This is a genomic window from Leptospira idonii, assembly GCF_004770995.1.
Lineage (GTDB): Bacteria > Spirochaetota > Leptospiria > Leptospirales > Leptospiraceae > Leptospira_A > Leptospira_A idonii.
The window spans coordinates 1-57,671 of sequence record NZ_RQHW01000042.1; the positions used below are offsets into that span (position 1 = coordinate 1).

General features: G+C 41.6%; 46 protein-coding genes (1 of these 46 running past the window's edge). 26 read left to right on the forward strand and 20 right to left on the reverse strand.

What is annotated here, in order from left to right:
* Positions 1-216: 216 nt before the first annotated feature.
* A complete protein-coding gene (locus tag EHS15_RS10580) occupies positions 217-603 on the reverse strand; it encodes a hypothetical protein (protein WP_135760544.1) in 387 nt (128 codons plus the stop codon).
* A gap of 93 nt (positions 604-696) precedes the next feature.
* On the opposite strand from EHS15_RS10580, the gene eat reads away from it, so the two are divergent.
* Complete coding sequence (gene eat, locus EHS15_RS10585) at positions 697-2,022, forward strand: ethanolamine permease (RefSeq protein WP_135760545.1); 1,326 nt, start codon at positions 697-699, stop codon at positions 2,020-2,022.
* Positions 2,023-2,088: 66 nt separating this feature from the next.
* Here the strand turns inward: eat and EHS15_RS10590 are convergent, their stop codons facing one another.
* From EHS15_RS10590 to EHS15_RS10620, 7 genes are all read right to left on the reverse strand, one after another.
* Entirely contained in the window at positions 2,089-2,943 is an 855-nt protein-coding gene (locus tag EHS15_RS10590; RefSeq protein ID WP_167884211.1) for an Ig-like domain-containing domain, read from the reverse strand.
* 113 nt (positions 2,944-3,056) lie between these two features.
* The gene (locus tag EHS15_RS10595) at positions 3,057-3,908 is read right to left on the reverse strand and encodes an Ig-like domain-containing domain (protein ID WP_135760547.1); all 852 of its coding nucleotides are present in this window, start codon (positions 3,906-3,908) and stop codon (positions 3,057-3,059) included.
* A gap of 2 nt (positions 3,909-3,910) precedes the next feature.
* Entirely contained in the window at positions 3,911-4,744 is an 834-nt protein-coding gene (locus EHS15_RS10600) for an LA_0442/LA_0875 N-terminal domain-containing protein (protein WP_246052078.1), read from the reverse strand.
* 199 nt (positions 4,745-4,943) lie between these two features.
* Positions 4,944-7,058: an adenylate/guanylate cyclase domain-containing protein gene (locus EHS15_RS10605; protein ID WP_135760548.1), complete on the reverse strand. Its 2,115-nt coding sequence runs from the start codon at positions 7,056-7,058 to the stop codon at positions 4,944-4,946.
* 166 nt (positions 7,059-7,224) lie between these two features.
* Positions 7,225-8,775 (reverse strand): FMN-binding glutamate synthase family protein, encoded by a 1,551-nt coding sequence (locus EHS15_RS10610; protein WP_135760549.1) that lies wholly within the window; start codon positions 8,773-8,775, stop codon positions 7,225-7,227.
* Positions 8,776-8,822: 47 nt separating this feature from the next.
* Positions 8,823-9,224, reverse strand: coding sequence for a response regulator (locus EHS15_RS10615; RefSeq protein WP_135760550.1), 402 nt, complete (start codon positions 9,222-9,224; stop codon positions 8,823-8,825).
* Positions 9,221-11,095 carry a PAS domain-containing sensor histidine kinase gene (locus EHS15_RS10620; RefSeq protein WP_246052080.1) on the reverse strand — a complete coding sequence of 625 codons (1,875 nt, stop codon included), beginning with the start codon at positions 11,093-11,095 and terminating at the stop codon, positions 9,221-9,223. Before EHS15_RS10620 ends, EHS15_RS10615 begins: the two co-directional genes overlap by 4 nt.
* 173 nt (positions 11,096-11,268) lie before the next feature.
* On the opposite strand from EHS15_RS10620, the gene EHS15_RS10625 reads away from it, so the two are divergent.
* A complete protein-coding gene (locus EHS15_RS10625; protein WP_135760552.1) occupies positions 11,269-11,625 on the forward strand; it encodes a single-stranded DNA-binding protein in 357 nt (118 codons plus the stop codon).
* A 53-nt stretch (positions 11,626-11,678) separates the two neighbouring features.
* Here the strand turns inward: EHS15_RS10625 and EHS15_RS10630 are convergent, their stop codons facing one another.
* Entirely contained in the window at positions 11,679-12,929 is a 1,251-nt protein-coding gene (locus EHS15_RS10630; RefSeq protein WP_135760553.1) for a hypothetical protein, read from the reverse strand.
* A 50-nt stretch (positions 12,930-12,979) separates the two neighbouring features.
* Positions 12,980-13,480: a DUF3332 family protein gene (locus EHS15_RS10635; protein ID WP_135760554.1), complete on the reverse strand. Its 501-nt coding sequence runs from the start codon at positions 13,478-13,480 to the stop codon at positions 12,980-12,982.
* A 123-nt stretch (positions 13,481-13,603) separates the two neighbouring features.
* Between EHS15_RS10635 and EHS15_RS10640 the strand changes: the two genes are divergently transcribed.
* Genes EHS15_RS10640 through EHS15_RS10670 form a run of 7 tightly spaced genes read left to right on the forward strand, consistent with a single transcriptional unit; the run spans position 13,604 to position 19,465 of the window.
* Positions 13,604-15,079 (forward strand): MBOAT family O-acyltransferase, encoded by a 1,476-nt coding sequence (locus EHS15_RS10640; RefSeq protein ID WP_135760760.1) that lies wholly within the window; start codon positions 13,604-13,606, stop codon positions 15,077-15,079.
* Positions 15,080-15,131: 52 nt separating this feature from the next.
* A complete protein-coding gene (locus tag EHS15_RS10645; RefSeq protein ID WP_135760555.1) occupies positions 15,132-15,476 on the forward strand; it encodes a PilZ domain-containing protein in 345 nt (114 codons plus the stop codon).
* A gap of 43 nt (positions 15,477-15,519) precedes the next feature.
* A complete protein-coding gene (locus tag EHS15_RS10650) occupies positions 15,520-16,215 on the forward strand; it encodes an NAD-dependent epimerase/dehydratase family protein (protein WP_135760556.1) in 696 nt (231 codons plus the stop codon).
* A gap of 4 nt (positions 16,216-16,219) precedes the next feature.
* Positions 16,220-16,972 carry a lysophospholipid acyltransferase family protein gene (locus EHS15_RS10655; RefSeq protein WP_135760557.1) on the forward strand — a complete coding sequence of 251 codons (753 nt, stop codon included), beginning with the start codon at positions 16,220-16,222 and terminating at the stop codon, positions 16,970-16,972.
* Positions 16,973-16,984: 12 nt separating this feature from the next.
* The gene (gene metK / locus EHS15_RS10660; protein ID WP_135760558.1) at positions 16,985-18,151 is read left to right on the forward strand and encodes a methionine adenosyltransferase; all 1,167 of its coding nucleotides are present in this window, start codon (positions 16,985-16,987) and stop codon (positions 18,149-18,151) included.
* Positions 18,152-18,154: 3 nt separating this feature from the next.
* Positions 18,155-19,120 carry a transketolase family protein gene (locus EHS15_RS10665; protein ID WP_135760559.1) on the forward strand — a complete coding sequence of 322 codons (966 nt, stop codon included), beginning with the start codon at positions 18,155-18,157 and terminating at the stop codon, positions 19,118-19,120.
* A gap of 15 nt (positions 19,121-19,135) precedes the next feature.
* On the forward strand, positions 19,136-19,465 hold the full coding sequence (locus tag EHS15_RS10670) for an ATP-dependent Clp protease adaptor ClpS (protein ID WP_135760560.1): 330 nt from the start codon (positions 19,136-19,138) through the stop codon (positions 19,463-19,465).
* 48 nt (positions 19,466-19,513) lie between these two features.
* Here EHS15_RS10670 and EHS15_RS10675 read toward each other — a convergent pair whose 3' ends face one another.
* Positions 19,514-20,392: a glycogen-binding domain-containing protein gene (locus EHS15_RS10675; RefSeq protein WP_135760561.1), complete on the reverse strand. Its 879-nt coding sequence runs from the start codon at positions 20,390-20,392 to the stop codon at positions 19,514-19,516.
* 144 nt (positions 20,393-20,536) lie between these two features.
* On the opposite strand from EHS15_RS10675, the gene EHS15_RS10680 reads away from it, so the two are divergent.
* Positions 20,537-24,208 carry a tetratricopeptide repeat protein gene (locus EHS15_RS10680; protein ID WP_135760562.1) on the forward strand — a complete coding sequence of 1,224 codons (3,672 nt, stop codon included), beginning with the start codon at positions 20,537-20,539 and terminating at the stop codon, positions 24,206-24,208.
* A 2-nt stretch (positions 24,209-24,210) separates the two neighbouring features.
* Here the strand turns inward: EHS15_RS10680 and EHS15_RS10685 are convergent, their stop codons facing one another.
* Positions 24,211-25,026: a WecB/TagA/CpsF family glycosyltransferase gene (locus tag EHS15_RS10685; protein WP_135760563.1), complete on the reverse strand. Its 816-nt coding sequence runs from the start codon at positions 25,024-25,026 to the stop codon at positions 24,211-24,213.
* Between the two features lie 132 nt (positions 25,027-25,158).
* On the opposite strand from EHS15_RS10685, the gene EHS15_RS10690 reads away from it, so the two are divergent.
* From EHS15_RS10690 to mtnC, 3 genes are read left to right on the forward strand one after another with little or no spacing between them, the layout of a single operon-like run.
* The gene (locus EHS15_RS10690; RefSeq protein WP_135760564.1) at positions 25,159-26,169 is read left to right on the forward strand and encodes a hypothetical protein; all 1,011 of its coding nucleotides are present in this window, start codon (positions 25,159-25,161) and stop codon (positions 26,167-26,169) included.
* 5 nt (positions 26,170-26,174) lie between these two features.
* Positions 26,175-27,548 carry an MFS transporter gene (locus EHS15_RS10695; RefSeq protein WP_135760565.1) on the forward strand — a complete coding sequence of 458 codons (1,374 nt, stop codon included), beginning with the start codon at positions 26,175-26,177 and terminating at the stop codon, positions 27,546-27,548.
* On the forward strand, positions 27,527-28,267 hold the full coding sequence (mtnC, locus tag EHS15_RS10700) for an acireductone synthase (RefSeq protein ID WP_135760566.1): 741 nt from the start codon (positions 27,527-27,529) through the stop codon (positions 28,265-28,267). The genes EHS15_RS10695 and mtnC overlap by 22 nt, the downstream gene beginning before the upstream one ends.
* On the opposite strand, the gene EHS15_RS10705 is transcribed toward mtnC, so the two are convergent.
* From EHS15_RS10705 to EHS15_RS10720, 4 genes are read right to left on the reverse strand one after another with little or no spacing between them, the layout of a single operon-like run.
* The gene (locus tag EHS15_RS10705) at positions 28,268-30,283 is read right to left on the reverse strand and encodes a 7TM-DISM domain-containing protein (protein WP_135760567.1); all 2,016 of its coding nucleotides are present in this window, start codon (positions 30,281-30,283) and stop codon (positions 28,268-28,270) included. It abuts the gene before it with no gap.
* Positions 30,280-32,232 (reverse strand): sensor histidine kinase, encoded by a 1,953-nt coding sequence (locus EHS15_RS10710; protein WP_135760568.1) that lies wholly within the window; start codon positions 32,230-32,232, stop codon positions 30,280-30,282. Before EHS15_RS10710 ends, EHS15_RS10705 begins: the two co-directional genes overlap by 4 nt.
* The gene (gene fliH / locus EHS15_RS10715) at positions 32,229-33,152 is read right to left on the reverse strand and encodes a flagellar assembly protein FliH (protein WP_135760569.1); all 924 of its coding nucleotides are present in this window, start codon (positions 33,150-33,152) and stop codon (positions 32,229-32,231) included. The genes EHS15_RS10710 and fliH overlap by 4 nt, the downstream gene beginning before the upstream one ends.
* Positions 33,153-33,156: 4 nt before the next feature.
* Positions 33,157-34,212 (reverse strand): FliG C-terminal domain-containing protein, encoded by a 1,056-nt coding sequence (locus EHS15_RS10720; protein WP_135760570.1) that lies wholly within the window; start codon positions 34,210-34,212, stop codon positions 33,157-33,159.
* 179 nt (positions 34,213-34,391) lie between these two features.
* Between EHS15_RS10720 and EHS15_RS10725 the strand changes: the two genes are divergently transcribed.
* The 8 genes from EHS15_RS10725 (at position 34,392) to EHS15_RS10760 (ending at position 45,767) form a co-directional block, all read left to right on the forward strand.
* Positions 34,392-36,524 carry an adenylate/guanylate cyclase domain-containing protein gene (locus tag EHS15_RS10725; RefSeq protein ID WP_135760571.1) on the forward strand — a complete coding sequence of 711 codons (2,133 nt, stop codon included), beginning with the start codon at positions 34,392-34,394 and terminating at the stop codon, positions 36,522-36,524.
* Entirely contained in the window at positions 36,512-38,638 is a 2,127-nt protein-coding gene (locus EHS15_RS10730) for an adenylate/guanylate cyclase domain-containing protein (RefSeq protein ID WP_135760572.1), read from the forward strand. Before EHS15_RS10725 ends, EHS15_RS10730 begins: the two co-directional genes overlap by 13 nt.
* Positions 38,639-38,719: 81 nt before the next feature.
* Positions 38,720-40,255 (forward strand): methyl-accepting chemotaxis protein, encoded by a 1,536-nt coding sequence (locus EHS15_RS10735; protein ID WP_135760573.1) that lies wholly within the window; start codon positions 38,720-38,722, stop codon positions 40,253-40,255.
* The gene (locus EHS15_RS10740) at positions 40,242-40,802 is read left to right on the forward strand and encodes a thioredoxin domain-containing protein (protein WP_135760574.1); all 561 of its coding nucleotides are present in this window, start codon (positions 40,242-40,244) and stop codon (positions 40,800-40,802) included. The genes EHS15_RS10735 and EHS15_RS10740 overlap by 14 nt, the downstream gene beginning before the upstream one ends.
* Positions 40,803-40,871: 69 nt before the next feature.
* Positions 40,872-42,353, forward strand: a complete 1,482-nt coding sequence (locus EHS15_RS10745; protein ID WP_135760575.1) for an aldehyde dehydrogenase family protein — start codon at positions 40,872-40,874, stop codon at positions 42,351-42,353.
* Between the two features lie 128 nt (positions 42,354-42,481).
* Positions 42,482-43,576, forward strand: a complete 1,095-nt coding sequence (locus tag EHS15_RS10750) for a bacteriohemerythrin (RefSeq protein ID WP_135760576.1) — start codon at positions 42,482-42,484, stop codon at positions 43,574-43,576.
* A gap of 90 nt (positions 43,577-43,666) precedes the next feature.
* Positions 43,667-45,130 (forward strand): Asp-tRNA(Asn)/Glu-tRNA(Gln) amidotransferase subunit GatB, encoded by a 1,464-nt coding sequence (gene gatB / locus EHS15_RS10755; protein ID WP_135760577.1) that lies wholly within the window; start codon positions 43,667-43,669, stop codon positions 45,128-45,130.
* Positions 45,131-45,212: 82 nt separating this feature from the next.
* On the forward strand, positions 45,213-45,767 hold the full coding sequence (locus EHS15_RS10760) for a DUF1564 family protein (protein ID WP_135760578.1): 555 nt from the start codon (positions 45,213-45,215) through the stop codon (positions 45,765-45,767).
* On the opposite strand, the gene EHS15_RS10765 is transcribed toward EHS15_RS10760, so the two are convergent.
* From EHS15_RS10765 to cobT, 3 genes are read right to left on the reverse strand one after another with little or no spacing between them, the layout of a single operon-like run.
* Positions 45,764-46,339 carry a histidine phosphatase family protein gene (locus tag EHS15_RS10765; protein WP_135760579.1) on the reverse strand — a complete coding sequence of 192 codons (576 nt, stop codon included), beginning with the start codon at positions 46,337-46,339 and terminating at the stop codon, positions 45,764-45,766. The two genes, EHS15_RS10760 and EHS15_RS10765, sit on opposite strands and share 4 nt — an antisense overlap.
* Positions 46,324-47,181 carry an adenosylcobinamide-GDP ribazoletransferase gene (locus EHS15_RS10770; protein ID WP_135760761.1) on the reverse strand — a complete coding sequence of 286 codons (858 nt, stop codon included), beginning with the start codon at positions 47,179-47,181 and terminating at the stop codon, positions 46,324-46,326. The genes EHS15_RS10765 and EHS15_RS10770 overlap by 16 nt, the downstream gene beginning before the upstream one ends.
* Positions 47,182-47,206: 25 nt before the next feature.
* Positions 47,207-48,256 carry a nicotinate-nucleotide--dimethylbenzimidazole phosphoribosyltransferase gene (gene cobT / locus EHS15_RS10775; RefSeq protein WP_135760580.1) on the reverse strand — a complete coding sequence of 350 codons (1,050 nt, stop codon included), beginning with the start codon at positions 48,254-48,256 and terminating at the stop codon, positions 47,207-47,209.
* Between the two features lie 164 nt (positions 48,257-48,420).
* Here cobT and dnaE point away from each other — a divergent pair, with 164 nt between their 5' ends.
* The 3 genes from dnaE (at position 48,421) to EHS15_RS10790 (ending at position 54,993) form a co-directional block, all read left to right on the forward strand.
* Positions 48,421-51,915, forward strand: a complete 3,495-nt coding sequence (dnaE, locus tag EHS15_RS10780) for a DNA polymerase III subunit alpha (RefSeq protein ID WP_135760581.1) — start codon at positions 48,421-48,423, stop codon at positions 51,913-51,915.
* Between the two features lie 5 nt (positions 51,916-51,920).
* Entirely contained in the window at positions 51,921-53,009 is a 1,089-nt protein-coding gene (locus EHS15_RS10785; RefSeq protein WP_135760582.1) for a helix-turn-helix domain-containing protein, read from the forward strand.
* A gap of 106 nt (positions 53,010-53,115) precedes the next feature.
* Positions 53,116-54,993, forward strand: coding sequence for an AMP-dependent synthetase/ligase (locus tag EHS15_RS10790; protein ID WP_135760583.1), 1,878 nt, complete (start codon positions 53,116-53,118; stop codon positions 54,991-54,993).
* A gap of 3 nt (positions 54,994-54,996) precedes the next feature.
* Here EHS15_RS10790 and EHS15_RS10795 read toward each other — a convergent pair whose 3' ends face one another.
* Positions 54,997-55,869 (reverse strand): M23 family metallopeptidase, encoded by an 873-nt coding sequence (locus EHS15_RS10795; RefSeq protein ID WP_342775519.1) that lies wholly within the window; start codon positions 55,867-55,869, stop codon positions 54,997-54,999.
* A gap of 120 nt (positions 55,870-55,989) precedes the next feature.
* On the opposite strand from EHS15_RS10795, the gene EHS15_RS10800 reads away from it, so the two are divergent.
* Positions 55,990-56,907 (forward strand): RNA polymerase sigma factor, encoded by a 918-nt coding sequence (locus EHS15_RS10800; RefSeq protein WP_135760584.1) that lies wholly within the window; start codon positions 55,990-55,992, stop codon positions 56,905-56,907.
* 40 nt (positions 56,908-56,947) lie between these two features.
* Positions 56,948-57,671: the 5' portion of a hypothetical protein gene (locus EHS15_RS10805; protein ID WP_135760585.1), read on the forward strand. It continues 8 nt past the right edge of the window; 724 of the gene's 732 nt are visible here — the first part of the coding sequence; it begins with the start codon at positions 56,948-56,950; its stop codon lies off the right edge, out of view.

A 57,671-nucleotide genomic window follows, 5' to 3' on the forward strand; every position in this document is an offset into this window, starting at 1 on the left:
ATAATATTTGATTTTCTTCGACATTTTTGTCTCCTAAAAAGGAGCTTTTTAATGTCCGTTTTTTGGTAGGAACTCCAAAATCCCCCGCCCGAGTTAGGGTGGAGGGGAGTGGCTCGTGGGCATCTCCTCTCTCCCGCTTAACAGAAATATCGTGATTCGTATATCGAAAGGCTAAATTCCTCTAAAAAAATTCATTTCTTTTCACCCTTTTGCCTTTCATTCCCGTTGGGCTTGGATGCTGTATCCTACAGTCGCCCCGATGATGATCATTACCAAATATCTGAGTCCGATTTGTACGAAATAAGCAGGGACGCTCATCCCGGACATAGGAATTAAAATCAAAAGATCCAGCCCTATGTTTTGTAGAAACCAGATGAGTCCCGTATATGTGAAAAACGTTTTAGGAGATTCCGGTTTGAGTTTTGCCAAACGGAATAACAAAAAACATCCTGTTGTGTTCCCCACCAAAATCATCACCGTCTTAAAAAGAAAAAGGTCTCCCGTCAGTTTGCCTTCCGGGGAATAAAATCCCATAGATACGATCATCGGAATGATCCAAACGATCAGTCCGAAGCCCAAGATGCGCAATATATGTTTTTTCATGAGAGGAATTTTTAACTTAACATTCGTTTCCGTAAAGTAAAAAAGTTTTTGCTTCTTGTTTCGTCTGATTCGACTTTTGTTTCAGGTGCCCCAGTGTCAGATTCTAATCCTTCTTCCCCAGAAACTTCTTCTTCCGGTCTTCATAAAACATTAGGCCCTCTCCATCTTTGGGGAATCGCAGTCGGACTCGTGATTTCAGGAGATTATTTCGGATGGAATTTCGGTCTGTCCGTTGCGGGGTTTTGGGAGTTCGCAGTAGCTGTCTTTCTCATCGCAATCTTCTATATCTGCTTTGCGCTTTGTTTCACCGAACTTGCGGCAAGCATTCCTCATTCCGGCGGGCCTTCCGCTTATGCGAACCAAGCGTTTGGAGGCTGGGGAGGTTTTATTTGCGGATTTTTAGTTTTAGTGGAATTCGTATTGGCACCTCCTGCCATAGCTTCTGCGTTAGGTGGATATTTCCATTTTCTATTTCCTTACATACCCGATGTTTATGCTTCTTACGGATTTTTCGGATTACTAGTGGCGTTCAATTTGTTCGGTGTGAAACAAACCGCCAGATTCGAATTGTTCGTCACAATTACTGCGATCTGCGGGTTGTTACTTTATTTGGGTTCCATTTTGCCTCATTTTTCCTTTGCATCGATTCCAGATGTCTCTCGTCTTTCCAAGTTCTCTTTTCCTTCCTTCTTTCAATCCATTCCTTTTGCGATCTGGTTCTTTCTTGCAGTAGAAGGAGTCGCAATGGCTGCGGAGGAAGTGAAAGATCCTAAAAAAGACATTCCCAGAGGATACGCAGCAGGTATAGGCACTTTGATTTTTCTGGCTTCTTCCGTTTTTATAGGAACAGTAGGAGTTGCCTCACCTGAAGAAATCTCTCAATTGGATTACCCTTTGTCTTTCGTTTTAACAAAGTTATATGGCAGTGACTCTTATATCGCGAAAATTTTCACATTTATCGGGCTTTTCGGTCTGATTGCTTCTTTGTTCGGAATCATTTTGGGATATTCTCGTTTGATCTATGCCTTGTCTAAGGAAAATTTTCTTCCAAAGTTTTTGAGTAAGCTCAATTCAAAAACCCATGTTCCGAATCGATCCGTTATTTTCGGAGCGTTGATCGGTCTAGTCGCTTTGTCCATAGGAAACACTTCCGAATTGATCACAGCCAGTGCTTTGGGCGCCTGCGGTATGTATGTTGTGAGTATGTTGTCTTTTTTTGTGCTAAGAAAAAAAGAGCCGAATCGCATCAGACCTTATACTGCTCCATTTTATCCAAGTTTGGCGATCGTAGCTTTGGTTTTGAGCGCAGTTGCCTTGATTTCGGTGATCTACAGTAATTTACTTGTCGCTTTTATTGTGTTTTGCGGGCTTATTCTGTTCTCTGCGGGGTATATGTTGCAAAGCAAGAGGAAGAAGTGATTCGCACAAAGATGCAATCATACTTTCTTATACATGAAAATGCCGTGAAAGTATGAATCCGATTTTCTAAAGCGGCATACCTGTAGTGATTGTGATTTGCTTCTCTGTTAAAGAGTTCCCTTCCATATCTTTCACACCAGTAGTAGGAGTGATTAAATAACTATAATTGCCATAGATGTTTCCTCCTCCGAAGATCAAAGTGATGTTCGTACCGGAGCCGGATACAGTTACTGTCTTTGCTGCTTGCGAAGCTCCTAACATGAAGCTTACATTTGAAGCAGTGAGTGTGGATACATTTACCGGTTTACTGAATACATAGTCGATGGAGAAAGTCAGGTTCCCTGCGATGGGTACCCCGGTCGCTCCGTCCGCAGGGTTTGTACTGAGAATCGTAAAGCCGACGGGTGCAGTTTCTAAACTAATCGAATCGTTAATGTTATAAACGGCTAATGAACTTACTGAAAACTGAGAAGAAGAAGGTGTTTCTTGCGTAGCGGAAGTAGGAGTTACAGTTAAAGTGAATCCTCCCAGAAAATTTCCGCTTGCATCGGTCACTGAGATGGGAACGATTCCAGGGATTAATTTAATTAAGAATATTCCTGCACTATTGGTAGTAGCTGTTGTGGAAACGGGAGTGTCTTTAACGGAAGAGGAAAAAATAGGTCCTAAATAGATATTCGCATTTTCAATGGGAACACCGGAGGAGTTTTTTAAGATCCCTGTGACTTGCAGAGTAGCAACGTTGTTTCCTCCGGAAAGACCAGCAAAAAGAACTAATCCGGAATTGTTTTCTTTTGTTTCCTCCGGGCTTACGATGGAATTAACGACCGGATTGAGATAACAATTAGAAGTGAAGAAGATGTATGTGAGTAGTATTAGAAATTTATAAAATGATTTTTGTTTGGTCACTATAGTTTTCATGTGAATCATCCTCATTGACACTGTTGATAAAGCTAGCAAGTAAAGAGCAACAATACTAGAAATAATTTTATAAGAACAGCATTCTCTATCTAATAAATTCAATGAAATATGTCTTATGGCGGCATAGTTGTAATGAAATTCACAGTTGTCGGAGACAATGGATTTCCCGCTAGATCTGTAATCCCGCTATTAATATCAATTGTATAAGCTTGTTTACTGCTCATGGTTGCATTGATCGTCACTACGGAACCGGATATACTTGCGGAAAACGAGATAACCGGAGTAAAGCTAATGGCAGAATTGATATTTGCGGATGTGATATCTTCGCTGAAAGTTAAAGTGATCGGATCATAATGAAGATGAGTGTTGGAGCCGTTTGCAGGATTCGAAGACACGAGTGTGGGAGGTGTAGTATCTCCCCCGCCGCCACCTGTTGTGGTAATTCCTTCACTTGGAATCACGGAAATCAGAGTGACTGTAAATGTAGCAGATGCATCTGACTGGAATGTGGCGGATTGATTGTTGTCAGCAACACTCAAAGTAAAGCCTCCCAATGGATTTCCGTTAGAATCTGTTACCTGGAAGGAAGTATTCCCGCTGCGTAAGAAAAGAACGAATTTTCCTAAGGAATCGGTTTTTACGGAAGTAGAAACAATAAACATTTCTCTGGTGGAACTATTCGTTCCGCTCACATCTAAACTGGCTCCTGCAATTCCATTATCACTTGCGTCTTTTAGCTGCCCTGCAATGAGAGCAGTCGCAAGGGATGGCCCCGATCCTCCTCCTGCAGCCAATGCCAAAAAGGAAGCAGGAGAATTTTTCTCAGCCTCTTTGGGATCCAACAAAGAATTTACGGCAGGATTGAAATAACAATTACCAAGAAGAAACGACAATGCACACCAAACCGTTGCTACTTTGATTCGTTTGGATACCGAAAAGCTAGTTGAGGTTACATTCGTTTTCATGGTTATCTTCCTTTTTTGTCCAGCTCTTCCAAATCTTTTTCTAAAAGCTCGAGATCCACCTTTTCTTCCAAGGCATCTAACTCGTGTTTATTTTTTATTTCGGAAATCGCCTCTTCTTTGAGAGTGGACAGCTCTTTCTCTGATAACAAACGAAGCCCCGATCCTTCGCACACTTCCACAACTAAAGTTTTACGTGTGACCGTAACCAAAAATCCACCGAGGAGTGTGATGGCGATGTCGGACCAAGTGGAGACTTGAGAAATGCGAACAGGATGGTTTTCTTTCGGTAAAACCGAAGAAAGAGGAGGTTCTTTGAATCGAAACGCTCCGAACAACCAAAAGTATTCTGGATATTCGGAATGAGGCTGGCATTTGTCCCCAAAACTAGCGAGTACGACTGGCCTGCCTGCTTCCGGGGAGGCAAGTAAAAAGGAAGATCTAAGTGAGGAAGAACCTTGTCCGACTGAGGAAGTTTTTTCTTTGTTTTTAAGTTCGTCTTCTTTTGCTCGTTCCGTTTCTTTTAAAACAGCAAGCTCTTGTTTGCGGGCTTCCAAAAGTTTGGCTCGTTCTGTTTCTCTTTTGTTTTCTTCTTCTTTGCGAATTTTCACTTCGTCCGCTTCCGCAAGATCCTTATAAAGAATTTTTAATACCGATTTTTTGGGGATCACCAGATGTTTCCCGTCAGTGCTGGTGATTTCTACGGTTTCCAAGTTTTGGTTGGTGACTTGGCCTTTGATTGTTTTTCCTTTCTTTAATAGAATTGTATGTACTGCTAATAAAGGAAAACTAAGGAAGAGGCATAATAAGAGAGAAAGAATTTTGATCTGATTTTTCATATAGTTTTTGATTCATTCGGAAAAGGATATTCCAAACTATAAGTAGAAATCCTAAATTGAAAAGAAGAAAAGATCGTTTTTTTTAAAAACTGAGAAAAGGGGATAGGTCATCTCCCCTCTTTTAGGGATTCATGGAAATGAGGGATTTGAGATCGAATTTATATTCTATTATATAATTAAAATCGAAGGATACATCCGCTTACGTTGAATTAGCCGAAGTTTGGGAATCTTCCTGTTTATCCGCATACTTGGCGGATTCCGCTAGAGATGTACAAATATTCACAAAGATTTTCGAAACATTATCCTCCGGACAAGCATCTACCAATTGAATGAAACCATCCAAGGCAGCTTCGTAGTCTTGTCTTCTGTAAGCATCTAACGCCAGTACATAATCTTCTTTGAGTTTGACGATCTTTTCCTTTTTTTCTGGATCATAACCATCTAACACTTCGACTACGAAAACGGAATCCGCTTTTCCTTTTACGGAAACCTTGTCGAGAAGTCTGTAATCGTAACCCAATTCGTCCGTAGCTTCAATAAATGTATCCGCACTGATCACGATTTCAGCTCCGAACATTTTTGTGATTCCTTCGATGCGGGAAGCAAGATTGACCGCATCCGAAATCACTGTTCCTTCCATCCTTTCATGTTCTCCTAAAATCCCTAAAATCAGATTTCCCGTATGAATTCCGATTCCTACTTGGATGGGTCTATAATCACAGTTCGCACGATGAGTGTTATAAAGTCTGATTTCGCTCTGCATCTGCACAGCCGCTCGAATGGCATCGTTCGGACTGTCCGGGAAAAGTGCCATGATGGCATCGCCTATGAATTTATCGATAAATCCGCCGTTGTGGCGTATGATCGGACCCACTCTCTGCAGATAGGAATTTAAAAAATCGAAGTTTTCTTTCGGAGTCAATGTTTCCGAAAATTCAGTAAAGGAACGAATATCTGCGAACAGAACCGTCATTTTTTTCTGAATTTGCTGTCCTAAATCGATTTCTAAAATATCTTTTTTTCCAAGATAATTCAAAAACTCTTTAGGAACAAAGCGACTGTAAGAACTGTTCAGTGCGATGAGACTGTCCGCCAGTTCTTTCGTATGAGATAGGTTTTTGCGGAAGGATTTTCCGAAAGTGAATACTTGTAAAAATACGAAACAAACAACAGTAAGCGGACCTATATAAGTTGTGTGAATGATCGCTTCTGCGTGCAGACTGTCATTGAAGGCTCCTAATAACAAAAGCCCCATTCCCAAAAGTAAGGTTTTGGATTCGGATCTTTTGTTTCTATAACTTTTGATCAAGTAATAAAGAATGAAACATCCGTTGCCGATGAAAACGAAAGGATATACTGAGGCAAGTTCCGTGAAATATACGGAAGGTGCTAACAATGCTAATGTGAGAACGGCAGAAACCGAATAGAATATGTTTCCGATCCTTTGGGAAAAATCCTGAGGAAAGACGGAATGAAAATAATGATAGAGAACAGGCGCCGACCAGAACCAGGAAAGGTATTCGATCCTAAGAATGATTTGATAGTCCAAAGGAATCCAATCCAATAAAATTCTTTCTCCTGTGGAAACGTTTCGTAGCAACACAATAAAGGAGAAGGCGAAGATCCCCAGAGTATGAGTCACATCTTTGTCGAAGAAATAGAAAATGAGAAAAAAAATCGCCACAAAACCAAGAATAGATGCCAAAATGGTTTCGTTCATTTTTCTGTTTGTTAGGTGGTTTTGCGCTTCCGTGTACGGAGCCAGTATGATATCGTTCCAAGGCCCTCCTTTTCTATGTGAGAAGTTGGCGATCATTACATCCAGTTCGATTTCCGATTTTCCTTCCGTAGGAAGAATCACAAGAGAAGACCTGACCTGTGAGATCGTATTTTCCCGATTCGTGTTCGGAATTCCCGAACCGCCTAAATACTTTCCGGAAACAAAAACGGCATGAGATGTATCTTGTTCTCCTACAAGAACCGCAAGTGGAAAAGAAAACCCTTCTTTAGGAAGGATGAGTTTCAATCGGAAGGTGGCATATCCTTGTCCGGAAAGAACCATTCCGTTTTCTTCTCTTTTATTCCAATGAGTAGGTAGAGAGATGAGTCCAGGTGTATCCGTCTTTTGAATGGTGAGAGGAGTTTTTTCCCAGAAGAAAAACCAGTCTCCTTCCAAAGAAAGAAAGGGGGCTGTTTGAAATGAATGATTGGTTAAATCTAAAATGCCATTTTGAATTTCTGCCTTAACCTTCCTGGTTTCAGGGAGGCAGGAGAATGTAAAAATCAATAGTAGGCAAAGGAAAATCGGACGCATCTGCACCTTCACCTATTAGTAGACGAATGGGTAAAATCCAAAAGTGAAAAATATAAGGTAAAAATGAAAAATACTTTCGATTCTATTTTAGAATGAGACATAAGCTGTGGTACCTACCTCATCTCACTCTAAAGAATCCGCCTTGCCTCATACAATCGAAGTGTTTCTAATCCCTGGTCGGAAAGTCCGTATAGTCCTGGAATTTGGTGAAATGAACCGGATCTCTTTTGTATCCCAGTAAATCTTCCAAAGGCTGGTAACGATTCATTCCCATACTGATCTCTATATCGAAACCGTTGAATTGAAGAGGGTGCTCGTATCCGCAGGAATGAGCCAAGGAAAGAAGTTCCTTTCGAAATCCTTGGATGTATTTTGCCGCACGTTTTCCTTTCAGATCAGGATCCACACCTCTTTGCAGCCACCAATTCTGAGTGGCAACTCCTGCGGGACAATGATCCGTATGGCATTTTTGCGCTTGGATGCATCCGATGGCGAGCATTGCTTCTCTGGCGATATGAATCAAATCGCATCCCATCGCGATGGCAACGACGGCTCTATCGGGAAAACCTAATTTGCCGGAGCCGATCCATACTATATTCTGAGAAAGATTGTGTTTTTGGAACAAAGTGTACACTCTTTGGAATCCGATCTTAAAGGGAAGAGAAACGTGATCCGCATAAGTCAAAGGAGCCGCACCTGTTCCTCCTTCTCCTCCGTCGATGGTGATAAAATCGGGACCTTTGCCGGTAGTTTCTATAACTTTGACCAGTTCTTCCCAAAAACCGATTTCACCTACCGCACTTTTGATTCCTACGGGAAGCCCTGTAGCATCCGCGACTCTTTCTATGAAATCGACTAATTCTTGTACTGTGCTGAATTCGGAATGTGCGTTCGGAGAGATACAATCCTTACCTATTTCCACATGCCGGATCTTCGCAATCTCCGCATTGACTTTCGCACCGGGAAGAATCCCACCTTTTCCCGGTTTGGCGCCTTGGGAAAGTTTGATTTCGATCAGTCGGATTTGTTTGTTATTTTTTACTTTTTCTTTCGCCTTTTCTAAGTTAAATCTCCCTGCTTCGTCTCTTGCTCCGAAATAACCGGTTCCTATCTGCCACATGATGTCCGCACCTTGCAGATGGTAATGAGAAAGTCCACCTTCACCTGTATTGTGATAGGCGCCTGAATCTCTAGCACCTTTATTGAGAGCCATCACAGCATTTTTTCCCAAAGAACCGAATGACATTGCGGAAATATTCACGATGGAATAGGGACGATAGGGATATTTTCTTTTTCTCCAAGCTCCTATTACTTTCAAACTAGGGATGCAGGACGGATCTTTCCCTACTATGTATGCTTTGGATTCGGGAAAAGGAAATGCTTTGTGTTTGATGATGGGATAACCGGGCTCGTATTGAATCTCGGTGGTTCCGAATCCGAAGTTATTGTTTTGGCCTTTTGCTGTAGCATAGATCCAGCTTCTTTCTGTTCGATCGAAAGGTTTTTCTTCTTTGTCGTTTGCTACCCAGTATTGTCTGAGTTCCGGTCCGATCATCTCCAGAAAATAACGAAGATGGCCTACGATGGGAAAGTTTCTCTGAATGGTGTGCTTTTTTTGAGTTACGTCTCTAACAAAAACTACAAAAAAGAATGTGAATACGGAGATTCCTGCACTTGTCCAAGGGTGAATTGAAATCCAGTTTACGAGTTGATCCATAATACCTTCCAGGGCAAAGTATCGTAGGATAGAAACAAAATGACAAGCTAAGATTGTAAAAAGGATGTCGCTTGCATAAGTTTTTCTTTCGTAAAAGGTTTGAAGATATAACCGGATAACAGTGGATTCTCGGAAGCCCTTTTCGTATCTGCCTCATCCACGGAAGAACTCACCAGATAAATGCGAATCGGTTTCATAATCTCCTTTTCGATCTTCGCATACTCTTCCAAAAACTGCCATCCGTCCATATAAGGCATATTGATATCGAGAAAGACAACATCCGGCAGGGATTCAGGTTTTGTTTTTGCGTTTTCGAAGAATTTATATGCCTCTTCTCCGTCAGAGAATATCAGTATGTCTTTGGCTAAATTCGCATTGGCGATGATTTTTTGCGTTGTGAATTGATAGATTTTATCATCATCAATCAGGCAGATTTTAATTGGATTCATTCTTGGGTTACCTTTTTAGGAAAATGAAGTAAAAAGGTAGATCCTAATCCCGGCTCGGATCGTACCTCGATTTGTCCCCCTACGGATTCAAGTTGGTATTTCGTTAAAAACAAACCGAGTCCTCTACCGGAGATATGCCTATGGAACGTTTTTCTCAATTGGAACAAATGTTTCCCGTATCTTTCCAAATCGATTCCCAAACCGTTGTCGGAAAAACTGATAGTGATTTGATTCCCTACGGGAAAAGAATGGATCTGCACTTGCGGTTTGATATCTGGCTTGGAATATTTCAGGGAATTGCTGAGTAAATTCAGAAGAATACTTTCCAAATACATTTTCGGGAAATAAATTTCAGGAGCGGGAGCGAAGTCGGAACGAATGTCCGCTTTTAGATTCGTAATCTCTCCCATCATCAGTTTTTTCACTCTTTCCAAACTGTCCTGCAGATCCAAAGACTGAGGTTGATTCTCTTGGCTTTGTTGGATTTTGAGAGCGGTGATTAAATCTTCCAAGGTTGATTCTAAATTTTCTGTTACCTTATGAAGATGGATATTGTATTCTTTTTTTTCTTCTTCGTCTTCCGTTTCATCCATCAGATTCAAAAGAGTGCGCAGATTGCTAACGGGAGAACGTAGATTATGGGATACGATTTGATTGTAAGATTGAAGTTGTTTGTTTTGATTCGTAAGCGAATTTGTAACTGTAGTTAGTTTCTCATTTGTTTGAAGAAGTTTCAATTCCGTTTTTTTACGAGAGTCGATGTCGAATATTTGAGAAACGAAGTGGATGGGATGCCCTTTTTCATCTCGCACCAATGTGCCGGATAAATGTCCCCAAAGAATTCTTCCGTCTTTATGAATGTATCTTTTTTCCATTTCGAAGAAATCGGATTTTCCTTCCAGAACCTGATCTCTCAGTCTATGGTTCAAAGTAAGGTCTCCTTCAAAACTTATAGACGAAATTTCTTTGCCTAAAAGTTCCTCTTGGGAATAGCCTATGAACCTGCAAAATGCGGAATTAACTTCTAAAAACTTGCCGTCCGTAGAGGTGAGAACGACTCCTACTGCGGAAAAATGGAAAGCGTCTCTGAATTTTTTCTCCGATATCTCCAAACGATGTTCTGCATTCGTCTGCTCTGTGACATCGTAGATCGCCCCATACACTCGTATCGCTTTGCCGTTTACGATTTCAGGATTTGCAATCAAACGAACCCACTTCGATTTCTTTTTGGCGGAGATAAAAGGCAAAGTAAGATCGAAAGGAATTCCTTTTTCGAAAACATCCCACATCTTTTGGCGTAAGATCGAATCACCTGGAGCAGGATAATAAGAAAGACTGGTATCTAAGTCTTTCGGAATATTAGGAGGATCTAAATCATGAATTTGAAATACCAGATCGGTCCAAGTGGATTTCATCAAAGTAGTATCGAATTCCCATCCACCTACATTGGCCAAGTTGCTCATCTCTCTGAGAAGTCTCTCATTTTGTAAAAATGTTTCTCTGAATTCGATTTGGGAACTGATATCGATGGAGGAAGTGTGTATCTTAGTTACGGATTGATCTTGGATGAGAGCACTCACCGTTTGCAACCAGATATAATTTCCGTTTTTATGAAGAAATCGATATTCGGAGATAAGATTCGTTTCTCCTTCCAAGAGAGGATGATGAGAAGAAAGGCGAACCTTCACTCTATCTTCAGGATGAAAAAAATCGTAAGGATTTTTTCCCAACAATTCTTCCGGTTTATAACCTATGATTTTTTCCGAAGACGGACTTACATAAAGATAAAGACCTTCACTGGAATGCAAACACACCAATTCTCTACTAATCGATGTAAGAAGGCGATTGATTTCTGGTTCGGGTAAGAGCACGAGCTTACCCATATCTTAACGGACAAATCAAGTTTGTCTATTCTTTCCAAAAGGAAAAGGGCGAACGAATCGAAATAAATTTCATCATTTTATCAAAAAAAGGGACCAAACTGCTAAAGTTTTTCATCAGTCTATGATAGGCGATTCGCCTAAAAACGTTTAAAGGACAAATTATGAAGAATCTTTCTTACATCATTTTGGATGGGAACTTAACCCAAGATCCTGATCAGAAAAAAACGGGAACAGGAAAATCCGTAACAGGTTTCACTGTCGCTGTGAATCATAATACCAATCCTCAAGGAGAAGAAAAAGGAGCGGACGATGTGTCCTTTTTCGAAGTGGAAGCTTGGGAAAAATTGGGAGAAAACTGTTTCGAATATCTGAAAAAGGGAAGTAAGGTCACTGTGATGGGAAATCTCAAACAGAACCGTTGGAAAACGAATGAGGGAGAGAGCAGATCCAAGGTGAAAGTGATTGCAACCACGGTGAGATTCGACAGTCAGAGAAGAAGAGAGGCAAAAGCCGCCTAGCGATTGTAAGAGATTGCACCGGCGTCACAAGTTTTGTGCGCCGGGTTTGTGTTTTAAGGAGTGTATATCGTCTTTTTTTTACGTTTGGTCGTATTGGGAGAATCGAATATGTGGTTCGGTTCGTCCGAGGAAGATTCCTTTTTTAATTCAGAATCTTCTTTAGGAAGAGTCTGCAGTTGTTTTTTCTCTTCTTTTGCGGATTCTTCCGCTACTGATTTTCCGTTTTTGACTACGGATTGTATTTTGAAAAAACGAGGTGTAGAAACTAGATTCCATTCTCTATAGAAGTATTTGTTTCCATCGTAATTATGGGTTTGATCCACATACGCGGAGGAGATTGTTCCTGTGACTTCTCTTTCGGGGGATCCGTTGAAGGTGACAGTTGTTTCTTTTAAGGTAACCGGAGCGAAACTCATATAAGGAAACGAACGATTGTATTTCGCATGAGAAGATTCTTTCGGTAAACTTGTGTTTAATGAATTGTTCAGTGCGTAGATTTTATCTTTGATGATCTTTTTTTCGAGAGCGATTTCCTCGGGGGTCATCGTTTTGAACTTTTGGAAATTTCCTTCTTCGTAACTTCCTCGAAGAGATTCCAATTCGATTCTGTTTCGTTCCGCAATGTTTCGAAAGATGATCGTTTTATCCTGTTCGCAGTCTTTGTTATCCACATCGCAAATTCCTTCCAAAAAGGGATTCACGTATGTAATTTCCAAATAGATGTTTACGTATTCTCCTGCGATCGGAACTTTTTTAGGATCCAATTCCAATGCTTGAGGAACAGGGGAGTCGTCCGAATACCTTCTAGGTTCGCTTTCTTTAAACGATTTACTTTCTTTTCCTAAATCGCTGAGTTTAAACTTTTCTTGAGTTTCCCCGATCACTACTTTGTTTCTGATTTTTTCGATTTTTGTTTCCGTCACTTCGTAAGCTTGAAAGTTGACCGGCTGTGCGGAAATGGTTTCTCCCTTATGATTTTTTACGACAATTCTATGTTCTACGATAGTACCTTTTTTGATCTCTTCGATGATGTTGAGACCGGAGTCTTTGAAAAACAGCTCCAAACGGATGAAAGGTTTATTGTTTTCGGAATATTCCACATTCACCCAAGGTTCTCCGGACAAGTTGGTTTTTGTAGTACCTTCTTCTTGAGATTCCGATTGAAGTTCTTTGGCAGCTTCCGCAGCGGTGATCATTTTCACCAAATTTAAGTTAATTTGTTCGGAAGGAACCTTATAGACAATAGTTTTGCAGCCCGAAAATAAAAATAGGGCGAAGGATAGATAGGTGAGGAATTGTCTCATATATTTAGTATCGGCAATAGGAAACCCCTCCGATGAGGGGTCTTTTGGATTTAATAAGTGGAAAGAACGGGAAGAACAGGGCCTTCTGCCTCTACAAGTTCCGTTAAATTTCCATTTTGTTTGCGGAAGAGTTTTCCCGGTTTGTCGGAGAATGCATAGAAAGTGTCTTTTCCGTTTTTTCCGTCCGCTTCGATCATCAATTCTTTTCCCCACTGAGAGTAAGTGAGTTTGAGAGATTCTCCGTTTTCTTGGAATTCTTTTACCAATTTACCGTCGAAATCAAATTCAGCAGCTGCGATCGGGTTCGAATTTGTCCAGAATTCAACAAGGTTGAATAGAACTAGATCCAAAAAAGTCGCAATTCCATACGCCCAGCTGAATGGAAAATACATCAGAATGGTGCGGATGAATTTGGGAAGAAAGGCAGAACCGGAAGGAAGGTTGGCATGTATGCCGTAAACCGTCTTTACGAGTCCGAATTTACCGAAGCAGTTTGCAAAAGATCCGAAAGAAAGCATAAGGATGCCGATGAGGGTGATCCATTTTTTCATTTTTACCTCTAAAATAGTTTGGTTTCTCGTTGAATCTTACGTGAGACAAAGCTTCGGATCAAGCCGAAATGATTGACGTAGATCTTTTTTCTGGAGGTATTGAGTGTTGAGGAAAAATCTCAGGTGATCTTCTCCGATTTCGAATACTTTGTCTTCTTTTTGATCGTTTTTTTGAGCGTGTGGTACCTCTTTCCTGCGGTTTTCGCAGATAAGAGCAAAGAAACTCGCATTTTGCATATCTTTCTGCTCATCGCCAGTTATTATTTCTACATGTCCTGGGACTATCGGTTCGGGGCTCTCATCCTCACTTCCACCTTTATCGATTATTATGTGGGAATGAAATTGGTGGAAACGGAAAATCGAACGCACCGTCTGTTTCTTTTGAATTTCAGTTTGATCACGAATCTTGTCTGTATTTTAGGATTCTTTAAATATTATAACTTCTTAGCGGAGTCAACGAATGCGGTTTCGATTCCTCTCTTCGGAGAAGAAGCGCTTCCGATTTTGGACATCATCCTGCCTGCGGGTATTTCCTTTTTTACGTTTCAGTCTCTCAGCTATACGATTGATGTGTATCGAAAGGAAATTCCTGCGGAAAGGGACTTCATTAAATTCTCGTTATTCGTGAGTTTTTTCCCTCAGTTGGTTGCCGGTCCTATCGTCACCGCAAAAACATTCGTTCCTCAATTGTACGAGGAAAAAAAGTTTTCGGACATTCCTTTCCGAGTAGCAATTCGTTTCTTTCTGTTAGGTTATTTTAAGAAAGCGATTTTGTCGGATCAAATCGCACCGACGATCGATACGATTTATGCCGATCCTGCTATGTATCATACTGCTGCTCTTTGGATCGGTGCCACTTTAGCTGCGGCGCAAGTATATCTCGACTTCAGCGGTTATTCGGATATGGCGATCGGAAGTGCTCTTCTTTTGGGTTATAAACTTCCGGACAACTTCAATCTTCCTTTTTTGGCCACTTCCGTTTCCGGGTTTTGGAGACGTTGGCATATGACTTTGAACTCCTGGCTCAGAGATTACATTTACATTCCTATGGGAGGAAGTCGTGTAACTTCTGCTCGTCGAAAATTCAATCTTTGGTTCACTATGTTCGTGAGTGGGGTTTGGCACGGAGCCAAATGGACGTTTGTGTTTTGGGGATTTATCAACGGTATTCTTTATGTGATCGAAGAGATTTGGAACGACTATTTTCCTAAGAAAAAAGCGGATGGTTCCGAACAGAAAAGTTTTGGGTCAAGACTGGGATCCGGTCTTCTTTGGACATTTAAAAACTTTTCCAACACAGCCGCATTCATTGTGGGAGGAATTTTTTTCAGATCCGTAACTTGGGACAGTGCTTGGACGCACATCCACGGTTTGTTTTTCACTCAGGATGGAATCATCCGGCCGTATATGTGGAAAGATTTCGCTTGGATTGTCGTGTTATTAAGCACAGGACATATATTAGGATATTGGATTTTTGAAAGAGGCAAATGGAAGGATGTTCCGGCTAAATTAGAATTTTCTATTTATCCGATCCTTACCCTGCTTTTTTGTCTATTGACCCCTGAAAATTCCATTCCGTTTATCTACTTCCAATTCTAAAGAGGGTCTTTTTTCGTTTTCACAAAATCAGTCTCTTTTACAATGTTTCCACATGGATAGTGAACGAAGACTGCCTCGTATCTCCCCAAGGGAATTTAGGGATTTTGAAGTTCACTTGGATTTGGACGGGGTCACTTTGTCCGGAAAATTAGGAAATATCTCCGAAGAAGGGCTTTGTTATCTGGGGGAAGACGATCTTCTGTCCGACGAACTTCAGAATGTGGTCTTAGGAACTATCCTTTGGGCGAGGGGAACCAAACGTATCTTCTTCGAAGGGAAAATCGTTTGGACACAAACGGCCGTTATTCGTGGTGTCAAATATTTCCTGGCAGGGATCCAATTTACCGAAAAACTTAATTTGAGCGATTCCTTGCTCGCCAGAAGTCTTGAAATTTGATTTTATCCACCTTACCTAAATTAAATATAATCAGAGGAATATTGTGAAAGAATTCAGAGTCTTGTTATTGGGCGGAACCGGTCTTGTCGGATCTCACGTATTGAAATCACTTCCTTTTTATTCCGAAATCTCCAAACTGATCGTTTGGGCAAGGGTCAGCAAAGTCCCTTTGAATCGAGACCCCATCGAAGTACAAAACGTATCTTGGGAAGCTTTGAAGGACGGTGCAATTCCTTTTCCCGATTCCATCGATGCAGTCGTATGTTGTTTGGGAACTACTATCTCTAAAGCAGGCTCTCAGGAAAAGTTTCGTGAAATCGATTACGAATATCCTTTGTTTGTTGCTAAGGCTGCGAAGGCGGCCGGGGTAAAAGCATTTTTGATCGTAACTGCCATCGGTTCCGATCCCGATTCCAAAATTTTTTATAATCGTGTGAAAGGAGAAACGGAAAGGGATTTGATTTCTCTCGGTTTTCCTTATTTGGGAATTTTTAGACCTTCTCTTCTTCTGGGCGAAAGGGAAGAACTTAGATTGGGGGAGAAAGTGGGAGAATTTCTCAGCTTTTTATTTCCATTTCCTCTTTTCGGACTCAAAAGATATCAACCGATTCGTGCGGACCTGGTCGCTATGTCTTTGTTAAAAGCTTTGGTTCGATGGGGAAATCTCACGGAAAAACCCGAATCCACTTTGGAAATTTTCGAATCCGACATGCTTCAGGATTTCGGACAAGGGAAATAATCGAATGGCAAGTTCGGCCCCTCAAAAACCATACAGCAAAACCAAATACATTTTTCTCAGTTATATTGTTCACCTAATTGTAGTAGTGTGGTATTTGTTCGTTAGGAACAGGGATGTAAAAATCCCGGAAGCCGCTCAAAAGTTCATAGATCAGGGTGGGAATTTTATCATCGCCGTTTTTCACGAAACCACTCTTTCTTTATACAGACATGCTACAGGGTATCTGCAAAAGAAAAAGAAAGCTCCTATGTTTGCATTGGTGTCACAGTCCAAAGACGGGGAGATCATCCACCAAACATTTGCTCGCTCTAATTTGAAAACGGTGCGTGGTTCTTCCACAAGAGGAGGAACTGGAGCTTTCCGTGCCATTCTAAAGGAAATGAAAGCGGGAGGAGTTCCTATTTTCACGGTGGATGGTCCCAAAGGCCCTCGACATGAAGTGAAACCGGGAGTGATTGCCACTGCTTCCCTCACTGGCTTTCCTATTCTATATCTTCATTCTCAGTACGACCGTTTTTGGCAGTTCAAAAGTTGGGACCGTCATTTTTTCCCTAAATTCGGAGCCAATCTTTATATCTCATACGGGGAACCGTTCTTTGTGCCTAAGGGTTTGGATGAATCCGGGATCGATGAATGGTCCAAAAAATTGGAAGATTTGATGAAGCAAAATGCCAAAGAATTGGAAGATTTGGTTCGGAAGAAACACCCGAACAATTCTATTGACAGTCAGCTTGAAATGAAAAGTTTAGCGAAGTAAGGTAAAAAAAACATGTCCTCTCAACAGAATTTTATATTTACGTCCGAATCGGTTTCCGAGGGACACCCAGACAAAGTCTGCGATCAAATTTCCGATGCCATCCTAGATGCTTTTCTTGCCCAAGATCCTAAATCCAGAGTAGCTTGTGAAACTCTAGTTACCACAAACCTTGTTGTAATTGCAGGTGAGATCACAAGTAAAGGAAAAGTAGACACTTCCGAAGTTGCCAGAGAAGTGATTCGTAAAATCGGATACAACGACATCAATCTATACTTTGATGCGGATTATGCGGTTGTTTCTTCCCATGTTCACAGTCAATCTCCTGACATCGCACAAGGTGTAAATGAAGGAGAAGGTCTTCATACGGAACAAGGAGCAGGGGACCAAGGTCTTATGTTCGGTTTTGCGATTGCGGAAACTCCTGAGCACATGCCTGCTCCTATTTTCTATTCTCATAAACTTTTGGAACATCTTGCAGAACTTCGCCATTCCAAAAAGATCGGCTGGCTTCGTCCTGATGCGAAATCTCAGGTGACCATCCAATACGAAAACGGAAAACCTAAGAAGGTAGATACCGTAGTCATTTCTACACAACACGCTCCCGGACTGACTCATAAACAAATCGAAGAAGCAGTCATCGAAGAATGTATTAAAAAAGTAATTCCTGCCGATTTATTGGGAAATCCTCGTTATTTCATCAATCCTACTGGTAAATTCGAGATCGGTGGTCCTCACGGAGATACCGGCTTAACAGGAAGAAAAATCATCGTAGATACTTACGGTGGAATGGGTCGTCATGGTGGAGGAGCTTTCTCCGGAAAAGATCCTTCTAAAGTAGATCGTTCTGCGGCGTATATCGGTCGTTATATTGCGAAAAACGTGGTTGCTGCAGGTCTTGCTCATAAATGTGAAGTGCAGCTTGCTTATGCGATCGGTGTTGCGGAACCTGTTTCCGTACTTGTGGATACTTTCGGAACGGGAACCATCCCTGAAGAAGAAATCGCAAAAAGAGTAAAAGCTACTTTTAAACTCACTCCTAAAGGCATCGTAGATACTTTGGATCTTCTCGGAAAAGGAAGAAAATACCAAGAGACCGCAGCTTACGGTCACTTCGGTAGAACAGGTTCTACATTTACTTGGGAAAAAACTGACAAAGCAGAAGCTTTAAAAAAAGGATAAGGAATGGGAGCACCTAGCCAATCTACTTCAGACAAAAAAGCAACTCGTGATGCCTACGGCGAAGCATTAGCCGAGTTAGGTGCTCTTAGGCAGGATATAGTGGTTTTGGATGCGGATCTTTCCGGTTCCACCAAAACCGCCGATTTCAAAAAGAAATTCCCGGAACGTTTCTTTAATGTGGGTGTCGCCGAACAAAACTTAGTTGGTCATGCGGCCGGTCTTTCTCTTTCCGGGTTTGTTCCTTTCGCTTCTTCTTTTGCTATGTTTCTTTCCGGCCGTGCCTGGGAAGTGGTTCGTAACAGCGTAGTGTATCCTAAACTCAATGTGAAATTAGTAGCATCTCACGGAGGAATCACCGTAGGAGAAGACGGTGCATCTCACCAATGTATTGAAGATTTTGCAATTATGAGAGTCATCCCTGAGATGACTGTGATTTGTCCTGCCGATTTTAACGAAACCAAACAAGTCATTCATGAAATCGCAGCCTACAAAGGCCCTGTTTATGTAAGAGTGGGGCGTCCTGCGATCCCTCTGATCCAAAGAGAAAATTATAAATTTCAAATCGGAAAAGCGGAAGTTCTTTCCGAAGGAAAAGACGTCTGTATCATCGCTTGCGGTGTGATGGTTTCCGAGGCAATGATTGCTGTAGAAGAGTTGAAAGCGAAAGGAATTTCCGCTACTCTTTTGAATATGGCAACCATCAAGCCGATCGATAAGGAAACAATCCTCGCCAAAGCAAAAGAATGCGGTGCCGTTGTGACTGCCGAAGAACATAACGTAGTCGGCGGTTTGGGTTCTGCAGTTTCCGAGTTTTTATCCGAGGAATATCCTGTTCCTGTTTTAAAAGTGGGAATGAAAGATACTTTCGGAAAGTCGGGAACTTGGGGCGGTCTAATGGATTATTTCGGACTTCGTGCCAAAGATGTAGTTTCTCACGCTGAACAAGCCATCGCAAAAAAGAAAAAATAATCTGGAGGTTTCCGGATGACTGTATTCGCAAATACCGCTCAACCGGGAACTTTGGAAGAGGTCGAACTGTCCGTAAAGGACTCGGGCGGCCCCTGGAAAGTCGTACTTTGGGACGACGACCATCATACGTACGATTATGTGATCGAAATGTTGATGGAAGTCTGCCAGATCACTTGGGAAAAAGCGTTCCAACATGCGATTGAAGTGGATACGAAAAAGAAAACAATCGTGTTTATTGGAGAATTGGAACATGCCGAATTTGTGCAGGAAAGAATTTCCGACTTCGGCCCGGATCCCAGAATGACAAGTTCCAAAGGATCCATGACTGCTACTTTAGAACATTAGATTTCTTTAAATTTTCGATTTCTCTCCGACCTAGTTGTGAATTCGACTTTAATCTTTCTTTTCCAATGCCAATTCTCTAGTAGGCACAACAATACTTGAAACGGATTCGTTCGTATCGACTTTTACGTTCGTGGTAGGATTATAAGTGTCGATTTGAAAATCTCCATCCACAATGAACTGATAATGATATTCACCAGGTAGAAGTTTTTTCTCTAAGTAAAAAATCCCGTTTCTTTCTTTTTTTAGAAAGTCGTGTTCCGGGTTCCAATCGTTGAAATTTCCAACTAGACTGACCACTTCCGCATTCGGCAGATACATTTGGAACCGAACCGTACGCAGATCTATTTCTTCGGAATTAGAATCTTCTAAAACAGTAGTGGTGATTTGGCGGTTCGTATCTTTTCTTTCTAAAATGAATCTGGATAAAAATGATCCTGATCCGTCTTCCACCTTATCGATGTTCTCTGAATCAAAAGTAAGCAGTCCGTTCACTCTGAACTTATATTCATAAACCGGATCGTCTTGATAATCGGGAGCGATTAAATTCGGCTCTACCACAAGATAATAGATTCCGTATTTATTTCTTTTCATAGGTAGGCATTCCCAATGGGAAAAGTTGCCGCAAATTTCCACAGATTCGTCTCTGAGGCCATTGTATGAGAAAAGGATTCCTCTTTTTAGAAGGCGGTTCGTCTCCAAGTAAGATTCCACATCCAAATAACGAATGTATCTGGGAGAGATATTCTTCTTCAAACTTTCCAATTGCCAAAGATAATAGACTGTGTCTTGGTTTTCTGTTTCATCGGTCAGGGAAAGTTCGCTGGAGGAAAACCCTCCTACCCATTCCAGGGCGTCCTGCCCGAAAAGACCCAAGGTGGAAAAGATTAAAATGAGTGGCAGAGCAAAATACAGTCTTTTTGGCTTCATTTTCAAGATCACTTCTATCATTTTCGGCAGATTTAGGAAAAGGGGATGATAGGATTTTTTATTCGGAAGGATCTGACATAATAAAAAAAAATTCTGCCATTTTTGGAAGAGTCCGATATTTAAGTAGGAAACGCATCCTCATATATGCCCGAGCCGAAAGATAATCTAAATCCGGAAGAAATACAGCAGATTGAAAGTTTGCTTTCGGCCTTAAATAAAAACCCTCAGACATCGGAGGATTTGAATCCGATGGCGCGCATTCTGCGTGAGAAGCTTGGTTATACGGAACCGTTCCAACAACCACAGCAAGAAGAGGAAAGCCCCGATTCTTTCGGAGACGATAGCGGCAGTGCGGATGGGGATGACGATGTATTTGGCGGAGGTACCACAGATGACGATTCCGGTCCGCCTCCTTTCCGCAACTTGGAAGCGGATGATGACATTGACTTAGATGAATTATTGAATGAGGGAGAAACAAAACGAGAAACTCCTTCCGGTGGTGATTTTGACGACTTCGACACCACACCTTCCACAGAACCTGTATTAGATGATTTTGATACTACTGCCTCCGATGATCCATTTGCGGATTTGGGAGGAGATACCACAACGGAACCTTCCGATTCGGTTCCCGGTTTTGACGATGATTTCGGTACGACCCCTGCTGCCACGGATGAGGATCCATTTGCGGATCTTGGCGGAGGTACCACAACCGATACTCCTTCTTTCGGAGAGGACGATCCGTTCGGCGGCTTAGATAGCCCTGCGTCCGAGGAAACTCTAGGAGATGATCCTTTCGGTGGTTTGGATTTGACTCCTTCTCAACCGGATAGTTCTGATAATTTTGATTTCGGTTCCACTCCTACAGAGGAGCCTTCCTTCGGAGAAGATCCATTTGCGGATCTTGGCGGAGGTACCACAACCGATACTCCTTCTTTCGGAGAAGACGATCCGTTCGGCGGCTTGGGTGGTCCATCTTCCGGGGAACCTTCCGGAGACGATCCTTTTGCCAATTTGGGAGGAGGCGACGATATCGGTGGCGCTGATCCATTTGCGGATCTTGGCGGAGGTACCACAACAGAACCCTCTTTCGGAAACGATGATCCGTTTGGCGGCCTAGAAGCTCCTGCTACCACGGGAGGAGATGCCGACTTCGGAGACTTAGGCGGAGGATTCGACGACCCTACACCGACTTCCAATACATCCACCTCGGACGGATTTGATGATCCTTTCGGCGACCTTGGCGTAGGAATGGATCCTCCCGGTTTGGATGACGCACCTTCCTTTGACGACTTTGCACCTTCTATCGACGATATGCCTATTTCCACGATGGAGTCTTCGACGGACTTCGGAGACGGAGGAGGCGGTTTCGACGACGACCTCATGTCTCTTGGAAAAGAGGAGGAAGGCCCCGAAGAAGGATTGGAAGACGGTTTGCAGGATGAAGACCTCGCCGTCATTCAAAGCGAATTAGTAAAATATCCGCCTAAACTAAGACGTACGATCATTGATACGATCGTAAACAACAGAGTTCCTGTTCGAAATCAAAAAGAACTGATCGAACTCATCAAGGCACAACAGAAACCGGAAGATATAGCTACTTTCTTAGGTGCATTGTTAGGTGAGAGAGTCGAACTCAGCGATTCCAGTGGAAAGTTCTCTCCCGACGGAGTTCCTATCATTGCGAGCAGAGACGCCTATACGAAAGAAGGTGCGATTCGCAGAAGAGAACTTATTCGCAGAACTTTTATTTCCTCCGCAGCTGCCATTCTGCTGGTTGTAGGATTGGTATCTCTTTATAAATACGTGATCGTTCCTTTCCGTGCGGAAGCGCAGTATGCTCTCGGATTGGAAAAAATCGAAGAATATAGTTATACTACGGATGCATTGGAAAAGAAAAAACTTTTAGCCGATGCTGAAAACTATTTCATAAAAGGGGAAGAAATCTTCCCGCATAACTTAAAATATCTGAACGAATATTGCCTTGCGTATGCCAGAGCAGGACAATATGACCGTGCATTCGAAAAATGTTTCGGAAAGGTGGAACCCGATTTCGGTTACGAACCGGAAGATAAGGAACACAAACGTGCTTGGGAAAACAGAAAAGAAGTTCCTAATATTAGTTTTGCGAAAAAAACGGAATGGAACGATGCGGGAGTCGAGACTGCAGGCCGCAAACCTTTGTCCGAACTCGCATTTTATCTGACCTCTCAGGACAAAGTTCCTAGAAAGGTGATTAAAGCGGGGGCCTATATAGCTTCTCGTTTGAAATACAATGTCCATGACGTACAAACTTACATCAGCTTGGGGAAATTTCATTCCTTCAATAGAAAAGATTTCATAGACGTTCCTCCCGGAAGTAACCGCAAAAAATATAAAAACGATCATTTGGCGATCGAATATTTCAAAAGAGTATTCACGGATGCGAACGATCCGAACAACGTGGATGCGATCGCAGGAATTGCGAAGATATTCTACAACAAACAAGAGTTCGGAACAGCAGTTAAATATTATAACGATATCATAGAAAAATATCCTAAAAACCCCATCGGTCACGGCGGAATTCTTTCCACTTACATCGAAATGTGGAAAAGGGACAACAACCCTCAATTCGTTCTAAATCACCACAGACAGGTGAGAAACGCATTGAATATAGAAGACGAATTATCTCTTCCTATTTTGGCGAAACTTGCATCGTTTTACATCGATTTGGATTCGGAAGAAGTTCGAATCAAATACAATATCAATCCGGAAGACCAAGTAACTGGAATGGAAATCGACGACAACGTAGAATACCTTTTGAATATCGCCTATGGAAAAGAAGGCGGAAGTAAATTCGCCGAAGGATATTACCAAAGAGCAAGATACTACTTTAAAAAAGAGGAAGCGGCTCGTGCTCTCAAACAATTGGAACTTTCCTCTACTTACGACGTAAGGCATTATCTTGCCGTTCTTTTGATGGCCGAATACTACATCCAAGTCGAAAATTACGACGAAGCGGTGAAGTTGCTGAGAGAATCCGACAATCGTTACGAATTGTATAAGGATCGTCTCGGTGAACGAGATGAAGACGAAACTCTTTTGGAAGGAAGACCTGGAAGGATTTCCTTCGACCTGGGAAAAATCCAATTATTGGAATCCGCAGGCGTCAACAAAACAGACAATATACGGGAATTTCCCGGCCGCAAAGTATATCCTGAAAGAAGTTTAGGGACTTTATCTTTCGAAGAGAAGGAAAGAAGAAACGGACTTTATTCCGCAAGGGAATCGTTCGAAAAAGCTTTGGAGAGAGGAATTGCAAACGATCCTAAAATCCTAAGGGAATGTTATTATTTCCTAGGATGGATCGACTATACTCACGGTGAGTTTGCACAAGCTCTTGATTTTTGGGCGGAACTTCCGGAGGAAGATATTTATAACAACCCCACTCTTCTTTTAGGCAAAGGAAATTCCTTTTACTATACGAGACAATACAATGCAGCTCTTGGAAATTACCTCAAACTCAAAGACGATTACGAATTGAAAGAGCAGACGTTGGGAAGAACCGATTCCGAAAACTCGGATCACAGAGAAGTATTTGAAACCTTAACAGCGCTTTACAACAACATCGGTGCCGTATATGAGAAGAAGCAGGATACCATCAACGCTTTGAAATATTACTGGAAGGCGATGGAAACCGCTCGTAAGATAGGAACTGTGAGTGAGATTGCGACATCGAACAAAGATTTGGTGTTTGCTCGCACCAGACTAGACAGGGAACCTTTGTTGGAAGATTGGCTCCCGCCTACTCTGGATAAGATGAAAAACATTAAAAAGTAATTTTATGTTTTTTTGCGGAGTCTTTCTCTGAGACCTAGCAGTAGAAAATAAAAAGTTTCCCACATTCTTCTGATTCGGAAAGGACGAGCGATGATTCTCCACAGCCATGTGAGTCCTTTTGATTTGAAATAATCGGGGGCTTTTTTGTCCGCACCGGACAACATGTCCAAAGCTCCTCCTACTCCGATCACAACCGCTTTTCCGAAGAACCCTGTGTTATTTTCGATCCATACTTCTTGTTCCGGAAAGTCCATAGCAAGGAAAATGATATCAGGGCCTGTTTTTCGAATGGCTTCCTTCACTCTCATTTCTCTCTGGCGGTCCAAATGACCCGCTTGTCTTCCTACGATACGAACTCTAGGAAAATGTCTTGTTAGGTTAAAGAAAACTCTTTCTATGATTTCGTCTTTGGATCCGAAAATAAAGATCGTGAACTCTTTGAGTTCCGCTAAACGGATCAGATCCATCATCACTGCGATGGGAGTCACTCTCTCTTTGAGGCGTCCGGAACTCATCCAATTGATACCCGCTCCCTCTACAAGAATGGTGCCTGCTTTTTCCGTAATTCTATGAAGTGGTTTGCCCGGTCTCATCCTCATCAATTTGATGGGATCGAGAAATAGGACATGGTGCATTGCTTCTTTTTTTTCCAAAACACGGAAGAGTTTGGCTATCGCCTCGTCCGTTGTAACATTGTCAATGGGAACTCCAAGGACTTTCAAGGTTTCTAATTTAGAAACGTCTATGTTCTGGTATTCGAGAAGGATGTCTCTTTCTTCTTTGGAAGAGTTGTGAACAATTTCACTTGGTTGCTTCATGAATCCTTCTATTTCCTTTTGTACTTAGGAAAAACCTTAGCCTTCCGTCCTTCTGGTGTCGCCTCTAAAATTTTCAGGAAGCTCTTTTTTTCACTTGGATTTTTTCTTGTGAGACGAAGACTCAAGGGAAAGATGCATCGTTTTATTGTTTTCAGTTTTTTCCTTCTTTTATGCCTGGCTAGCGATAGTTATGCGGAAGAAGTCTCTATCTTCGGCACCATTAAGAACGGAACCCACGGAGGATCCGGCAAGGCAGATTCCATCCGACTCATCGCACTGCAAGGAGCAATGCTCCCTTTGACTGAGATCGGGGCTCAAAACGGAAGTTTTCGTTTTCCTCCTGTCGAGGCTCCCGAAGGAGCACCTTTGCTTGTGCAGGTGGTTTATAAGGGAGTCAATTACAACAAGATCATTCCTCCTGTTCCCAAGTTTCGGACATCTCCGCAAGAAGTCATCGTATTTGAAACGGGCGATTCATGGAAAGATATGGGAGTGAAAAGTTTTATGCAGGTCATGCGTGAAAAAGAAGGGCTTCGCATATATAAACTTTTCCTTTTGGAAAATACGAGCAAACCTCCTAGATCCTTTTTCTCTTCCGAAAAACAAATGGAATATTTCGTGCCTAAGGAAGCGAAAGAAGTTTTTGCCCAATTGCAGCAACCGGAAAGTAAAATGGCCATTCCATTAAGCACTCCCGAAGGCAAAAACGGAGGGAAGTATTTGGACAGAGCCGTTCTTCCTGGAGTCTCTCAACTTCAAATCAGTTACTTCATTCCGAACAGTGTGGAAGTTTTGGAAGAAAAACTTTTGTTGGAAGGAGAAGCGGGAGCATTTCCTGTTTTTCTAAAACCGAAAGATATGAAGATGGAACTTTTGTCAGGTGGAACTATCTCTGAATTGCATAACAACATTCCTCCTGAGATCAGCGCTTATTCCATCGTTTCCGATACGGAACCTAAAATCATTAAACTCAAGTTTATCGGTGGAAAACCTTTGCCTACGGTTAGAAATACGAATCCTGAAATTTCGAACGGTACGATCCTGGAAACTTGGGAAAAATCGCTCGCGGCCGTCTTTGTTTTTCTTGCAGTTTTTATGTGTCTCTATTTCTATTTGGATTACAAATTTCAAGCAAAGGATTAAGATCTATGACATCTTCCCAACCGGAATCAAAATCGCTTCTTCGATTTTTCGGCTTAGCCGAATTATCCGCTCACGGTCCCAAGGGCATTTTGGCTTTTTGGGTGATTCTGGGAATGGCGTTCTTTTTGTTCGGAGACCAGAATTTGATCGCTCCGAATATGAAAAATATTGCGGCTTCTTTCGGGATTACGGATCAGAAAGAAATCGATTGGAAGTTCGGCGGGTTGATACCTATCCTTTTTTTCATTCTGGGGGGAATCGTTTCCCTTTCTATGGGTTACTTTTCACAGATTTTCTCCAGAAAGCGTTTGTTAGTTGCAACAGTATTTCTGGGAGAAATTCCCTGTCTTTTGACTGCCTTTGCGGATAATTACGATCAGTTCCTCATCTTGCGTACATTATGCGGATTCGGATTGGGAGGAATTTTTCCTCTTCTATTCAGTCTCATCGGAGATTATTTTTCCACACAATCCAGAGGAATCGCAGTCGGTTATGTTTCTCTTGCCATGGGGTTAGGAGTGGGGGTGGGACAGCTCGTAGGAGGAATTTTGGGAGGCGCAGATCCCATCAATGGTTGGAGAGATTCGTTCCTTTATATGTCCGTTCCTTCTTTCGCTTTCGTTTTCATTTATATGTTCTTTTGCCAGGAACCGAAGAGGGGAGGAGCGGAAGAGATTCAAGGCGCGGACGAACTTTCCCATAAAATCAGTCTGAAAGACTTCAAGGTTTTGTTTCATAACAAAACGAATTTGGGAGCCTTCTTACAGGCATTACCCGGTTGCATTCCTTGGGGAGTGTTTTTCGTATTTTTGGCGGATTACTACGAGCATACATATCATTTACAGAAAGAGTCCGCTGCCGGACTCATTACATTTGCTGCCATCGGGATCTTTATCGGAACTTTTTTCGGAGGAGTTCTAGGGCAATATCTCTACGGCCTGAATCGAAAATATCAGCCTTTACTTTGTTTGGTGACTACAACGATCGGTGTAGTTCCTGCGATAGCACTTCTTTATTCTCATTCAATCGCACATGATCCGATTCCTTTTATCGCTCTAAATATCTTTACCGGAGTTTTGATCTCCATCACAGGCCCGAATGTACGTTCTGTCCTGATCAATGTGAACACTCCCAAAGCGAGAAGCGCTATCTTTTCGGTATATAACCTTACGGACGATTTAGGAAAAGGATTGGGTCCTGCCATCTCTGCCATCATTTTGGGAATTGCACCGGATGATCGAGGTTTGGCACTTTCCATTTCCATATTATTTTGGATTCCTTGCGCTCTTGCCTGGTTCTTGATTTATTTTAATTATGAAAAAGACGAAAATTCGATGAAAGAACAACTGAAATCGGAATTGAAACAGCAAAGGGTTTAAATTTGAAACATTTTCTTTTGGATATAGAAGGGACGACTGCTCCTATTTCTTTCGTGCACGAAGTTTTATTTCCTTACGCAAAGAAGAGGCTGGACTCTTTTTTAAAAACATACTCCTGGCCGGAAGACTTATTCTCTTTGATCGAACAGGAGTTTACAAAGGATAAAAAGGGAAAAGATGTTAAGTTTTCCGATCTTTTTCCCGCATCGGTATCTTTGACAAAAGAGAATGTATCGTCTTATTTTAGTTATTTGATCAGTGTGGACAGAAAGTTTGGTCCTTTAAAAGAGATCCAAGGAAAAATCTGGAAAGAAGGTTATGAGTCTTCCGAGATTCAAAGTACAATCTATCCGGATGTGGTCGATTTTCTCAAACAAGCCAAAGAAAAAGGAATTCTCTGTCACGTATATTCCTCAGGAAGTGTGGAAGCTCAAATTCTCATTTATCGTTATTCCAATTTCGGTGATCTCACCGGCTATTTTTCCTCTTATTTCGATACCTCCGTGGGTGGAAAAAGAGAAGTTGGAAGTTATCAGAATATATTACAAACATTAGGTGCCTCAGCAGAAGAAGTTTCCTTTTTTACTGACATTGTAGAAGAAGCGGAAGCGGCAAACTCGGCTGGGATTCGATCTTTTATTTTGGATCGACCTGGGAATCTACCTCAGCGCCAACATTCATTTTCGGTGATGCAAAAGCTCGAGATAACTTCTTTATAATTATTTTTTTTTGTTCTTCAGGTCAGGAAGTTTGATTTCGATTTGTTTCAAACGATTCCAAATTCTCTTTAAGGTGACTCTAAAATCTTCCTTCTCTGTCGATTTTTCCTGAGACTGAGCAGTCGGTTGTTGGAGGCTTACCATTTTAGAAATAGGGACGGACGAATTCTGAGGAGCAATCGCATTCAGACCCAAATCTATTTTTAAATACTTTCTTTTGATGATTTTAAAATCGATCTTAGCGTTGAGTAATCTTACTATTTCGAGTATGATCGCCCACTTCACTTTGTTCGGTGAGAGTGTTTCATAGTTTTCGATCAGTTCGTTAAAGAGCCTCATCGTAACCTTTGGATTGCTATGGAAAAGAAGGAAACGAAAGTGGATGTTTCCTTTTAGATCTTGAGTGATGATCAAGTCGTTGTGAGAGAACTCCTTAAAAGGAGGAAAGTCCACCAAACGAACCACAATCGAATTCACCAAATCCAAACTATTATTGATTTCCGTTTCCGGATGTACTTTGATCGAATAAGTGATTTCATCGTCAGGAATTACGTCTTTAATGAAACTGATGAAGTTGACCTGGTCTTTGAATGGAACCTCTTTCATTACTTCCAAACGGGAAAGTTCGATGATATCATCCATCACAGTATCAATGGACGATTGAATGGACAGTACTTCCTTGATGATCGTCTTCTCTTTCGCTTTTTCAGTACCTTCTCTGAACGATTTCAATTTCTCTTTCATCTGTTGAAGAGGGCCGGAAATCATCGCATCCATGTAAAAGAAAATCTTTTCCCGCAATGAATCCGCTTCTTTCAATCGGTCGTATCTGCTTTGTAGCTTTCGTTTCATCATAAGAAATTGGAAACGAAGAGCCAGAGTCATCAAAAGAAGATAAACTAAAAAGCTGGTTTCTAAAGAGGACGTCGCATTCAAATACCCTCTTTCGATCAGAACTTCTTTAAAGATCGCATAAAGAAGATACACTAAGGCAGTCAAATGGATCAAGGCGCCTTTTGCATTCTCTCTTAACTTATGAAAGGTGAGATAGGTCGCATAACCGACTACGAAGAAAAGGTGGATGTCCCAATATCCGATGAAGTTGTACCAAAATACAGGTTTTGGAATTACGATAAATACGAGCAAAAATAGAATTTGGAAAACTAAGTAAACCAGTTGGTAACGGAAAGGTTTAAGCTCGAAAAAGTCCTGAATGAATTTGATGAACCCATAAGGAAGGATAAGTAAAAATCCGTACTCTATGAGTTTGAATGCCAAAAAATGATCCCAAAGAAGAAATCTGGATTCGTTTCTGGACAGTTCGAACGCAGAGAAGATAAGTGCAAGGATACTGAAACTCAAGTATTCTTTTTTATCAGGCATTTTGAAATAATTGATAAAGAAGAATAATGCGATGAAGAGATAAAAGCCGACAAATATAAGTTCTACGAGGGAGTCGTAGAAATTTCCTTCCAAAGCTTCCTCATAAGTAACCACTCGTATCGGACCGGTAATGATCCCTGCGGAAGTGCTTAGATCGGAATCGATTTTAATGACTAAAATGTTTTCCCCTTCCAAAAGGAGATGATGAGGGATCGGATAAATTCTAGGTCTTCCGAAGGAATAGTCGTCCGGGTTTTCTCCGAAAGCGGAATTGTTTTTTCCGATTAACACTCCATTGATGAAAACTTCGTCCGATTGATAGATCCTTCCTAATTGCAGAGACAAAGATTTTTCGTTTTGATCTTTTGTGATTTCGAAGGATTTACGAATCCAGATAGGGCCTCTATAGGAACGATTTATGTTTCTGAAGTTTCCTGGGACTTTAGTTAGTTCCAAAGAGTTCGCATTGAAGTCAGGATTGAGAATGTCCGTAGAATGTTCGAATTGGATTCCCCAGTCTTCTCCTTCCAAGGAAACGGCCACGGTGGATTTGTCCGTAACTCTGGAGCAGTCTGCAAAACCAACTAACAAAAGTAATAGAGCGATCTGAAGGAAAAAACGATTTTTGATCATATCTTTTTCCCTTTTTCCGGGAATTTCACTGTGAACTTAGCTCCCATTCCTTCCGCCGATTTTAAGGTTACTGACCCGCCTAAAAAGTTGGCTGTAGCTTGCACTAAAGTAAGTCCGATTCCGGCGCCCGGAATTTCGCTTTTGGTTTCTTTGTAACCTCGAACGAATTTTTGGAATATGGTTTCCATTTCGATTTGGCTAAGTCCCAAACCCTCATCCGTCACAACCAAATAGTCGAATCCGTCTTTTTGATAAAACTCTATACTTACTTCCGTTTGTATATTCGTATAGATGTATGCGTTTTCCACCAAGTTACGGATGATCGCAAACAATAGTTCAGGGGGTTGATGAATTTCGAGTGATGCCGGTTTTACTTCTATGGAAGTGTTTTTTCTTTTTTGTCCAAGATGGTTTTCAATCGATTCAACACAAGTAAGGATGAGTTCGCTGACATTAAAAGTTTCGAATTTAGGCTGATAGGTTTTGTCTTCCAGTTTTTTTAATAGAAGAGCTTCTTCCACCATATAACTCATGTAAGAAATATGATCTTCCGCTTTTTTGATGATTTCCGTAGGGGATAAAGCCTTTACTGCTGCTTTAGATTTTGACTTGGTAGCGGGAGCTTTGTTCGGTCTTGAGATTTTATCGATTGCGATATAGATCTTTTCCATCCCTGATTTGAATTCGCTGGAAAGGTTGAGCAAAAAGCCGGTTTTGACTCTTTCCATTTGGATCAGGTCTTTTTCCTGAGACATGAAGTTTTGAAGTCCTAACACCATATCATTGGAAAGCTGGATGGAGATCATAACTAAAAATAATAAGAATCCTAGGAAGATCGTGCCTGGAAAGGATATGATTTCCAGCGCAGAAAGACTGTCGATCAAGATGGTAGGCAAAAGGCATCCTAAGCCGATTAGAATATAGCGAAGTTTGATTATGTTTTGTCTTCCGTGTTTGAGGAAGAGATAGGAAGCAAGTCCTAAGGCTACCGGTAGAGCGTAGTTGAAAAGAGCGATGACTAAGATCCAAGATTTGGGAGTTCTAAAGAAAAAGGTGATGATGAATAAAATTCCCAAAAAGACTTCATAACAAAGCAGAACCAGATTTCTTTTCACTTTCAAATATTGATGAAGAAAGTTGAGAAAAAAAGGAGGAAGGCAGATCAGTACCAGAAGTTCCACCACGTAAGACCAAGTGAAACTTTCGAACAAAATGTTCCTATGTTGGGTTCTTAAAAGGACGTAAAATCCTATGAAAATGGAAAACAGAGCGAAGAAAAAATTCTCTCCCGTTCTTCCTCGAACGATCGATCCTACTAGGAAATAAATTCCCATAAAGATGAATACGTATCCGCACACCATCGGAAAGATTTCGCTTGTGAACAGATTTTGTCTGAGTTTTCTTTCTTTATCAAGAACCGGGGCTACTTTCAGTCCGTTTAAGTTTGTGGCTGCATAAATTCGAATCGCGATGGTATTGTTTCCCGCTTTGAGAAGGTGAGTGGGAAGAGAGTAGATTCTCACTTTCTGAAAATCGACATCTAATTTAGGTAATACGTTCCCCGTTTTGTCGATCAGAGTTCCGTTCAGATAGAACTCATCTATATCCCTGATTCTTCCCAATTGAATGGCGATCGGTTCTGCGGGAGTTGTGAAATTTTCAGGAAGAAGGAAGGAACATCGATACCAATGGTATCCTGTTAGGTTTTCCGTTTTGGAAATACCGTAATCGGGAACCGATCGTTTCACCCAGAAACTTTCCTCTACGGATTCGTCTCTCCAGTCGAGATTGTCTCCTTTTCTGAATTGCCAATTGTCGACTAACGTAATAGGGCGATCCCACGAGGATATGAAAGTCCCGCAGGATTCGCTTTTGATTTCCGAGGTGAATAATACCGAGAAAAGGATCACTCCTAATCCCAGTTTGCTGAGACTGGAAGAAGAAATCATATCGGCTCGACGTTTCGAATTGCCTCTTCGATTTCTTTGAGCTGAGTGGAGATACGCGCATCGATCGCTCCCACGTCGGTTTCGATGATAACTCCGCCTCGATCCACACGAGAGTCTTCGTAGATATTGACTTTACGAAGAGATTCCATAAGTTTGATGAGTTCGTCTTTGTGAGCCGTGGTAAGTTCAAGGTCGGCAAAGTTAACTCTGATATCGATACGGTCACGGTCTTTGATTCGTTTCATCGCTTCGCGGATATTATTTAGAACGATTTCTTTACGTTCGATGATTTCGTCTTTGATTACTTTTCTGGCGATGACTAGAATCATCTCCACCATTTGTTTTTCGGAAGCGGCGATCATTTCTTCCCGAATGTCGATCGCCTTACCGATGATTGTTCCTAATCGGTCGATGAGTCGTCTAACTTCCCCTTGACCTTTTTTGAAACCGACTTCTCTACCTGCATCGTAACCTTTTTGGTAAGCTTCGTGTTCGATCTCGGCCTGTTTCATTTCGGCCTCTTTGATCATCCTTTCCACTTCCATTTTGGCGCGGTCTAAGATTTGTTCCGCTTTGGCCCGACCCGAATCCTCTTCCAGTTTGATTTTTTCTTTGGAGTCTTGGATCATTTGGAAGGCTTTCGTTCTGCCTTCCTCTTCGATTTCTTTTGCGCGTTTTTTTGCGTCTTCTAAGAGCTGTCTGACTTGCTCTTCCGTTTCTTGTCTGTATCTTTGCAGTTCGGCTTCGATCTCTTCGATCGAGGGACCTTGGTACTGCTCTATGATATTTCCTTCTTGGTCGATTTCGAAATCGTCTTGTTCGTCTGATTTATGAAATTTTTTATACTTATCCGGAAGTTGGATCTCAACTTCTTCTTGTAAGTCGGCAATCTGGATGGGTTTAAATACTAACTTTGCCATATACTTACTTCATTCTCCAAAGTTTCACTTTGCCTTCTTCGATGTCTTCTCTCAGTCGGTCTAAAATCCCTTTTTGGGATTCTTCGATTTCGGCAAGAGAAACAGGGCCTAACGAATCCCATTCGACTCGAATCTCTTTGATCAGCCAAGCTTCGAGATTTTCGAAGATCTGTTGCTTGAACGAAGTTTCCACTCCCTTTAGAGCGCAGGCTATCACTAAAGGATGGATTTCTGAGAAAAATCGAGTCAGACTCGTTCTTCCTAAAAAGAGCAAGTCCTCCATACGAAGGTAGTGTTCTATTATAGTTTCGGCAAATTCAGGGCTTTTTTTCTGAATTCGGTCGATTAAATTTTGAGAATGTAAAAAAGGGAGACGGGTGAGCAGTTCTCCTGCGGTTTTGGCCTTTCTGCTTTTGACCTTGCCTACTGGCATTTTTTTTTCGATCAGGTCGGATTTGAATCTAAGGAATCTTTCCAATTCGTCTCTTTCCCTTTCGGAATGGAAATCGATTTGGGAGATGGCTAGTATGATTTCTTCTCTCAGGGAATCCGGATAAAGGGAAATGACTTCTGCGGCTTTTTCAGGGTCGGAGAATGCCAAAAGGCGAGCGATGACCCGAGGAGATTCCTCACTGGCAAGTCGTGCCAGCTCTTCTTTGCTTTTTTGGGAGAGAGTTTCCAGGTAGGATTGGGAATTTTCCTCTTCTTGCAGGATTTCTTCCAGAAGTGCTGCCAGTTCGTTTTCGGGAGGGGTGGGTTTTTGTGGTACCTCCTCCATTCCCCGATACAAAGAATCCACAAAAACTTCTTTTTGCTGCTTTGCCGGCTTAAAATGCAACTGAGTGGCAGGAATCGGAACCGGTTTTTTCTTCAAAAAGTCCGTAAAGGACAGAAGAATATTTCGTTCCTCTTTCAAGGTAGGTTTCACATTGTCCCCGACCTTTTCCAAAAGTTTTTCGATTTCTTCTGTTTTTAGATGATCGAAGACTTCGTCCGGCAGATAACGACCCAAAATTTGGTAGGCGAGAGCTGCTTTGTTTTTGCCGGAATTCCTTTGCATTTGGGTGACATAATAGTAGGGAGGCTTGTGCTGTACAAACTAATTTTTTTACCTCGATGGGAATCTGAAAGAAGAGGGCAGTCGTTCTTTGTAAGAGGTACTACATTTTCTCTAATGTAGTATTTTTCCAGACAAGACAAATCTTCCTTTTCAAAAGAAGAATCGTCTCATTTGGTGAGATGGTGACATTGCGATTGGGAAAAAGCCCGTTCCTGTTTTTATTTCTTCTTTTCTTTTGGAATTGCAATCCGTCTCATCCAGAACTTCGAGTGAAAGAAGGGAAAATCGATCTTTCCCATTTCGATTTTAGCTCAGGTCAGTTCGTAACATTGGAAGGAGACTGGGAATTTTATCCCGATCAATTTTTATCTCCTGATGTTCCTCCTCCATCTAATCCCTATTATCTGACTGTTCCTAAACTTTGGAATCAGGCTCCTGTCACATCTTCGTTTCGTGATGGACAGGGATATGGAACCTATCGTTTGGAAATCAAACTTCCTCCGAAAGAAGACAGATACGCTGTTTATGCTCCCGAACAAAGAACCGCATTTAGAATCTTTATGGGAGAAAGAAGCATTCACAGCGGAAGAGTGGGGACTTCTATGAAAAGTTCCCTCCCTAGTTTGCAGGGACAAAACTTCATTCATCCTGGAAAAGACTCGGTCGTATTTCTAATGCATGTTTCCAACTTCCATCATAAAGAAGGAGGGATCGTGTCTCCTCCTTTGATCGGAAACGGAGAATCCGTACAGAACTATGTTCTTGCGAAAGGCACTTTGGATCTGGCATTCACCGGTGCGATTTTTATGTTCGGAATCTATCACTTCATTCTGTTTTTCTATCGCAACAAACAGAAAGAAGCTTTCTTTTTCGGACTGTTCTGTCTCATCTTTTCCGTCAGAATTCTTTTTACGGGAAGCAAAACCATCTATGCGATCACAGAATCCATACCTTGGGATCTGATGATGTATGTAGACTACGGCACCTCGTTTTTGTTAAGTGCCGTCTTTCTCTGGTTTATCGAAGGTCTTTTCCCCAGATTCATAAATACGAACCTCATCCGGTTCTATACCGCAGTTGTTTTCTTCTTATTGGTTTTGATCTTGATTCTTCCTCCGATCCAATACACAAAGTTCGAAACTCTGTTTCAGATTTTAGGACTGGTTGTCTTTGCTTCCGTTTTAATGCGGCTGTGGCAGATGTATCTTAGAAGGCTTCCCGAGGCAGGAATCTTTCTTTTAGGTTCTCTTTTGTTGTTTTTGGGTTTCTTTGCGGACGTATTGACCGCATTCAAAGGACAAGGTGAATCTTCTCTTTCTCAAGTATGTTTGTTTTTATTTTTCGGGGTTCAATCCACAATCATCACTCTTCGCACTGCGAGAACATTCGATAAAAGAAAACAATTGAAGGATGATTTCGAAACATCGAACGATACTTTCATCCAAACGAATCGTTTTTATGAAAAGTTCATTCCTAGGGAATTTTTGCATTATCTGGAAAAGGCTGGTATCGAAGATGTCTCGTTAGGCGATAGCAACCAGAGAGAGATGACTGTCGTTTTCGCAGACATAATGGAGTATTGGGACATCATATACAGCGTTCCCTTGGAGAATCGAATTCTTTTCACCAACTCTTATTTGGGTAGAATCGGTCCGTGCATTAGTAAAAACAACGGCTTTATAGATAAATATATCGGAAGTGCCGTCATGGCATTGTTTGACGGAGGGATCCAGAATGCGATCGCTGCGGCAACGGACATCCAATGGGAATTGGAAAAATACAACGTAAGAAGAAAGGAATATGGATATATTCCTCTTCATGCAGGAGTGGGAATTCACTCCGGTGATACCATGCTCGGGATTTTAGGGGAAGCGGAGAGGATGGAAAGCACAGTGATTTCCGATACGGTGAATTTGGCCAGCCGCATCCAAGGTCTCACAAAAACATATTCCGCAAGAGTTCTTGTTAGTTTAACGACTCTTATGCTACATGAAGATTTGGATACGATTCCTTACCGCATTTTGGATTTCGTGAGAGTGAAAGGAAAAACCGAAACAGTTATGATTGCGGAAGTATTGATCCCCGGTATCGACGAGGTTTCCGATCGTAAAATCCAGAACAAAGATCTGTTTGAGTCCGCTATATTCGATTATGAAAGAGCAAATTTCGCATCCGCATTGGAAGGGTTTCATACTGTGTATAACGAGAACCCGGAAGATAAAGCGGCAGAAATCTATATTAAAAGATCCGAATATTTTCAGTCGGCAGGCGTAGGAGAAGGCTGGGACGGGGTGGCAGATTGGGAAAAATAAAATTCAATCTGGGCATTTCTCTTTTGTTGTCCGCTTTCTTCATTTGCGGATGCCAAAAAGAGGACGATGTAAAAGCGGTTCGAGGTTTATTCGATCTTGCCGGAACTGGTTTTTCTTATGAAAAACGTTCGTTAGATGGTGAGTGGGAATTTTATTGGAATAATCTTGCGGACTTTGCTGCCATTGATGCAACCTCCGATGATAAAAAGGTTTATGTAAAGGTTCCTAGTTCCTGGAATTCCTTACTTCCCGAAGCGAAATCAGGGCAAGGATACGCTACGTATCGTTTGAAACTGCGTCTTCCTCATTACGGAATCAGATATTATTTCCGCCTTCCTCCCCAAACAAGCGCATACGAGATGTATATCAATCGCAAGAAGGTGTCCGGATCGGGAAAGGTGGGAGCTCGCCCGGATGAGTCCGAAGCCAAATATCAAATTCAATACGCTTCCTTTATTCCCAATTCTTACGATTCCGAAATCATCATTGCGGTCAGCAATTATCATCATGCAAGAGGCGGATTTAGAAAATCCATAGAGTTCGGTTCCAAAGGAAAGATCCAGGGACAGTCTTTGATGTTCTCTGCGGGAGAAGTTTTTGTTTTCGGAGCCCTTCTTTCGATGGGTCTTTACCAGCTAACAGTATTTTTGCTGAGAAGAGAGGAAAAAAGTTCTTTTTTCTTTTCCATATTTTGTTTTTTAACGGGAACGAGACTTCTTGTCCTGGATAATTATTACATCATGTATATTTTCCCCAATTTCTCTTGGGATTTGATGCAAAGAATCGATTATATTTCCGCTCCTTTGCTTGTTGCCGTCTATATCACTTATGTAAGAACTCTATATCCTCTCAAAACGGATGTTTCGGATTGGATGGTTTCTTCTTCTTGGATCTCCTCAGGACTTTTCTCCTTATTCGTTCTATTAACACCTGCTACTATTTTTACGAAAACGAATCTGCTCAGTCAAACTTTCATCCTTTTTTATAGTGTATGTATTTTCTACTCCATTACCAAAATATATATCCAAAAAAGGAAAGACAGTCGTTTGATTTTTTACGGTTCGATCTTTCTTTGTGTAGGATCTCTTCACGATCTTTTTACAGGTAATTATTGGTTCAAATCTCATCCTGTTATGGGATTCTTTCTATTCTTCTTTTTTCTGGTGCAAGGGATTCTTCTTTCCAGACGGAATGCACGGATTTACTCCTCTATGGAAAAAATGACTGAGGAACTGATAGAGATCAATAAAAGATTGGAACGATCCAATGTCGCCTATTCGAAGTTTGTTCCTTTGAAATTTTTGGAATCTTTAGGTAAGTCGAAAAACATAGATATGAAACGAGGGGATTACATCGTTAAAAATATGACTGTGTTATCCTCCGATATCCGGGATTTTACCGCTATTTCCGAATCTCTCAGCCCTCAGGATAACTTTCTTTTTTTGAACGACTACTTGAGCCGTGTCGGTCCCATCATTCGATCCAAAGACGGTTTCATCGAAAAGTATATCGGAGATGCGATCCTTGCCTTTTTTGAAAAGGGACCGGACGATGCGGTGATTGCCGCAGTAGAACTGCATAAGGCGATTGCATTCTGGAACCAAAATCGAAAAGAAGACAGATTCCCAAAAATCAATATAGGCGTGGGAATCCATTTCGGTGAATTGATGTTAGGTGTGATTGGAGAAGAGGATCGTATCGAAAGCGCTGTTCTTTCCGATACGGCGGGAATCGCAAACACGTTGGAGTCTATGACTAAAAAATACGGTGCGAAAATTATACTCAGTCTTGATGCTCTTCTGGAAACGAAAGAACCTGATCATTATCCGCACCGTATTCTTGATTTCGTAAAAGTTCCTGCAAAAAAGAAGTTAGTCGGTATTGCAGAGATATTAATCCAAGGTTTGGAAGAATCTTTCGACGCGAAGATCCAAACCAAAGACCGCTTTGAAAAAGGTGTTCATGATTTTTGGGATGGAAATTTCGAAGTCGCATTAGACGAATTCAATTATGTATTAGCTACAAACTCTTCCGATATCGCTGCGAAATTATACAAAGAAAAAGCAATCTCATACATTCAGAATGGAACTCCTCCCGGTTGGGAGAAAATATAGTTAATAATTATTTAACTGATAAAACGCCTGCTATCTAAATCATGGTAAAAGAGATTTTACCGTTGTTTGGAGTGTGTAGTCATGGATGAGGATTCTGCTTTTCACAAAAGATTAGAACAAGAAATCAAAGAGAGAAGTTTAAATGCGGATCGTTGGTTTCTGATCGCCTTTTTTATCCATATCCCTGTTTCTATACTGTTTTCCTTACCTTACGGCACTTATATCCCCACTTTAATTTCCGGTCTCTTCGCCTTTTCCCTAGGATTCCTTTCTTATCTTCTGTTTAGAGGCCAAAGAAAGTTAAGGATCATCAATGGATGTTTGATCATGTTGTGGTCTGCGATTTTAATCCAAGCACAGTTAGGGCGGATTGAAATGCATTTTCATGTGTTCAGTGGACTTGCACTTTTATTGATCTATGAGGATTGGCTCGTATTTTTAAGCGGGGGGCTCTTCATTGCAGTTCATCATGCTTTATTCAATTATTTTCAGCAGATAGAGTTGTCCGTGGCAGGTTATCCGATCGAAGTTTTTAATTACGGATGCGGATGGGATATCGTAGGGATTCATGCTTTTTTCGTGATCGTGGAATGTTTGGCGTTAGGGTATCTTGCGATTGTTTTTCATAAACGTTTGGAGTCGCAAATTCTCAGTTTGACGAAATCAGAAGAAATTTCCGATCATTTGAGAACCTTGATCGGAGAAGCGAAACAAAAATCAGAAGATTTTCAATCCGTCTATCAAATACTGATTCGTTCTTCCGAGGAATGGGCGGAAAAAAATTCGATTCAAAACAATTCCTTGAATGCAATTGCAGCAAGCATTCAGGAAAACTCTTCTCAATCCGATAGAATTCTTTCTATGGGAAAGGGGCAGAGCGAAGCCACTCACGATTTATTGTCGATTTCCAATCTTTTTGTAAACCGCCTCAATCAATTTCGTAATGTCGCCAAACAAGCGAGAGGGAATATGTTGTCAGCAATTTCTCAGGCGGATTACAGTGAAAAAGGAATCGATGCATTGGTAGCTTCCTTTCACGGCTTAAACTTATACAGCCAGGATATGGATCGTTTTTTGAAAGTGATCAAAGACATCGCCGAAAGAGTCAATTTGCTTGCGTTAAATGCTGCGATCGAGGCTGCAAGAGCGGGAGATGCAGGACAAGGATTCAGTGTCGTCGCACAGGAAGTATCTAAACTTGCAGATTCCACCAAGGCCGCTTTGAAAGAGATAGGTAATATTGTTGCTGCCATGATCGCAGAGATTCAGAAAAGCGAAGAGAAGTCCAAGGAGATTTCCAAAATCAACGGAGATTTTACCGGTATGGTAAAGTTAGCCGGTCATTCTTTGGAATCGGTGGAAAGAACCTTAACCGATGCGGAATCCGATCAGAAACAATTTCAGGATCAGATATTGAAAGTGGCTGAGAACAGTGATGTAGTCGTGGTTTCTGCGGAAGAACAGCATTCTATCGTTTCGCAGATTAACAACGAATTGTTGGAGTTGAAGATCTCAGTTGCGGAATCGAACCAACTGGCCGAAAAAATCACTTCGATCGTAAACGATACGGATAAAGGTTTTAAGGAATTGAATCAAATCGTTCATGAAATTGTCTAATCTCTCTCAAAATTCGATTTTTGCCGTCATTCTTTTGTTATGTGTCGGAGTGCTGTTCTCTTTTTCCTTTGTTCTCGAGAAAGGCGGATCCTACCTTCCCTTTCGAAAGGAAATTCGATTCTCGGATGGGAGGGAAGCTGGAAACGGGAAGATTGTTCGAATTCTGCCGGAAGATCCTCACGACACTTTGGTTTTTTCCGGATTTTTGGATTGTCCTACCGTTTGCGCCACTTCTCTTCCTTGGCTGGAGAAATTGGGGGAAGCCGCAGATTCTAATTCTCTCCGACTGGTATTTTTGGATCTTTCCGGGGATTTTGGAGACGAGAAAGAGGAAATCCACCGGATGAGGTTCCCTCATGTGGTGAGAATTGTGGTACCTCCGTCAAACCAACGAGAAATCCTCTCTCAATTAGGACTCGACCGCTTCGAAAAGAGCCATCATTCCGCCCGCCTTTTCATCCATGAAAGAAAATCGGACAAAATCACCTGGCAAAATCGGGTAGGAGAGAAGTTTTACAAAGATTGGTCCAACCGGCACAGAAATTGACATATTTTTTTGAAAAAGTTCTTGTCGAGCTTCTGTAAATGAACGAGAGTCATTATTACGGAGCCGATTATGACACAAGCCACTCTCTCTCAAACCAGTACTGCCGGATCTTCCATCGTACCGGAAAATGTTAAAAGTTTTACTCCTTCCGATATCAGCCGTATTTTCCCCGCTCAAAAAACCAAAGCTTTAGAACTTCGTTTGTCCACTGCGAAGGAACGGATTACCAAACTAAAAAAACTGAAAGCGACCATCTTCAAATACCAAGATGAAATTCAAAAAGCCCTTTATTCCGATTTTCAAAAATCAGCAAGAGAGGTCGACATCTCCGAAATCCTTCCTTCTATCGCAGAGATCAATGATTCGATCCGCCATTTGAAGCATTGGATGCGTCCGGTCAACGTTAGCACTCCTCAGACGCTCATCGGTTCTACAAGTAAAATCGTTTATGAGCCGAAAGGAGTTTGTTTGATCATCGCTCCTTGGAACTATCCGTTTCATCTGGCGATTGCACCTTTGGCGGCTGCGATTTCTGCGGGTAACACTGTGATGTTGAAGCCGTCTGAGTTCACTCCTAAGACAGCGACCGTATTGAAAGTGATGTTATCCGAGATTTTTTCCGAGAATGAAGTTGCAGTATTCGAAGGGGATGTTTCCGTTTCCACCGCTCTTTTAGAGCAACCTTTCGATCATATCTTTTTTACAGGATCCACTCCTGTCGGTAAGATAGTAATGGCCGCTGCGGCGAAGAACCTAACAACAGTTACTTTGGAGTTGGGCGGTAAGTCGCCTACAGTTGTGGCGGAAGATGCCGATTTGAAACTCACTGCAGAAAGAGTGATGTGGGGGAAATTTTTAAATGCAGGACAAACTTGCGTCGCTCCCGATTATCTCCTGCTTCCTAAATCGAAAGTAGATGCATTTGTAGGATATGCAAAAGAGGCGACTGAAAAATTCTTCAATGCGAAGGAAGATGGTTTCGCCGAGAATCGTGATTTTTGCCGCATCATCAATAACAAAAACTTCGGAAGAGTTTCTTCTTATATAGAAGATGCCGTTCAAAAAGGAGCCAAGGTGGCTTACGGCGGTAAGGTGAATGGCAATGAGAATTTCATCGCTCCTACAGTGTTAGTGGATGTTCCTTTGCATGCTAGAATTATGGAAGATGAGATTTTCGGACCGTTGCTTCCTATCGTCACTTACGATTCTCTGGATGAAGCGATCGGAATCATCAATTCCAAGCCGAAGCCTTTGGCATTGTACATTTTTACGGATCGTTCCAAAACGGCGAAATACATTCTGAAACGAACCAGCTCCGGAGGAGCTGTTGTGAACGATGTGATTTTACATTTGGTAAACTCCAATCTTCCTTTCGGAGGAGTGAATCATTCCGGTCATGGAAGTTATCATGGTCTGTTCGGATTCAAAGCTTTCTCTCACGAAAGATCCGTTTTACAAACTCCTAAACTATCGATCGTGAAGATGATGTATCCTCCATACACAGGTTTTGTGAAGTTCATCGTAGATTTCACTACTAAGTGGTTCGTATAAGTCGGGAGCGAGCGATTTCAAGTTCTATTGAATTTTAGAATTAGAATTGTTCTTAGGAGAAATATAATTTCCTAATATACGAAATTGAAACGACTCTAACTACCTGTCGTGGGAAGCTGGTTTCAGGTATGGAAACCAGCACTCCCGCTTACTTAGAAGAACTAAGGAATACCTGGAAGAGCCAACCTTTCTCTTTAGGTATTCCCATCATTGATCTGCAGCATATATGGCTCGTTCATATCATCATCAAACTAGAAGTAGTTTTATCCGATTTGAACCGTCCTGCATTTTCCAAAGATATCAAAGTTTCTTTCAGTGAGGCATTGGACTATGTATCCGAACACTTTGCCCTTGAAGAAAATATTTTAGAACATTTCAATTATCCCGATCTAGAGGAACATGTCAAAGGGCATCGACTTTTCGTAGAAAGGTTGATCGAAAAATTTCACGGTTCCGAAAATTCTGAAGTCGCCGCATTAGGATTGCTTCAAATTCTGAAGAAGTGGTTGTTTCAACATATTTTGCACGATGATCGTGCTTATTCTGATTACTTCAACCAGCAATCTGTCAATTTAAGGGACTATTGCAACGAACTACTGCAATCCGGTCAGTTTCCAATTTCTAAGGCGCAGTTTCTTTTGTACCAAAACATTCAGTCTTCTTTGGATGAAGATACGTCTTTGCGTCCAACCGAAACAAAAGATGTAGTTCATGATATACGAAACATTTGGAAGACATATAATCTTGTAACTCATATTCCTATCATCGATCTACAACATATCTGGCTATTGAAGATGGTAGTAGAATTGGATCGGGCTTTAAAGTCGGGAGAGCAGGAGTCGGAAGTGTTTCAGAGAACGGTCAATATGGCCATCGAATACACTCAGGTTCACTTTACTTTGGAAGAAAAGATTATGAGATACTTTCGTTTTGTGGATGTGGTCTCTCATATGTCTCAGCACAAACGATTTGTAGAGTTCGTGAAACTGCGTTATGAAGAGTTTAAGAACGGTGATTCAAGTGCGGCTCAACATCTTGTTCAAGATTTGAAAAATTGGCTTCTATCCCATATCGCCTTCGAGGATAAAAAGATCGGATTCAGTTTCCAGAATCGAATCCGAGAGATTCTGGAATTTACCAAAAAACTTCATGCGCGAGGGGAGACGGAAATCACCCCCGACCAGCAGGCTTTATACAAAGCGGTGATCCAGGAAGAGAGTTGAGTGCGGGCGGGGGGACCTAGGGTAGGGCCCTGATTCGAGATCTTTTTCATTTGCCATCTGGTTTTTTCCGAAAAAACCTGTCATACATCTATGGAATATGAAGTAATTATCGGACTTGAGGTCCACGTTCAGCTCAATACGGTTTCTAAGATCTTTTCAACGGCAACCAACGAATTCGGAGGTTCCCCTAATACTCATATTTCCACACTTTGTGTCGCACTTCCTGGCACCTTACCAGTATTAAATGAAGTGGTTCTGGAGAAAGCGGTCCGAGCAGGATTGGCATTAGGATGTGATATTACGAAATTCACTAAGTTCGATAGAAAAAATTATTTTTATCCTGATCTTCCCAAAGGATATCAAATTTCTCAGTTTGATAAACCTTATGCTACGAAGGGTGGTCTTCATGTGAAATGGAAAGGCCAAGAGACCGAAAAATTCATACCACTCACTCGTATTCATATGGAAGAGGATGCAGGCAAACTCATTCACTCCCACGATCCGTCTGTGAATCGTTCTTATGTAGATTACAACCGTGCAGGAACCCCCTTGATCGAGATCGTTTCCGAACCGGACATCCGATCTTCGGAAGAGGCGTATGCTTATTTGAATGAGTTGAAAACAATCTTGCGTTATGTGCAGGTATCCGACTGCAATATGGAAGAAGGATCTCTGCGATGTGATGCGAACGTATCCATCCGCCCGAAGGGCGAAGCAGGATTTAGAACCAGAGTGGAAATCAAAAACCTCAACTCGTTCAAAGCCGTCAAACAAGCGATTGATTATGAAGTTGAATGGCAGAAGGATATGTATTCACGCGGTGAAAAATTTCACCAGATGACTAAACTTTGGGATGCCGCTCTTTTGAAGACGATTCCTATGCGATCTAAAGAGATGAGCCACGATTATCGTTATTTCCCAGAGCCGGATCTTCCTGCATTGGTGATTACGGATGAGTACATAGATGATATTCGTCGTCATCTACCCGAACTACCTAGGGCAAAAAAAGAAAGATATATTAAAGAATTGGGACTTCCCGAATATGATGCAGAAGTATTAACTAGCGAACGAGAGATAGCTGAGTATTTTGAGAAAGCACTCGTTTATTCTAAAGATGCAAAAAAAACATCTAACTGGGTTAAGGATGAAGTATTAGGAATCGTGAATAAAGAAAATATTTCCATTCATGACTTTACGGTAGGCCCGGAGCGCATCGGTCAGTTAGTCGCATTGATCAATAGCGGAGATATTTCAGGAAAAATTGCTAAGACAGTATTTGAGGATATGCTGACTTCTACAGATGCTCCAGAAGCAATTGTGAATGAGAAAGGTTTAAAAGTAGTTCGAGATGATAAAGCGATTGAAGAGATCATTGTAAGAGTCATTGCTTCTCAGCCTGAATCGGTAGAAGCTTGGAACAACGGAAAAGATCGAGCACTCGGAGCGATTGTTGGTGCTGTAATGAAAGAAACTAAAGGTAAGGCTGATCCAAAATTGGTGAATGAATTGATTTTAGCAAAGTTAGGTCCTTTAGGAGAAAAGAAAAAAGCTTAAATCGAGTCCTCCTCCTTCTTGTCTTGAAATTTGGAACCAATTCGAATCTTCAAAACCTCTTCTGTCATTGGAAGAGGTATGTATGGAAACGGGAATTTCTAAACCCTGGTTGTTGGTTCGTAAAGAATGTTTAAGCGAATCCTCGGAAGAGTCTCTTTATTGTTTCGAATATGATGGTACTGTTTGTACATCTTTTTTGGTTCCAGATCAACATGTAACTGCCCTTTCCGTCTGGAAAGGGCAACGATATTATTTTTCCGCTAGAATCCGTAACCTATTGGAAGAATCCGCTCATCTTATTTATTATGGATCGATTTCTCAAAGGAGAACTAAGGTGACTCGATCTTATCAAAAAACTGGACTTTCATTGCGAAAAGTGAGTGGTCGAGTAGAATCCCAAGACTTAGTTGAAATGGATATGATGGCTCAGGCCCTTCAGGTTTCTAGAAGTAGATTACTTGTGCTGTTATTAGAATGGGAGCAATTGGGCTGGCTTGGGTTGGTCCGTGAGTTGGGTCTTGCGAGAGGTACCACATCATACACGAGAAAGCTCATCTCCACCCAAACCCTCGATAAAACAACTCACCCAGATTCTGCTCGTCACATCATAAAAGTTGCTCTTTATTTTGATTCTTAGTAACTGATTCTATGGACAGAACCGAAATCTACCTTTAATCGAAAGGCCTTTTCCAAACTGAGGCCCTTTCTTTTGCAAAGGATTGCTCGAATGGGGGCAGAGTGGGAAACAACCATAAGCCGTTGCTTTCCAATCTTTGATAGTATATTTGCATTTTCAGAGAGCCACCATTCTTGTGCTAGTTGATCTATTCTCAAAGAAAGTTCGTGAAAGGATTCCCCTCCGGGCGCATTTTGATTTACAAAATCGGCCATCCAGGGCTCGGTTTCTTCCTTGGGAATGTCGTTCCACATTCGGCCTTCCCAGCTTCCGAAATCCAATTCCATCAATCGTTCGTCAGTTAGAGGAGGATCCAGATGAAAGTGGGAGGCGAGGGAATCTGCTAATGTTTTGGCTCTAGGTAGCGGGCTTGCTAGAATTATTTCTGGAGTAGCATAACCTTGATCCATCAATTGTTGGAGAACCAAATCTCTAGTGACCTCTACAGGTTCTTTTAAGGGAAGATCCAATCTTCCGTAACATAAACCTTTCGGCGCAATTGTTTCCGGATGGCGAACTAAATAGATATCCATAGAAAGATTCCCCATATCCAAATCAAAGTTTCTATTGATTGCTGCACTGCTCCTAAACAATCTCCTGTAAATCCGCCTATCCATTGTTTCATGAGAGATGAAAAATAATTACGTATCAATAGGGCGGGCAAAAGGAGCAAGCTGAAAAGAGGGGATATGTAGATGAGTATTCCTAGAGGCAAAAAACCCCCGATCGCAGAAAAGATAAATTCTCCCTTCGTTAGATTCTTTGCCATCGGTTTGGAATATCCTTCCTCTTTTGCATAGTTGTGAGTGATCATAAAACTTAAAGAAATAAAGCGGCTTAAACTATGGGCTACAACGAACAGAAGCCAAACCTTTACTAGAGTTACTAAGTTATCTTCAAAAATGGAAATGATGTTTTTTCCTTCTTCCGAAAAGGAGTGAATTCCGAAAATCGAATCCATCGGTTTTAAGGATTGAAATGCTGCCGCTACTTTTAAGATCAATAACAAACTTAATCCTGCGGCTCCAAAGCTTCCTACTCGACTATCCTTCATAATACGGAGAATATCTTCTCTTTTCCATCCTCCTCCGATCCCGTCACAGAAATCGGAAAATCCGTCTTCATGAAAACATCCTGTAATGATGATTAGAAACCCTAGGCTCAAAATGAATGCGACTAAAGTTCCGAATAGAATTTGAAAAATAAAGAAAACGATAAATCCTAAACTTCCCAATATCCATCCGACAAACGGCGAATATTTGATGGAAGTATCAAGCCATTCCTCCTGAAATCCGACCCACTTCGGAATCGGTAACCTGGATAAAAACCAGATAGCAATGAAAAATAGTCTGATTTCATGAACTATAAATTGTATAAATTGCATCATTTTGTTTTTCATACTAATCTTTATCACTTACCCCTGCTTCTTCAAAAGAAGCCATCTCGTTTAAGAAACGGACGCTCATTTCTAATAGAGGATAGGCGGCCAATGCCCCCGTTCCTTCTCCCAATCTCATATTCAGATCTAAGAGAGGTTTGATTTGATAGTGTTCTAAGACAAGTCGATGTCCTTTCTCTTCGGATTTATGTGCAAAAATACAATAGTCTTTTATGTTCGGTTGCAATTGATGTGCGATCGCAAATCCGGCGGTGGCGATAAACCCATCGATCAGAATTGTTTTTTTCTGACGGGCCGCTTCCAAAATTGCCCCCGCCATCATCCCTATCTCAAACCCCCCATATTCCGCAATAATGTCAATACCGGAATGGGGAATTCCTCCTCTCCTTTGTGCTTCGGATAAAATCTTAACTTTATGATTTCTTCCCTCTTGATTTAACCCTGTTCCGCTTCCCACTAGTTCAGAGAGAGGGATCCCTGTTATGCAACTTAACAACATAGAGGCGGATGAGGTGTTTCCTATCCCCATCTCTCCGAATAAAAGCACATTCGTTTTTGCAAATTCTTCCCGCCTAAGAAATTCCATTCCTCTCTGTAAACACGTTTCTGCTTCTTTCACGGACATCGCAGGTTTTAGTTTGAAGTTATCTGTTCCACGTCTAATCTTTGTTTGGTAGAGAGAAGCATGGTTTGTTTGCCACTCGTGATCGACTCCTGCATCGACCACCTTAATTTGGATTTCGTTGTATTTTGCAAATACATTGCAGCAGGCTCCTCCTGCTAAAAAATTTTGCACCATCTGCCAAGTTACTTCTTTCGGATAGGCACTCACTCCTTCGTCCGTTATTCCATGGTCGGCGGCAAAAAGCAGTAGGATCGGATCGATCAGTTTAGGTGTCAGAGTGTTCTGAATTTCCGCAATCTGAAGGCTGATTTTTTCCAAGTGCCCTAAGGCTCCTAAAGGTTTCGTTTTACGATCTATTTTATGCTGAATTTTGTCTCGCAAAATCGTTGTTACTGGTTGAATTTCGGGTAGGGAAAAGGATGACATATCAAAATCATCATTTATCGGATCTCTTCTCAGATCGAGATTTTTTGGACTTGGTTTCTATTTCCCGTTTTCAGATTTGGTCATCCCCCTAAAAAAAATCCACCCTGGCTTCCCTTTGGAGGCTTTACTCTTAGAGACCTCTCTGTCACTATGTCACTTGAACCATGGAAGATTTTACACATTTACACCTTCATACCACATATTCGATGCTGGATGGCGCCATCCGCATCAGTGATCTTATGAAGCGTGTAAAAGAGCTGGGGATGAGCTCCGTAGCCATCACAGACCATGGTAATATGTACGGCGCTATCGAATTTTATAAAGAAGCCGTCAAACACGATGTCAAACCGATTATCGGTTGTGAATTTTATGTTTCCCCCTCTCGATCCGCTGAAACTGAAATGGATGAAATTGCGGATGGGGGTGCCTATCATATCATCCTGCTTTGTAAAAATGAAGTAGGATATCGAAATATCATCCGTCTTGCCAGTCGTTCCTTTACGGAAGGCTTTTATCGTAAACCTAGAATCGATTATGATCTTTTGGAGAAACACAGTGAAGGACTTGTTTGTCTGACTGCATGCCTTGCCGGAGAAGTCAACCGTAAGATCCTGGAAGGTAAAGAAGATAAGGCGTATGCGTTAGCTGGTAAGCTTCATGAGATTTTCCGCAAGGAAGATTTTTATATGGAGATCCAAGACCACGGAATCCCGGAGCAAAAAACTGTCGCCGAAGCGGTGATGGGATTTTCCAAACGAACGGGAATTCCTTTGGTACTTACCAACGATTCTCACTTCCTTACCAAGGACGATAGAGAAGCGCAAGACATCTTACTTCGTATCGGGATGCGTAAAAATATCGATGATGAGATGCGTTTCGGTTTCAACGAAAATTTTTACGTAAAAAGTCCCAGGGAAATGTTTTCTCTTTTTCCGGATCACCAAGATGCATTTTACAATACTTTGGCGATCCGGGATAAATGTTCGCTTAATTTTCAATTCGGCAATCCTCTCCTCCCTCCTTTCGAAGTACCGAACGGATTCGATACGGACTCATATTTGGAAAAATTAGTTTGGGACGGGATCAAGGAAAAATACGGAGAAATCACTCCGGTTGTAAAAGAAAGAACCGATTTCGAAATGCAGACAATCCGTAACATGCATTTTGCGGGATACTTTCTCATCGTCCAGGACTATATCAACTTCGCCAGAAGAACAGGAATCCCCGTCGGACCCGGCCGCGGTTCCGCAGCCGGGTCCATCATCGCTTATGCATTAGGCATCACGAATGTGGATCCTATCCGTTATAATCTTCTCTTCGAAAGGTTCCTCAATCCTGATCGTAAGGACATGCCGGATATCGATACCGACTTTTGTGTGGAGAGACGGGAAGAAGTCATCAACTACATTAAACATAGATATGGTGAAGATAGAGTAGGACAAATCATCACTTTCGGTTCCCTTGCTGCAAAAGCTGCGATCAAAGACGTAGCAAGAGTTTTCAACGTTCCTTTCTCGGAAGTGAACGAGATGAGCAAACTCTTTCCTAAAAAACTGGGAATCACCATCCAAGAGGCGATCGATACTTCCAAAGACCTGAAAGATCTCGCTGAAAAAACGGAACTCAATAAAAAAGTTTTTTCCATCGCTCAAAAGCTCGAAGGTAACTATCGTCAGGTGGGAAGACATGCTGCAGGAGTCGTAATTGCTCCATCTCCTCTGGAAGAAGTGGTTCCCCTTTCGACGGTCAGTGAAGCAGGTAAGGATGGGAGATCCATCGTCACCCAATACGACAAAAATATGTCGGAGCAGGTGGGACTCATCAAGATGGATATCTTAGGTCTCAAAAACTTAACTACTATCCATCATGCGACTAAAATCATTGAAAGAAGACACGGGATCAAACTGGATCTCGATAAAATTCCGTTAGACGATCCGAATACTTTCAGTCTTCTCCGAAAGGCGAACGTTTTAGGGATCTTCCAGTTGGACTCTTCGACGGGAATCCGCGACCTTTTTGCCAAAGCACAAGTTCAGAAATTCGAAGAGATTGCCGCCTTGCTGGCGTTATATCGTCCAGGTCCGATGGGTTCGGGGATGTTGGACGATTATTTGGAGCGAAAAAACGGTAAAAAGAAAGTTATATATCCTCACGAAAGTTTGGCACAAGTTCTTTCCGAAACTTACGGAGTGGTCGTTTATCAAGAGCAGGTGATGGGTATCTCCCGAATCATGGGAGGATATTCCGTAGGAGATTCGGATGTTCTTCGTAAGGCGATGGCAAAAAAGGATAAATCGAAACTCCCTGCCTTAAAGGAAAAATTCGTAAAAGGTGCTAAGGAAAAACAAATTTCCGAAAAACTCGCCACGGAACTTTTCGAACAGTTGGAAAAATTCGGAGAATACGGTTTCAATAAATCTCACTCCGTGGCGTATGCATTCGTCACCTATCAAACTGCCTACCTCAAGGCGAACTATGCGATCGAATATATGACCGCTCTTTTATCGGGAGATCACTCCAAAATTACGGACGTGGTTAAATACATCAATAACGCTAAGGAAATGGGAATTCGTATCCTCGGACCGGATGTGCGTGAATCAGATATTTCCTTCGAAATCACGGATGATAAAACGGTTCGATTCGGATTATCTTCCATCAAAGGAGTGGGGGAACTTGCTGCGGAAAACATCCTCGCCAACAGAAAGAAGTTAGGCGGTTATCCGAAGATAGACGATTTTGCAAAATATCTGGACACTCGTCTTGCGAACAAAAAGGTTCTGGAAGCATTGGCGCAAGGAGGAGGATTCGATTCTTTCGGATTCAGCCGTAAAACCATATTCGAATCTACGGATGCTATTCTTTCCTATGCTCAAAAGAAACAGGCAGAGGAAAAAGAAGGTCAATTTTCATTGTTTGGTGCCGCAACCGCCGGCTCAGGTTATGACCTCATTCTTCCTAAAGACGGAGAAGAATGGAACTTCGATGAATTTTTAAAGAAAGAAAAAGAAACCACGGGATTATATCTATCCGGCCACCCTTTGGATAAGTATGCGGATCAACTTCGTTCATTAAAACCGACAACGATCGAAAGATTGGAAGATGTCCGTCCTAAATCCAAAGTGGAAATTGCGGGAGTTCTTTCCAAAAAACAAATCAAACTTACCAAAAAGAAAGACGAATTCATCAACTTTATGTTAGAGGATCAGACCGGAGAGATCGAATGTGTCGCTTTTCCTAGAACCTATGCCGATTTTAAACCTCTTTTCGTAGAGGACAAAACCATCTTCATTCGAGGGGTTCTGGAAAGAGTCGATACGGAAGAGTCCGAACTCAGAGGACAGATCATCGTCAATCAAGTGGAAGAGCTGAACCAAATCACGATCGAAAAGAAAATGGAAAAAACTCTCCATCTAACGATTGATATGGCGGAAGAAAAAAATAGAGAGATCATTCTGAAACTTCAAGACGTACTTTCCGTTCATAGGGGAGGGTCTGCGGTTTTTTTTCATCTTACCGGCACGGGAGAAAAAAAAGTCATCCGTGCCCATGATCATTTTTCCATCGAGATTACGAACGATTTAATGAAGACTCTTTCCGATATATTGGGCACGGGAACCGTTCGTTACACAGTGGGAGAAGAAGTAAGAGTCTTCGGTTAAAGTTTATGGAACTAAAGGAAGCATTAGGATTCTTATGGCTAGGATCCGGCGGAATCTTCTGCATCGTTTGGGCCGTTTCCTTTTTGGTAAGACAGGATGAAAACAAACAAACTCGAATTAGATGGTCTTTCGTTTTGTTCTCTACAGGACTTTGGCTGATTGCAGGTTCTTTTTATTTTTCCAAACTCTTTCTTAGAATTCCCGGAATCACTTTCATCCATATTCCTTTCGTTCTTTTATCCGCCCCTGTTCTTTACGAATATTTCGTTCTTTCTCTGACGGAAAAAAAACCGGCTCTTCCTAAAATCGTCTATACCCCTGCCGCTTTTTCCTTTTTTATTCTCATTCCTTTTTATCTGAAATCTCATTATGAAAAGATTCTTTTTTTGACGGAGCCTCCTGCAGGAGTGTATCCGATCCTTGTTTTTTCCATGAATCTTGCCATCAAACTGGGGATTCTTATCTCCGCAGGTTTGTTCTTCAAACGTTATGTTGTTCCTTTTGTTAGCTGGAATCTTTTCCTAAAGAAGGAAGGAAGACTGACTTTGGTTTTCATTTGTTTTATTTGGTTGGATCTACTTGTAGGCACCTTCGGTTATCTTTTGAAAATCTCGTTTCTGAGAGAACTCAGCGCCTTACTCCTTCCTTTTCTTATGTTCTTTTATTTTATCGCAAGAGAAGTTTGGAAACCTTTTCTTTCTTTCGTTCAGGAAGAGATCAAGCGCACAAAGTACGAAAAATCAAAGTTAGTGAATTTGGATTTGAGCTCTCTTAAATCCGAAATCGAGAGACTTATGACAGAAGAACGAATCTATTGCGATGAAGATCTGAATCTTTCTAAGTTTGCGGAAGCAGTGCAAATCCGCCCTCAGCAGATGTCGGAGCTACTCAACATTCATTTCGGAAAAAGTTTTTTTCATTTCATCAATGACTATCGAATCGCTGAAGCAAAAAAAATCCTATTGGAAGATCCTAAGAGGTCGATCCTTTCGATCGCCGATTCCGTGGGGTTCAATTCCAAATCCACATTCAATCGTGCCTTTTTGGAAAAAGAAGGGAAAACTCCCACGGAATTCAGATCCCATTCGTCCTAAAGAATTCTCTAAGACCAAACCTTAAGTGCCATAGAATTCTCTAGGACGATTTTACAAACAATCGATTCTATAATAAGGACCGTACATTTACAGGAGATGCGGTTCCATGCAAAATCTTTTAGAGTTTTATTTAGGGCTTAAGGATAAATATCCCAATCAGCCTGCCTTTGCCACCAAACAACCGAATAAAACATTTTCAGCCAAAACCTATGCGGAGTTAATTGACGATGCGATTGCTTTCAGCGAAGGACTGAAAGGTGTCGAAACAGGCGATCGAATCGCTTTATTTGCTGACAACTGTTATCCTTGGATGGTTGCCAATATAGGTATTTGTTTTGCCGGATGCGCAGATGTCCCTCGAGCTTCGGATGTCACGGAACAAGATATCGAATACATTCTCAATCACTCGGAAGCGAAAATTTTAATCGTTGAGAACCAAACCGTCCTTAAAAAGATTCTGAACGTAGAATCCAAACTTGTTTCCTTGAGAGAAATCATCGTTTTAGATCCGAGTTTTCAAAAGGATTCCATCAAATCCACGCGTTTCCCTCTTCGCAATTATACGGAAGTGATGGGTAACGGAAGATCTCCCCAAAATTTGCAGAAACGAATTTCCCAAGTCAAAGGAACGGATCTATATACTTTGATTTATACTTCCGGAACGACGGGAGCTCCGAAAGGAGTCATGCTCACACATTCCAATATTCTTTCTCAGGTGGAATATATGCCCATCCGTCTGGCAAAGGAAGATCGAGCGCTTTCGATTCTTCCTATCTGGCATATTTTCGAAAGGATGTTCGAAATTTTCAGTATGGCGAACGGAACTTGTACGTATTATACGAATGTAAGATCTCTCAAAGAAGACCTTGCTCTTGTAAAACCAACCTTTATGGCTTCCGCTCCCAGACTTTGGGAAAGTATTTACGGTGGAATCGAAGGCAATATTCTCAAAGCTTCTTCCATAAAGAGGTTGATGTTTCAGGTAGCTACTTTCCTTGCCAAAACTCAATTTCGATCTCTACAGGTTTTAAAAGGAATGGACTTGCGTTTGACTCCTCGTTCCTTTCCGGAAAGGGTTTTTTCCTTTATAGGAAACTTCTTTTTATTTCTAATATCACTCTTTCCTTATCTACTTTTCGATTCCCTTGTTTTATCTAAGATTCGTCAGGCGACGGGAGGAAAACTCAGAGGTTCCGTTTCCGGAGGAGGAGCTCTTCCTTTCCATGTGGATGAGTTTTTCAATACGATCGGAATTCCCGTTTTGGAAGGATACGGAATGACGGAAACTTCCCCCGTAATCGCAGTTAGAACCTTCGACAATCTGGTAGCGGGAACTGTGGGACCTCTTTACGGAGGAACGGACATCAAACTTGTGGATTGGAAAACGGGAGAAGTGTTCTTGGATACTACGAAAGGAATCATCCAATACGGAAGAAAGGGAGAGATTCATGTAAAGGGCCCTCAGGTAATGCAGGGATATTTCAAAAACCAAGATGCTACCGCAAAAGTAATGTCAGACGGATGGATGAACACCGGCGACATCGGATTATATACTGCGAACGAATGCCTGAAGATCGTCGGCAGAACTAAAGAAACCATCGTCCTTTTGGGGGGAGAAAACGTAGAGCCGGTTCCTATCGAGGCGAAACTTTTGGAATCGGAATACATCGATCAGTGTATGGTGGTGGGTCAGGATAGAAAGTTTTTGAGTGCTTTGATTGTTCCCAACTTGCAGGCATTATCCGAATATGGAGTGGATCTTCCTCAGATTGCCGCTACTCCTAAGGTGAAGGAAAAAATCGAAAATGAAGTGAGGGCAAAGATCAACGCACAAACAGGATTCAAGTCTTTCGAGAGAGTTGTGTCCGTCGCAGTTCTTCCTAAACCTTTCGAAGTGGGTGATGAACTGACAGCCAAACTCTCTCTTAAGAGACATGTGATCTCGGAAAAATACGAGAGTAAAATAGAGGAGTTGTATCGATAGATTTTAGTTTCCGGAACTGATTCTGGTTACGTTCACACTGAAAGATCTCTCCGACTTTTGTCCGCTGAAGTCGGAGGCGATCACCTTGATGATGTTCTCACCCGTTTTTAGATTCAAAACTCCCGCCAGATAACGATCCTTAAAGAATAAATCGTCGAAGCTGTATCCGTTGGCCGTTTTCCATTTTCCCTTATCGAAATGAATGGAATTGAAACTGGTTTTTTTCAGCGCTTCTCCGTTGAAGATATATTCGACATCCCTAATTCCCCTTCTTTGGCTGTTTTTGACCCCTGCATCGATGATGCTAATGGTCAAAGGAAATGCCTTGGATACGTTGATATTATCTCCGTCGTTGATGTTCGTATAGGTCTCTCCCACATGGATGAACATATTGGCGATTTGAGGAGGGATTTTATCCTCTATAGGAGGTAAAAACTGCAAAGGGTCTAAAAGGGTTTTTCCGTAGTCTTTACCGAGTACGAAATGTAAGTGTCCCCCTGTCGAGTGACCCGTGTTACCCGAGACACCTACTATGTCTCCCGCTTCCACTTCTCTTTTGTTTCGTATATTTTCGTGACGGGATCCGGCTAAATGATAGTAGCCGCTAATGTACCCTTCGTTATGTGCGATCCATACTATATTGCCGGATCCTCTTTCTTCTTCAAAAGGATTGTCCTCTGCATAACGAGAATACAAAACGAACCCTTTCTCTAAGCTGCGAACCGGCTGGAAAACGGAGGAAATATCAAGCCCGTTGTGGAAATGGTCTTTCCTGGATTCTCCGAATGTACTTGTGATTAGGCCGGGAAGATCCAACCCTTGGATCGGCCATTGAAAGCTCGGCTTAGTACCTGGCCCCTCCGCCCGGAGCGACATAAAAATCAAAGAAAAGCTAACAAAAAAGAAAAGAAAACTTGCCATTCTAACGAATCTGCGGACACTACTTGTCATATTTATGGAATCTTACCGACTAGGTATAAATCAGGAAAGAAGATAATGTCTGTTGTTGCCTATTCTAATGAAGAAATTCTGGAAATAGTAAAAAAAAGCGGGCAAGGGGATGAGTTTTCTCTCCGTCGTTTTTTCGAAATTTATTCACAAGATATTTATAATTTTCCAATTCGGGTATTTCATCTTTCCGAGGATGATGCCAGCGATTATTATATTTACGCTTTCGAAAGGCTGAAATCAGGAAAAAGGTTTCAAAGTTTCGTAGGTAAATCCAGCTTTAAGACCTGGTTTTTCTCAGTGCTCCGCAATCTATTGATCGATTGGCAGAGAACCAAACGAGAGTTAAAAATTCAATCCATCAATAAGGTCAATAAAGAAGGGAAAGAATACAGTACGATCGAGGACGAACCCGATCTGAAAGCGGAAGCTCTTTCCAAAGCCCAGGACGTTTCCGAAAAATTCCAATCCGTACTTTTGGACGTGAAAGTGGAAAATCGGGTAGTGTTTAAACTTTCCTTTATCTACTATCTCCATTTGGATGCGGAAGAGATCCGTTATATTTCCGAAAAAACGAATCTGACGGAAGATCAAATCCGTTTGGAAATCCTACAGATTCGGGAAAACTTAAGCGACAAAGAAGAAGAAAATCTTCGAATGGAAGACAAAATCACTTCCTTATATTTGAATATTCTGGATTTGAAAGAACAAAAGAAGTCCAAAGCGATGGGAGACAATCTGGAAGCAGTGCATCTCCGGGAAAAATTGGAACATTCTTTAAGAAAAAAATACGAACAGAGAAAGAAACTCATCGAAAAAAAGAACAAAGGTCACTTTTTGGTTCGCACTCCTTATCGGGAAATATCCCGTATTTTAGGGGTTTCCGAAGGAGGAGTGAGCGTAACTTTGCTACGAGTCATGGAAAAAATTCAAAAAAAATTCCACGATTTGGATGAGGAAGATTAATTTCTTTCGTCTCTTAAACCAGAATAGGTTAGGTATCTTCATGAAAAACGCGGAAAAACAGGATCGCGACCCGAATCAAATCAGAGAATTATTCTTTTCTGAGAAAGAAATTCCTTGGGAGCAGGTCTTTGAGAGTGAAGAAAATTTAAAAGAATTTATGGCATGTGAAGAAACACTTGTCGCCTTATTCGAACAAAATTCCACATTCTTTGAAAAGGATGCTTACTTCGCCTTCCGAGAGACCTTAGACATTGCAAAAGCAGAACTGCTCTTAGACGGCAAACATGGCCACCCTCTCCCTGACTTTTTAAAACATTATACGGAAACAAATCTGGCGGCTCCTGAGAAAAAAGACACTCTCATCGTTCGTTTGTCCCAAAAGGGAATTCAACTCATCGACAGTCTTCTTGAGTCCGTGAAAATCCAAGAGTCTTTCGATTTGGCACCCGTGTTACGCGCATCAGCCGACACGATCCCTCAAGATACAAACTCTGTGATTTTTGAGGAAACAACTGCAGAAAACCAAAGATTTTACTATCAAATTGTTAAGGAAACCCCTGAAGAAGTGTATCTTTCCGTAAAAGCGGAAACCAACCAAGAGGGAAGATTCCACCAAGTCAATTTGAGAAAGGACGGAAGGTTCATCCTGTCCAGCAAAATCAGCTTGGAAGGAACTGCTAGTTTTTCCGGTCTAAAACCTGGCAATTACAGCATAGAGTTTCTAGGAAACGGCAAATCAAAATCATTTGACTTATCTGTTTTGG

Bases quoted from the DNA above. Each gene is read 5' to 3' on its own strand.
- EHS15_RS10765 (WP_135760579.1), bottom strand. From the start codon at position 46,339: ATGGATATCTATTTAGTTCGCCATCCGGAAACAATTGCGCCGAAAGGT.
- EHS15_RS10725 (WP_135760571.1), top strand. From the start codon at position 34,392: ATGGTGACATTGCGATTGGGAAAAAGCCCGTTCCTGTTTTTATTTCTT.
- EHS15_RS10670 (WP_135760560.1), top strand. From the start codon at position 19,136: ATGACTGTATTCGCAAATACCGCTCAACCGGGAACTTTGGAAGAGGTC.
- EHS15_RS10665 (WP_135760559.1), top strand. From the start codon at position 18,155: ATGGGAGCACCTAGCCAATCTACTTCAGACAAAAAAGCAACTCGTGAT.
- EHS15_RS10610 (WP_135760549.1), bottom strand. From the start codon at position 8,775: ATGGATCAACTCGTAAACTGGATTTCAATTCACCCTTGGACAAGTGCA.
- EHS15_RS10580 (WP_135760544.1), bottom strand. From the start codon at position 603: ATGAAAAAACATATATTGCGCATCTTGGGCTTCGGACTGATCGTTTGG.
- EHS15_RS10735 (WP_135760573.1), top strand. From the start codon at position 38,720: ATGGATGAGGATTCTGCTTTTCACAAAAGATTAGAACAAGAAATCAAA.
- EHS15_RS10590 (WP_167884211.1), bottom strand. From the start codon at position 2,943: ATGAAAACTATAGTGACCAAACAAAAATCATTTTATAAATTTCTAATA.
- metK (WP_135760558.1), top strand. From the start codon at position 16,985: ATGTCCTCTCAACAGAATTTTATATTTACGTCCGAATCGGTTTCCGAG.
- EHS15_RS10655 (WP_135760557.1), top strand. From the start codon at position 16,220: ATGGCAAGTTCGGCCCCTCAAAAACCATACAGCAAAACCAAATACATT.
- gatB (WP_135760577.1), top strand. From the start codon at position 43,667: ATGGAATATGAAGTAATTATCGGACTTGAGGTCCACGTTCAGCTCAAT.
- EHS15_RS10600 (WP_246052078.1), bottom strand. From the start codon at position 4,744: ATGAAAAATCAGATCAAAATTCTTTCTCTCTTATTATGCCTCTTCCTT.
- EHS15_RS10750 (WP_135760576.1), top strand. From the start codon at position 42,482: ATGGAAACCAGCACTCCCGCTTACTTAGAAGAACTAAGGAATACCTGG.
- EHS15_RS10615 (WP_135760550.1), bottom strand. From the start codon at position 9,224: ATGAATCCAATTAAAATCTGCCTGATTGATGATGATAAAATCTATCAA.
- EHS15_RS10605 (WP_135760548.1), bottom strand. From the start codon at position 7,058: ATGCGTCCGATTTTCCTTTGCCTACTATTGATTTTTACATTCTCCTGC.
- EHS15_RS10630 (WP_135760553.1), bottom strand. From the start codon at position 12,929: ATGAGACAATTCCTCACCTATCTATCCTTCGCCCTATTTTTATTTTCG.
- EHS15_RS10760 (WP_135760578.1), top strand. From the start codon at position 45,213: ATGGAAACGGGAATTTCTAAACCCTGGTTGTTGGTTCGTAAAGAATGT.
- EHS15_RS10685 (WP_135760563.1), bottom strand. From the start codon at position 25,026: ATGAAGCAACCAAGTGAAATTGTTCACAACTCTTCCAAAGAAGAAAGA.
- EHS15_RS10680 (WP_135760562.1), top strand. From the start codon at position 20,537: ATGCCCGAGCCGAAAGATAATCTAAATCCGGAAGAAATACAGCAGATT.
- fliH (WP_135760569.1), bottom strand. From the start codon at position 33,152: ATGGCAAAGTTAGTATTTAAACCCATCCAGATTGCCGACTTACAAGAA.
- EHS15_RS10625 (WP_135760552.1), top strand. From the start codon at position 11,269: ATGAAGAATCTTTCTTACATCATTTTGGATGGGAACTTAACCCAAGAT.
- EHS15_RS10675 (WP_135760561.1), bottom strand. From the start codon at position 20,392: ATGAAGCCAAAAAGACTGTATTTTGCTCTGCCACTCATTTTAATCTTT.
- cobT (WP_135760580.1), bottom strand. From the start codon at position 48,256: ATGTCATCCTTTTCCCTACCCGAAATTCAACCAGTAACAACGATTTTG.
- EHS15_RS10690 (WP_135760564.1), top strand. From the start codon at position 25,159: ATGCATCGTTTTATTGTTTTCAGTTTTTTCCTTCTTTTATGCCTGGCT.
- EHS15_RS10635 (WP_135760554.1), bottom strand. From the start codon at position 13,480: ATGAAAAAATGGATCACCCTCATCGGCATCCTTATGCTTTCTTTCGGA.
- EHS15_RS10710 (WP_135760568.1), bottom strand. From the start codon at position 32,232: ATGATTTCTTCTTCCAGTCTCAGCAAACTGGGATTAGGAGTGATCCTT.
- EHS15_RS10705 (WP_135760567.1), bottom strand. From the start codon at position 30,283: ATGATCAAAAATCGTTTTTTCCTTCAGATCGCTCTATTACTTTTGTTA.
- EHS15_RS10645 (WP_135760555.1), top strand. From the start codon at position 15,132: ATGGATAGTGAACGAAGACTGCCTCGTATCTCCCCAAGGGAATTTAGG.
- dnaE (WP_135760581.1), top strand. From the start codon at position 48,421: ATGGAAGATTTTACACATTTACACCTTCATACCACATATTCGATGCTG.
- EHS15_RS10800 (WP_135760584.1), top strand. From the start codon at position 55,990: ATGTCTGTTGTTGCCTATTCTAATGAAGAAATTCTGGAAATAGTAAAA.
- EHS15_RS10595 (WP_135760547.1), bottom strand. From the start codon at position 3,908: ATGAAAACGAATGTAACCTCAACTAGCTTTTCGGTATCCAAACGAATC.
- EHS15_RS10795 (WP_342775519.1), bottom strand. From the start codon at position 55,869: ATGTCGCTCCGGGCGGAGGGGCCAGGTACTAAGCCGAGCTTTCAATGG.
- EHS15_RS10720 (WP_135760570.1), bottom strand. From the start codon at position 34,212: ATGCAAAGGAATTCCGGCAAAAACAAAGCAGCTCTCGCCTACCAAATT.
- EHS15_RS10695 (WP_135760565.1), top strand. From the start codon at position 26,175: ATGACATCTTCCCAACCGGAATCAAAATCGCTTCTTCGATTTTTCGGC.
- EHS15_RS10785 (WP_135760582.1), top strand. From the start codon at position 51,921: ATGGAACTAAAGGAAGCATTAGGATTCTTATGGCTAGGATCCGGCGGA.
- EHS15_RS10745 (WP_135760575.1), top strand. From the start codon at position 40,872: ATGACACAAGCCACTCTCTCTCAAACCAGTACTGCCGGATCTTCCATC.
- EHS15_RS10740 (WP_135760574.1), top strand. From the start codon at position 40,242: ATGAAATTGTCTAATCTCTCTCAAAATTCGATTTTTGCCGTCATTCTT.
- EHS15_RS10790 (WP_135760583.1), top strand. From the start codon at position 53,116: ATGCAAAATCTTTTAGAGTTTTATTTAGGGCTTAAGGATAAATATCCC.